At 30.0% G+C, this 43,245-nt stretch carries 39 protein-coding genes and 2 pseudogenes; 33 read left to right on the plus strand and 8 right to left on the minus strand.

Features of this window, described 5'->3' with window-relative positions:
- A pseudogene (locus O6B72_RS07965) lies at positions 1-1,344 on the minus strand (autotransporter outer membrane beta-barrel domain-containing protein); the annotation flags it as partial.
- 235 nt (positions 1,345-1,579) lie between these two features.
- Entirely contained in the window at positions 1,580-3,826 is a 2,247-nt protein-coding gene (gene bamA / locus O6B72_RS07970; protein ID WP_269492784.1) for an outer membrane protein assembly factor BamA, read from the minus strand.
- Positions 3,827-3,903: 77 nt separating this feature from the next.
- Here bamA and O6B72_RS07975 point away from each other — a divergent pair, with 77 nt between their 5' ends.
- The 11 genes from O6B72_RS07975 to O6B72_RS08025 all read left to right on the plus strand — a co-directional run bounded on the left by O6B72_RS07975 (position 3,904) and on the right by O6B72_RS08025 (position 14,822).
- Positions 3,904-4,734, plus strand: coding sequence for a prephenate dehydrogenase (locus O6B72_RS07975; RefSeq protein ID WP_269492785.1), 831 nt, complete (start codon positions 3,904-3,906; stop codon positions 4,732-4,734).
- A gap of 87 nt (positions 4,735-4,821) precedes the next feature.
- Positions 4,822-6,201, plus strand: a complete 1,380-nt coding sequence (gene pgp6 / locus O6B72_RS07980; RefSeq protein WP_269492786.1) for a peptidoglycan metallopeptidase Pgp6 — start codon at positions 4,822-4,824, stop codon at positions 6,199-6,201.
- A gap of 60 nt (positions 6,202-6,261) precedes the next feature.
- A complete protein-coding gene (gene lpxC / locus O6B72_RS07985) occupies positions 6,262-7,152 on the plus strand; it encodes a UDP-3-O-acyl-N-acetylglucosamine deacetylase (protein WP_101636378.1) in 891 nt (296 codons plus the stop codon).
- A gap of 58 nt (positions 7,153-7,210) precedes the next feature.
- On the plus strand, positions 7,211-7,615 hold the full coding sequence (locus O6B72_RS07990) for a glycoprotease (protein WP_050335936.1): 405 nt from the start codon (positions 7,211-7,213) through the stop codon (positions 7,613-7,615).
- 7 nt (positions 7,616-7,622) lie between these two features.
- Entirely contained in the window at positions 7,623-8,501 is an 879-nt protein-coding gene (thrB, locus tag O6B72_RS07995; protein ID WP_269492787.1) for a homoserine kinase, read from the plus strand.
- A 33-nt stretch (positions 8,502-8,534) separates the two neighbouring features.
- A complete protein-coding gene (locus O6B72_RS08000) occupies positions 8,535-8,762 on the plus strand; it encodes a DUF448 domain-containing protein (protein ID WP_050333637.1) in 228 nt (75 codons plus the stop codon).
- Between the two features lie 5 nt (positions 8,763-8,767).
- Positions 8,768-11,566 (plus strand): translation initiation factor IF-2, encoded by a 2,799-nt coding sequence (infB, locus tag O6B72_RS08005; protein WP_269492788.1) that lies wholly within the window; start codon positions 8,768-8,770, stop codon positions 11,564-11,566.
- A gap of 11 nt (positions 11,567-11,577) precedes the next feature.
- On the plus strand, positions 11,578-11,946 hold the full coding sequence (gene rbfA, locus O6B72_RS08010) for a 30S ribosome-binding factor RbfA (protein ID WP_024962727.1): 369 nt from the start codon (positions 11,578-11,580) through the stop codon (positions 11,944-11,946).
- Positions 11,939-12,358 carry a ribosome maturation factor RimP gene (rimP, locus tag O6B72_RS08015; protein WP_269492789.1) on the plus strand — a complete coding sequence of 140 codons (420 nt, stop codon included), beginning with the start codon at positions 11,939-11,941 and terminating at the stop codon, positions 12,356-12,358. The genes rbfA and rimP overlap by 8 nt, the downstream gene beginning before the upstream one ends.
- A gap of 265 nt (positions 12,359-12,623) precedes the next feature.
- A complete protein-coding gene (gene nrfH / locus O6B72_RS08020) occupies positions 12,624-13,124 on the plus strand; it encodes a cytochrome c nitrite reductase small subunit (RefSeq protein WP_018712491.1) in 501 nt (166 codons plus the stop codon).
- An 18-nt stretch (positions 13,125-13,142) separates the two neighbouring features.
- Positions 13,143-14,822, plus strand: a complete 1,680-nt coding sequence (locus O6B72_RS08025; protein WP_269492790.1) for an ammonia-forming cytochrome c nitrite reductase subunit c552 — start codon at positions 13,143-13,145, stop codon at positions 14,820-14,822.
- A gap of 131 nt (positions 14,823-14,953) precedes the next feature.
- On the opposite strand, the gene O6B72_RS08030 is transcribed toward O6B72_RS08025, so the two are convergent.
- Positions 14,954-15,397 carry a DUF805 domain-containing protein gene (locus O6B72_RS08030; RefSeq protein WP_258299279.1) on the minus strand — a complete coding sequence of 148 codons (444 nt, stop codon included), beginning with the start codon at positions 15,395-15,397 and terminating at the stop codon, positions 14,954-14,956.
- A gap of 127 nt (positions 15,398-15,524) precedes the next feature.
- Between O6B72_RS08030 and O6B72_RS08035 the strand changes: the two genes are divergently transcribed.
- The 5 genes from O6B72_RS08035 (at position 15,525) to O6B72_RS08055 (ending at position 20,110) form a co-directional block, all read left to right on the plus strand.
- A complete protein-coding gene (locus tag O6B72_RS08035; protein ID WP_156847577.1) occupies positions 15,525-15,734 on the plus strand; it encodes a hypothetical protein in 210 nt (69 codons plus the stop codon).
- Complete coding sequence (locus O6B72_RS08040; RefSeq protein ID WP_156847578.1) at positions 15,727-15,999, plus strand: type II toxin-antitoxin system YafQ family toxin; 273 nt, start codon at positions 15,727-15,729, stop codon at positions 15,997-15,999. The genes O6B72_RS08035 and O6B72_RS08040 overlap by 8 nt, the downstream gene beginning before the upstream one ends.
- A 44-nt stretch (positions 16,000-16,043) precedes the next feature.
- Positions 16,044-17,045, plus strand: a complete 1,002-nt coding sequence (gene ribD / locus O6B72_RS08045; RefSeq protein ID WP_269492791.1) for a bifunctional diaminohydroxyphosphoribosylaminopyrimidine deaminase/5-amino-6-(5-phosphoribosylamino)uracil reductase RibD — start codon at positions 16,044-16,046, stop codon at positions 17,043-17,045.
- Between the two features lie 120 nt (positions 17,046-17,165).
- Positions 17,166-18,575: an SLC13 family permease gene (locus O6B72_RS08050; protein WP_269486782.1), complete on the plus strand. Its 1,410-nt coding sequence runs from the start codon at positions 17,166-17,168 to the stop codon at positions 18,573-18,575.
- A gap of 125 nt (positions 18,576-18,700) precedes the next feature.
- Positions 18,701-20,110, plus strand: coding sequence for an SLC13 family permease (locus O6B72_RS08055; protein WP_269492792.1), 1,410 nt, complete (start codon positions 18,701-18,703; stop codon positions 20,108-20,110).
- 75 nt (positions 20,111-20,185) lie between these two features.
- Here O6B72_RS08055 and sppA read toward each other — a convergent pair whose 3' ends face one another.
- Positions 20,186-21,043, minus strand: a complete 858-nt coding sequence (sppA, locus tag O6B72_RS08060; protein ID WP_269492793.1) for a signal peptide peptidase SppA — start codon at positions 21,041-21,043, stop codon at positions 20,186-20,188.
- Entirely contained in the window at positions 21,040-22,257 is a 1,218-nt protein-coding gene (gene mqnF, locus O6B72_RS08065) for an aminofutalosine deaminase family hydrolase (protein ID WP_269492794.1), read from the minus strand. The genes sppA and mqnF overlap by 4 nt, the downstream gene beginning before the upstream one ends.
- 87 nt (positions 22,258-22,344) lie before the next feature.
- Here mqnF and aroQ point away from each other — a divergent pair, with 87 nt between their 5' ends.
- From aroQ to O6B72_RS08110, 9 genes are all read left to right on the plus strand, one after another.
- Positions 22,345-22,827 carry a type II 3-dehydroquinate dehydratase gene (aroQ, locus tag O6B72_RS08070; protein ID WP_269492795.1) on the plus strand — a complete coding sequence of 161 codons (483 nt, stop codon included), beginning with the start codon at positions 22,345-22,347 and terminating at the stop codon, positions 22,825-22,827.
- Positions 22,820-23,845 carry a M24 family metallopeptidase gene (locus O6B72_RS08075; RefSeq protein WP_269492796.1) on the plus strand — a complete coding sequence of 342 codons (1,026 nt, stop codon included), beginning with the start codon at positions 22,820-22,822 and terminating at the stop codon, positions 23,843-23,845. Before aroQ ends, O6B72_RS08075 begins: the two co-directional genes overlap by 8 nt.
- A 3-nt stretch (positions 23,846-23,848) precedes the next feature.
- The gene (folK, locus tag O6B72_RS08080; RefSeq protein ID WP_269492797.1) at positions 23,849-24,352 is read left to right on the plus strand and encodes a 2-amino-4-hydroxy-6-hydroxymethyldihydropteridine diphosphokinase; all 504 of its coding nucleotides are present in this window, start codon (positions 23,849-23,851) and stop codon (positions 24,350-24,352) included.
- A 2-nt stretch (positions 24,353-24,354) separates the two neighbouring features.
- A complete protein-coding gene (locus O6B72_RS08085) occupies positions 24,355-24,942 on the plus strand; it encodes an LOG family protein (protein ID WP_156847588.1) in 588 nt (195 codons plus the stop codon).
- Positions 24,943-24,964: 22 nt separating this feature from the next.
- A complete protein-coding gene (gene mnmA, locus O6B72_RS08090) occupies positions 24,965-25,987 on the plus strand; it encodes a tRNA 2-thiouridine(34) synthase MnmA (protein WP_269492798.1) in 1,023 nt (340 codons plus the stop codon).
- Positions 25,988-26,369: 382 nt separating this feature from the next.
- A complete protein-coding gene (gene metE / locus O6B72_RS08095) occupies positions 26,370-28,631 on the plus strand; it encodes a 5-methyltetrahydropteroyltriglutamate--homocysteine S-methyltransferase (protein WP_269492807.1) in 2,262 nt (753 codons plus the stop codon).
- An 82-nt stretch (positions 28,632-28,713) separates the two neighbouring features.
- Positions 28,714-29,652, plus strand: a complete 939-nt coding sequence (locus O6B72_RS08100; protein WP_016646038.1) for a ribose-phosphate pyrophosphokinase — start codon at positions 28,714-28,716, stop codon at positions 29,650-29,652.
- A gap of 239 nt (positions 29,653-29,891) precedes the next feature.
- Positions 29,892-31,685, plus strand: a complete 1,794-nt coding sequence (lepA, locus tag O6B72_RS08105) for a translation elongation factor 4 (protein WP_269492799.1) — start codon at positions 29,892-29,894, stop codon at positions 31,683-31,685.
- A gap of 10 nt (positions 31,686-31,695) precedes the next feature.
- A complete protein-coding gene (locus O6B72_RS08110) occupies positions 31,696-31,899 on the plus strand; it encodes a 4-oxalocrotonate tautomerase family protein (RefSeq protein WP_269492800.1) in 204 nt (67 codons plus the stop codon).
- Positions 31,900-32,477: 578 nt separating this feature from the next.
- Here the strand turns inward: O6B72_RS08110 and O6B72_RS08115 are convergent.
- Positions 32,478-33,092, minus strand: a complete 615-nt coding sequence (locus tag O6B72_RS08115; RefSeq protein ID WP_269492801.1) for a hypothetical protein — start codon at positions 33,090-33,092, stop codon at positions 32,478-32,480.
- A 10-nt stretch (positions 33,093-33,102) separates the two neighbouring features.
- Entirely contained in the window at positions 33,103-34,197 is a 1,095-nt protein-coding gene (locus O6B72_RS08120) for a CinA family protein (protein ID WP_269492802.1), read from the minus strand.
- 119 nt (positions 34,198-34,316) lie between these two features.
- On the opposite strand from O6B72_RS08120, the gene ileS reads away from it, so the two are divergent.
- From ileS to O6B72_RS08160, 8 genes are all read left to right on the plus strand, one after another.
- Positions 34,317-37,076 (plus strand): isoleucine--tRNA ligase, encoded by a 2,760-nt coding sequence (gene ileS / locus O6B72_RS08125; protein WP_269492803.1) that lies wholly within the window; start codon positions 34,317-34,319, stop codon positions 37,074-37,076.
- A 99-nt stretch (positions 37,077-37,175) separates the two neighbouring features.
- Positions 37,176-38,528, plus strand: coding sequence for an Asp-tRNA(Asn)/Glu-tRNA(Gln) amidotransferase subunit GatA (gene gatA, locus O6B72_RS08130; RefSeq protein WP_258299262.1), 1,353 nt, complete (start codon positions 37,176-37,178; stop codon positions 38,526-38,528).
- A 2-nt stretch (positions 38,529-38,530) separates the two neighbouring features.
- Positions 38,531-39,979, plus strand: a complete 1,449-nt coding sequence (gene guaB / locus O6B72_RS08135) for an IMP dehydrogenase (RefSeq protein WP_258299261.1) — start codon at positions 38,531-38,533, stop codon at positions 39,977-39,979.
- The gene (gene metX, locus O6B72_RS08140; RefSeq protein WP_269492804.1) at positions 39,979-41,076 is read left to right on the plus strand and encodes a homoserine O-acetyltransferase MetX; all 1,098 of its coding nucleotides are present in this window, start codon (positions 39,979-39,981) and stop codon (positions 41,074-41,076) included. Before guaB ends, metX begins: the two co-directional genes overlap by 1 nt.
- On the plus strand, positions 41,069-41,269 hold the full coding sequence (gene xseB, locus O6B72_RS08145; RefSeq protein ID WP_101636411.1) for an exodeoxyribonuclease VII small subunit: 201 nt from the start codon (positions 41,069-41,071) through the stop codon (positions 41,267-41,269). Before metX ends, xseB begins: the two co-directional genes overlap by 8 nt.
- Positions 41,262-42,056 carry a carbon-nitrogen hydrolase family protein gene (locus O6B72_RS08150; protein WP_101636412.1) on the plus strand — a complete coding sequence of 265 codons (795 nt, stop codon included), beginning with the start codon at positions 41,262-41,264 and terminating at the stop codon, positions 42,054-42,056. The genes xseB and O6B72_RS08150 overlap by 8 nt, the downstream gene beginning before the upstream one ends.
- A gap of 1 nt (position 42,057) precedes the next feature.
- Positions 42,058-42,729 carry a HesA/MoeB/ThiF family protein gene (locus tag O6B72_RS08155; RefSeq protein ID WP_269492805.1) on the plus strand — a complete coding sequence of 224 codons (672 nt, stop codon included), beginning with the start codon at positions 42,058-42,060 and terminating at the stop codon, positions 42,727-42,729.
- Positions 42,730-42,776: 47 nt separating this feature from the next.
- Positions 42,777-43,130 carry a YqiA/YcfP family alpha/beta fold hydrolase gene (locus O6B72_RS08160; RefSeq protein WP_269492806.1) on the plus strand — a complete coding sequence of 118 codons (354 nt, stop codon included), beginning with the start codon at positions 42,777-42,779 and terminating at the stop codon, positions 43,128-43,130.
- Here O6B72_RS08160 and O6B72_RS08165 read toward each other — a convergent pair.
- Positions 43,127-43,245, minus strand: a pseudogene (locus O6B72_RS08165) (RNA-guided endonuclease InsQ/TnpB family protein); the annotation flags it as partial. The gene O6B72_RS08160 and the pseudogene O6B72_RS08165 overlap by 4 nt on opposite strands.

Consider the following 43,245-nt stretch of genomic DNA (forward strand, 5'->3'; position numbering starts at 1 on the left):
ACCATAAATTATACCTTTAACTAAAAAGTGTTTACCTAAAGTATTTATATCTCTTCCTGAGTTATGAAATAAATTTATAGTGTTATTTATAGCATCGCCTTCATTTGAGTAGCCACCATAAACATCACCAACTATATTTGATGAAGTTATATCTATAGTGTTTTTGTTAGCATCGTATTTGGCAGAGCCACCTGCTACAGAAGAGCCAACACTTGAAATTTTCAATGAGACTTTGTTTTCGTTAGCATTTTTATTTTCTGAGCTACCACCATAAATCTTGCCACCTATATTTGATGAAGTTATGTTGATTGTGTTATTATTGGCGTTGCCTGATGAAATTGCACCCCAAATTTCATTCTTGGAAAAACCACCATAACTATCTCCATTTATACTTGATGAAGTTATTGAAACGGTATTGTTGGTTGCATTATTTGCTGATGCTCCTCCGGCAACCGCAAAATCTATAGGGGAATTATCATATTTAGATACTTTTGATGAGATTATTTCTACTTCATTTTTATTGGCATCATTGTTATGGCCAAAAAGCCATGAATCCCCGCCGAAAATCATACCTTTTACTTCTGATGAAGTAATTTTTACTCTATTTTTTTCAGTGCCTAATTGTATTTTATCAGGGTCTCCGTATGATTCTCCGCCGGAGAGCATAGTGTTTATTATTTTTGAATTATCTATTATTACTTCATTATTTTTGGCTTTTCCTTGTGCTATTCCACCTGTTATTTTAAAATCAGGATTTGCGTTATCAGGTATTAATTTTGATGAATATATATTTATGGTATTATTTGAGCTATTTCCTTTGTTTTCATCGGTCGATCTTCCACCTACTATATATAATTTATTTATATTTGTTTGTATAGAATCAATATTTACCTTATTAAAATTTGTATTTCCTTTCCAACTATCTGCTCCAAATATACGAATGTCCCTTGTTATTTTCTCCGGCATTTTTGTAATATTTATATTATTATATGAAGCATCACTATTTTCAGACATTCCGCCGATTAGATTTACTACATAGTTATCAGAACTTGTGGCAATATCGGATAATTCTACATTTAGAGTATAGCCGTTTATTTCATCATTTTCATTTGCACCTGCAGCATAGACAACATTTTCTTTTCTGCTTACCTTATCAAGAGTTATTTCTTTAGTTGACAAATTTCCTACATTTAGCTTATGATTATATGTTGTAAACATAAATGGTGGATCAATCACTGTAAAATCACTCTCTGATCCAAAAGCAGCATTATTAAAAAGTGCCATAGCTAAAATAAAACTAATAGGTATAAATCTTTTTTTAGAACTTAAATTAAAATTTTTCATACTTTCTTCCCCCACCCATATAAAGTCAGCTTATTATATATATTTTATTCTTTAAAATGCATAATATTATGTATAATAAATATAGTATTACTCAATTTTATTTAAAAATATTCAAAATTTATTTTAATGTCAATTATTTATGTTTAATAGGTGGTAAAAAAAGTTAATTTTAAATTAATATAAGCATTTGAATTTTTAAAAGCCTAGGTAAAACCCAAGCTTTTAAACTGATAATTTAAAACCTCGCTCCAATTGTAAACTCAAAGCTATTTGTGCTATCATAGTCTTCTTTATTAAGCGGTTTTACCCAGAAAAGTTGTAGTGGTCCAACAGGTGTTCTCCACTCGATTCCAGCTCCAGCACTATATCTTTTTGACTCACTCCAGCTATCATCACCTATCATTCCATAGTCAAAAAATGTTACAAAACGCATATTTATACGATCAATTAAAGGCATACTTAACTCAAATGAGTTATTAAAGCTTTGCTTTCCACCTGTTTCTATGTAGTTACAATGCGTATTGTCAAGACAAATTTTCCTTTTTGGAATACTTCTTCCATCATATCCTCTAACAGATCTCATTCCACCTAAAAATAGCTTTTTATTAACTGGTAGGTTTTTATCATTAAAGAAATATCCAGCACCTGCTTTATATCTAAATATCAAATCCCAATCGATATAATCTTTCATTCCAAAATACCAATTAAAATTTGCATTTCCTTTTAGATACTCTATATCTCCACCAAGTCCTGAATAATCAAGCGAAGCACTAGCTATAATACCACTTCTTGGCAAGTAGTAATCATCTGTATTATTAAATACAATTGATGGAATAAGTGAGCTTTTTAGATTATTTCCATTTTGATAACCAGCTTTTTCATAATAAGCATTTAAACCATTTATTTTTGATTTTTCAATTTCATAAGTTAAATAAGCACTTGTATATCTTCCAAGCTTTCTACCAATTGTAGCACTTGCTCCATAAGCTTTTTCTTTATAGTCATTCCAGTCCCAATCTCTTGCGTAAATTTGACCACTTAGGCTATATTCTGAGTTATAAATTCTAGGATTTGTAAAGCCAATTGCTCCACTTAGTTGATCATCGCTTTTTTCAGCACTTACATAGCCGCTTATCCCGCTGCCAAATATATTTTTTTCAGAAACTGATGCACTTAGTAAAAGACCATCTCCACTTCCGTATCCAATACCACCTGTTATGCTTCCAGTAGGAGCTTCTTTAACATCTATATTTAAATCTATTTCGTTATCATTTACAACATTTTCAGTTATTTCAACATCATCAAAATATCCAGTTCTTCTAAGTGAATTTTTAGAATCGACCAAATCAGTTCTATTGTAAAGTTCACCCTCTGTTAAATACATCTCTCTTCTTACAACTGAATCAGCAGTTTTTTCATTACCTGAAATTGTTACATTTCTTACATAAATTTGAGAGTGAGGTTTGATTATATAGTTTATTTTAACGGTATTATTTTCATTATCAGGTTTTAAATCAGGATTAATCTCAACATACGCATATCCCTTATCTGCAACTATATTTTCAAGTTTTGTAATATCTCTTCTTATCCAATCAGCATTAAATCTCTTACCACTTCTTAATTTTAAATCTTTAATAATTTTTTTTGTATCAAGCTCTAAGTATTCTGGTGCTTCAATTGAAATTTCACTAACTCTAAATCTTTCCCCCTCTGTTATATAATAAGTAAGATCAGCAGTATAGTTGCTCATATATGTATTTACAAAAGGAGCTGAAACAGTAGCGTTTAAATAGCCTCTTTTCATATATTCGTTTTGTATTCTAGCTGGATCGTTTGGAAGATCTGCGGTTTTTAATTTGCCATCATCAAAACCCCACATCCATCCAAGCAACTCTCTTTGCTTGTTTGCAATTGCGGGTCTTATATCTGAGTACTTAAGCTTTTTAGCACCTACTAAATTTACATTTTTTATTATGATGTTTTCACCTCTATTTACAATAACCGTTAAATGAAGCGAGCTTTTATCTTCATCTAAAAATTTCTCTTCAGTCTCAACTACGGTATCAAAATAGCCCTTTACTTCATAAAACTGTTTTACTCTTTCTTTTACTTGATTTAAGGCAACCTTATCATATGCTTGACCAAGTTTTAAGCCAATTATTTGCTCCATTGCAGTTCTATCATTTGTTACAACTCCTTCAATATCAAGTTTTGAAATAATAGGCTTTTCTTTTACATGAATGGTCAAATTTCCGTTTTTTTCAGTAATGTAAATATCATCAAAATAGCCTTGATTAAAAAGATTTGTAATGGCTTTATTTGTATTATAGCCAGTAATAGTGTCTCCTATTTTAAGGCCTGATATATTTTGTGCAACCAATGGTGAAATTTGTTTTAAACCCTCAAAATTTACAGACTTTATAGCTGTTGCACCAAAAGCCAAATTTGCCAAAAATAATGCTAGATATGTAGTTTTTTTCATTTGCTAACCTAAAAATAAATATTTTGGCGGTATAATAGCATAATTAAAATAAAATTTTAGTGAAAATAAGGAAATTTATGAAAATTGGTATTATTGGTCTAGGATTAATAGGAGGCTCGGTTGGACTTTGTCTAAAGGATATGAAATTAATAGATAGGGTTTATGGAAATGATATAAGCAAAGAAAATGAGAGTCTCGCTCTAGATTTAGGACTTGTTGATGAGATAATAACTTTTGATCAAATGAAGGAGATTTGTGATGTTGTATTTTTAGCAATTCCAGTTGAGGCAATAGTTAAAACCTTACAAAATTTAAAAGATATTAAAAATACCACAACGATAATTGAGCTAGGAAGTACAAAAGAAAAGATAATTTCTTCTTGTCCAAAAGAAATAAGGGCAAATTTAGTGGCTGCTCATCCTATGGCTGGAACTGAAAATTCAGGTCCAAAAGCTGCATTCAAAACACTTTTACAAAAAGCTGTTGTGGTTATTTGTAATGATGATGATACGGCAAATTTACATGCAAAAAGAGCTATTGAAATTTTTTCTTACGCTGGCATGAAGATAGTTTTTATGGATGCTAAAAAGCATGATCATCATGTTGCTTTGATTTCGCATTTGCCACATGTTATAAGCTATTCGTTGGTAAATAGTGTTTTAAAAGAAGAAAATAAAAGAAATATCATAAATTTAGCTGGAGGAAGCTTTTCAGATGTTAGTCGTATCGCAAAATCTTCACCTGAAATGTGGAGTGATATTTTTAAACAAAATAAAGAAAATGTTTTAAATTCTATAAATTCTTTTAAAAAAGAACTTGATTTTTGTCAAAAATTAATAGAAGATGAAAAATGGCAAGAGCTTACAAGATGGCTATACGAGGCAAGAATTATAAGAGATTTCTTATAAATTAAAATTGAAATTTACCGTAAGTTTATCAGCCCAAAGTAAAATTATGTAAGAGTTATAGAAATAATATAAATTTAAGGTGAGAGTTTGAGAAGAAGAAATTCAAGAGAAAGTGGTGGCTTTTTTGGAGCATTTTTTTTAGTAATTTTATTAGTAGTGTTAGGAATATCATATTTTGTTTATTCATCTGATATGTTTGAAAGAAATGCGCCGAAAGTTAGTTTAGGAGATAAAATTAATTGGAATTTGAAAACTCCAATTAATGTAAACATAACAGATGATACAGGCATAAAATCACTTAAAATTTCATTAAGTGATGGCAAACAAGTTGTGAATTTGATAGATGAGACATTCGAGCTTATTCAAAAAGAATTAAATTTAGCTATAAATTTGCCAAAAGGAACATTGCTTGATAGAAATGGAAATTTTAAATTAAATATTGAAGTAAAAGATGTAAGCAAATGGAGATTTGGAAACAAATTAAACAAAGAAATAGATGTTTTAGTAGATACAAAGCGACCAGATGTTTATATTTTAAATCAATCTTATAAAATTACAAAAGGCGGTTCTGCCGCAGTTGTTTTTAAAGCTAGTGATGATAATTTAAATGAAGTTTATATTCAAACTAATTTTGACAAGAAATTTGAAACAGTACCATTCTATAAAGATGGATATTTTGTATCAATTATAGCTTGGCCTGTTAACCAAAAAAATTTTACTGCTTATGCTGTTGCAACGGATAAAGCAGGAAATGAAAGTAGGGTAAGAATTAGATATTATTTGCAAGATAAAACTTATAAAACTTCTAAAATTTCACTAACTGATGAGTTTATAAACGGCAAGATAAGTGAGCTAGTTGAAATTTATGCAAAAGATCCAAGTATTTACGAAGGTATTGAGAAATTTAAATTTGTGAATGAAACTTTAAGAAATGCAAATGAAGAGTTGATTTATTCAAAAACTGATAAAATTTTAGAAGAAAAAGTGGATGATTTTTTTATAAAACCATTTTATCCTCTTAAAAATGGTGCCGCAGTTGCAAGCTTTGGTGATCATAGGTTTTATGTAAAAGATAATAAAGATGTAAGCCAATCATGGCATTTAGGACTTGATTTAGCAAGTGTTGCAAATGCTCAAATTACAACAAGCAACCCAGCTGTTGTGGTTTTAAAAGCAGATAATGGAATTTATGGATTAAATTTAGTTTTATATCATGGGCTTGGACTTTATAGTATTTATGGGCATTGTAGTGCATCATCATTAGAGGTTGGACAAAATATAAACGAAGGAGATATTATAGCAAATACTGGAAGTTCTGGACTTGCATTTGGTGATCATTTGCACTTTGGTATGAGTGTTCAAGGAGTTGAGGTAAGACCAGAAGAGTGGATGGATAAAAAGTGGATGAGAGAAAACATTTTTCAAATTTTAGATAATGCCAAAAAACTTATTGATAATAAAAAATAAGTTTTATCATTTACTAATTTTAAGATATAATTAAACATTAAAAAATATGAGGGGTATGTTTTGAAACAAACAACTATAAAAAAAAGAATTGAAGGCGTTGGTATTGGACTTCACAAAGGTGAGCCTATAAAAATTGCCTTAGAGCCTTTAGGTGAAGACTCAGGGATTATTTTTTATAGACAAGATGTAGGTGTAAGCATAAAAGCTGAACCAGAAAGTGTTATAAATACCCAAATGGCAACTGTTATTGGTAACAGTAACGGTGTATATATTTCTACAATAGAGCACTTATTAAGTGCTATAAATAGCTATGGAATTGACAATATAAGAGTTGTTTTAGATGCAAATGAGCCACCTGTTATGGATGGAAGTTCTATTGGATTTTGTATGATGCTTGATGAGGCAGGTACAAAATCTTTGGATAAAAATAAAAATATAATGGTTATAAAAAAAGAAGTCACTGTCAAAAAAGGCGATAAATTTGTTTCTATAAAACCATCAAATAGTCCTAAATTTAACTACACTATTAAATTTAATCACCCAGCTATAGGCGAGCAAATTTATGAGTTTGAGTTTTCTAAACAAAATTATATTAAAGAAATAGCAAGAGCTAGGACTTTTGGATTTTTAAAGGATGTTCAAGCTTTAAGAGCTCAAAATTTAGCACTTGGTGGAAGTTTAGAAAATGCCGTTGTTTTAGATGATAGTGGTATTTTAAATCCTGGTGGATTAAGATTTGAAAATGAATTTGTAAGGCATAAAATTCTTGATGCAATTGGTGATTTAGCATTAATGGGAATGCCTATTCTAGGTGATTATACAGCATATGCTGGAAGTCATGAATTAAACCATCTTTTAACTTTAGAAATCTTAAGTGATGCAAAAAACTATGATATAGTAAATTTAAAAGATAAAGCTTTTGCGAAAGAATATTCAAAAGTTTTTGCATAATAAGGATACATTCATTAAACAGGTTGATATTTTAGTTCTTACATTGTGTAAACCAGCTATTGTTGCCATCTATGAAAATGATGTTTTAGTACAAGAGCTTAGTAATGAAAACCCAGCTAGTGATTTTTTAATAGAGGCAATTGATTATATTTTAAAAAATTACGATTTAAAAAGCATAGTTTATGCAAATGGACCAGGAAGTTTTATGGGCATAAAAGTTGCTTATGTTATTCTTAAAACTCTTAGTATAACTAGAAATTTACCACTTTATGCAGTAAGTGGATTTGAATTAAATGGTAATTCGCCTATTAAAGCAAATAAAAATTTAAGCTTTGTTTTAAAAGACAATGGTGAAATCATTTTAAAAAAAATAGAAGCAAAAGAATTTAAAATTCCTTCAAATTTATCCAAATTAAATAAAACAAATGATATACTTCCGAATTATATAATAGATGCAGTTTAGGTGAAAAATGAAGATAAAAGTTCCAGCAACTAGTGCGAATTTAGGTCCAGGCTTTGATGCGTTGGGACTTAGCTTAAACCTATATAATGAGGTTGAAATAACAAAGCAAAATTTGCCTTGCATTTCTATAAAGGGCGAGGGAAGTGGAAATTTAAATATTAAAAAAAATAACACTTTTGTAAATATTTTCTTAGAAATTTATGAGTCCTTAACTGCTAGGCAAGAAAATTTTAAATTTTCATTTATAAATAATATCCCATTTTCAAGAGGGCTTGGGAGCAGTTCTTCTGTAATCATTGGAGCAATTGCAGCAGCTTATGAAATGGCTGAGTTTAAAATTGCAAAAGAGGCTATTTTAAATAAAGCTTTATTTTATGAAAATCACCCTGATAATATCGCTCCTGCTACATTTGGTGGTTTTGTAACAAGCATAGTTGAGAATGGTAAAGTTTATACTCAAAAAATTTATTTAGATTCTTCTATAAAAGCTGTTGTTGTTATTCCAAATAAAGCAATGTCAACAGATAAATCAAGATCAAAATTACCAAAAAATTATTCCATGAAAGATTGTGTTTTTAATCTTTCTCATAGTGCTTTTTTAACAGCTTCATTTATAAAAAAAGATTACGAAAGCCTAAGAGTAGCAGCTAAAGATATGATGCATGAAGATCTAAGAATGAAGGCTTTACCAGAGCTTTTCGATGTTAGAAAAATTTCTTATGAAAATGGAGCTTTAATGAGCACACTATCAGGAAGTGGATCAAGTTTTTTAAATATAACATACAAAGACGATAGCAAAAATTTAGCTAAAATTTTAAAAGATAAATTTCCAGATTTTAAGATAAAAGAGCTTGATTTTGATAATGAAGGCTTTAAAATATCATAAAAAAGCAAAATAAAAGAAAAAAAAGATATAATGATGGGAAAATTTCTGCAAATTAGATCATGTGTAGTTTGCAAAAATAAATTTGAACAAAAAAAACTTTTAAGATTTAGGATAAAAAACCATAAAATTAACAAAGAAGATTTAACTGGAAGAAGTTTTTATATATGTTCTGATTGTATAAAAAAAGAAGAAAAAATTTTAAAAAAAGCAGTTTCTAAATTTGTAAGAATTTCAAGTTTAGATGAATTAAAAGGAGATTAGTTTATATGGCGGAAGTTCGCATAAGTGAGATAGCATTAGAGCTTGGTTACACCAGTAAGGAAATTATTGAAAAAGCCAATGAAATGGGGCTAAAAAAAATAAAAGCACAAAATAGTGCAGTTAGCATGGAAGAAGCAGAGGCTATATATAACTATGTTCAAACAGGTGAGTTGCCACAAAAGCTTAAGACAAAATCTAAAATACATTCAAAACCTAAAAAAGAAATTGAGATTTTAGATGATGAAGAGCCTATCAAGAAGTCAAAAAAAGAAAAAAATAATAAACCAAAAGCTGAAAAAACAGTAAAGCCTAAAAAAGAGTCAATTTCAAAAAAAATAGAAGAGCAAAAAGAAGAAGATTTTAGCTCCATAAAAACACCAGAAGAAATTAAAAATGAAGAAGCTAAAAAAGGGATAAAAGAAACAACTTTAAAAAAAGATATAAAAACAGAAATAAAAGAAGAATTAAAATCACAAGACAAAGATGATATAAAAATTACAAAATCTAAAAACTTGGAAACTCCTAAAAAAGAAATTTCAAAAGAAAAAGAATCTGAATCAAAAATTAAAAAAGTTGAGAGCTTAGCTTCTTTATCTCTAAAAAAAAGAAGAGGCTTGGTAATAGTTAAGAAAAAAGATGAGCTTAAACAAGAAGAACAAAAAGAAGTTAAAGTCAAAAAAGAGCCAACTCAAAAATTAAACATTGGACTTGATGAGATATTTTCAAATACAAGCTCAAATTTAAAAAAGAAAAAATCACCTAAAAAACAGCCTTTAAATACAAAAAAAGAAAGTACTACAAAAATAGAAATCTTAGATGATAGAGATATAAAAGATGTTGAAATAGATGATGAAAATGAGGTTGTTTTGCCTGATTTAACTCTTAGTGCTATTAATGTTGAAAACCAGCAAAAAGAGACTAGGCAGCAAAAAGTATATCGTTCAGCTCAAAATAAATTTACAAATCAAGAAACTAGAAGTATAAGCAGAGGTGCAAGAAAAAAACACAAAAAACCAGTTAAAAAAGATGAGGAAATTTCTATTAGTTCTATTGATATTCCAAAAGAAATTAGAGTTTATGAATTTGCAGATAAGCTTGGAAAACAACCTAGTGAAGTTATCTCAAAACTTTTTATGTTAGGGCTTATGGTAACTAAAAACGATTTTTTAGATGAAGATGCGTTAGAAATTTTAGCTGACGAGTTTAATGTAACTATAAATATCATTGATGAAGCTTTGGAATTTGATTATACTAAAGATTATGATGAAACAAAAGATGATGAAAAGGATCTTGTTTTAAGAGCACCTGTAGTCACTATAATGGGACATGTTGACCATGGAAAGACAAGTTTATTAGATTATATAAGAAATTCACGCGTTGCAACCGGTGAAGCTGGTGGTATAACTCAACATGTTGGTGCTTATATGGTAGAAAAAAATGGTAGAAAAATAACATTTATTGATACTCCTGGACACGAGGCTTTTACAGCAATGAGAGAAAGAGGTGCTGAGGTAACTGATGTTGTTATTATTATAGTTGCAGCAGATGATGGAGTAAAACCACAAACAAAAGAAGCTATTGCTCATGCAAAAGCAGCAAATGTTCCAATAATTATAGCTATTAATAAAATGGATAAACCAACAGCTAATCCTGATTTAGTAAAATCAGGATTGAGTGAGCTTGGAATTTTACCTCTTGATTGGGGTGGGGAGTATGAGTTTGTTCCAATTTCAGCAAAAACTGGAATGGGTATAGATGAACTTTTAGAAATAGTTTTACTTCAAGCTGATATTTTAGAGCTTAAAGCAAACCCAAAAAGAATGGCAAAAGCAACAGTTATAGAAAGTTCACTTAAAAAAGGTCTTGGAACAGTTGCAACTATTATTGTTCAAAATGGAACTTTAAATATAGGAGATAATGTTGTAGCTGGGGTATCTTATGGAAGAGTAAGAGCTATAATGGATGATAAAGGAAATCATATCAAAAAATTAAGCCCAGGAGAGTGTGGCGTTATAATAGGTCTTAGCGAAGTTCCAGAATCAGGTGAAACACTAATAGGCGTAGAAGATGAAAAAACAGCAAAAGACTATGCTAGTAAAAAACATGATTATCTTAGACAAAAAGAGCTTTCAAAATCAACAAAAGTAAGCCTAGAAGAGCTTGGTGCAAAGATAGCAGAAGGTGAGCTTAAAACTTTACCTGTGATTGTAAAAGCAGATGTTGGTGGAAGTTTAGAGGCCATAAAAGCAAGTCTTGAAAAACTTAGAAATGATGAGATTAAGGTAGACATTATTCATAGCGGAGTAGGTGGTATTACACAAAATGATATTGGTCTTGCAAGCACGAGTGAGAATTGTGTGATTCTTGGCTTTAATGTCCGACCAACTGGAGATGTAAAAGAAAGAGCTAAAGAAAGAGGCGTAGAGATAAAAACTTATAATGTAATCTATACTCTTTTAGATGATGTTAAGGCTATTTTAGGTGGGCTTATGAGTCCTATTATAAGCGAAGAAGAAATAGGTCAAGCTGAAATAAGACAAGTTATAAATGTTCCAAAAATCGGACAAATCGCAGGTTGTATGGTAACTGATGGAAACATTACAAGAGGAGCCGATATAAGAGTTATAAGAGATGGTGTAGTTAAATTTGAGGGAAAGGTAAGTTCGCTTAAACGTTTTAAAGATGATGTAAAAGAAGTAGCAAAAGGTTTTGAGTGTGGTGTTGGCATAGAAGGATATAACGATATGCAAGTGGGTGATTACATAGAAAGCTTTATAAAAAGAGAAGAACAAGCAACTATCTAAAAAGAGTAGAAATGAGTGGCGAGATAAGAAGACTAAGAACAGCAAGTGTTTTAAAACAGCTTATTCCCGAGGCTTTATCAGGGCTTTCTGACCCAGATTTACAAGGACTTTGTGTTGTCGATGTGGAGTGTAAAAAAGGAAGATATGATGCTTTTGTCTATCTTGATAAAATGGCATTTGATGAAGATGAACAAATTCTAGTTTTAAAAAAGCTTGATAAGGTGAATGGCTATTTGCAAAATTACTGCAAAGAGGCTGAAGGTTGGTTTAGAAGTCCTAAATTTCATTTTAAATTTGATGATAAACTAGAATATCAAAACCATATGGATGAGTTATTTAAAAGAGCCGCTAATAGTTTAAAAAAGGATATAAATGACTGATATAAAAGCTCTAGTGATGGAGTGTGGATTAAATCTATATGATACTGAAGTTGCAAATGAAAATGGCAAAACTATTTTTAGAGTCTATATCACAAAAAGTGGTGGTGTGAATTTGGATGATTGTGAAAAAGTAAGTAAGCTTTTATCACCTATTTTTGATGTCGAACCACCGATAAATGGTAAATACACACTTGAAGTAAGTAGCCCAGGACTTGAGAGAAAGCTTACAAAACAAGATCATTTTATAAACAGCATTGGTGACAAAGCTAAAATAACAACAATAAATAAAGAAAAATTTGAGGGTGAAATTATAGGCTTTGATAATGAAATTTTAACTCTTAAAACCGATAAAGAAAATTTAGATATAAAATTTGATGAAATTTTAAAGGCTAAAACTTTTATTGAGTGGTAGATAAACTTTAAAAATTTAAAAGATAAATTTTAAAAGATTTTGGCTTAGTTTTTACATAATTTTTCTTTAATTATTTCTTGTAAGAATTTAATTTATTTTAAAAATATTTTTATCATTAAGTAGAATAATCTTATTTGAATTCTTGAGTATTTCTAGTATTTTTTTATTAATTTATCAAATTTTATAAAACTTGATATAAATCAATTGTTTCTCATTTTATTTTTAGTATAATTACCTTTTTTTTAAAATTTATAAAGGAGGCTTTTTGAAAAAACTAATTGATAAAATTAAGCGCTCTCCATCTGCTTTTGCTACTTTGGTTCTTGTGATAAGCTTTGGTTTGGTTATCGGACATGGGCTTTTTACATTTGTCTATGCAAAAGGTTTTTCATATTTTGGACATGATTCCGAAGCCTGTAAAAACTGTCATGTTATGAATCAAGTCTATGAAAGCTGGATGAAAGGCGGGCACCAACATGTTGCAACCTGTAGTGATTGCCATGTTCCCGAAGGCTTTGTATCTAAGTGGTTATTCAAGGCTGAAAATGGTCTTCATCATGGATATGCTGTTACTTTTAAGCAAAATCCAGTGTCTTTTCAAGCCACAGATAAAGGTAAAAACATAATCCAAAATAACTGCATCGCCTGTCACAGCGAATACGCTGCACACTCAATAGATGCAACTATGAAAAAAGGTGCTCCAGGAAGCGAGCCACTATCTTGCGTATCGTGTCATAGACAAGTCGGACACGCACATAACTTTTAAAATCAACAAGGAGAAATAATGAAAAAATGGACTTTATATACGGTGGCTTTTTTTGTTGCCGTTGTTTTGGGTGCAGCTATGTTTGCACTATTTGTAGATATCGGTTCTAAATTTGAGGAGGAAAAAAGCTATCCGATGATGCTTCATAAGGTAAGTGATTTGGACCCTGATGTAAAAAAGTGGGGTAAAAATTTCCCATCACAATATGAAAGTTTTGCCGCTATGGAGAATATTGCTTACGAGACACCATACGCAGGTTCGGTTCCATATAGTAAACTAATTCGCTATCCTGCGGCTACTAAATTTTGGGATGGATATGCTTTTGCAGTTGACTATAACCGCCCAAGGCTTCATTTTTATACACAAATTGACCAGATTGAAACAAAAAGGAATGATAAAGAGTATTTAAACTCTCACGGACTTCCTAAATTTAAAGGTCAGCCAGGAGCCTGTGTAAACTGCCATACTGGGCATTTAACTGCTATTATGAAAGATGGGGATTATAACTTAACTAAAGATCCTGTTGAATCAGCTAGTAAAGATATGCCATTTTTTGATGTAAAAGGCGAAGAAGGCAAAAAAGAAAAAGCCGCATGGACAAAGATGAACTCAATTCCTTATTTTGATGTTATGAAAAAAGTAGCTGATAAACATGGCGAAGATCCATATAAAGGCTCACATTTAGGAAGTAGCTGTGCTGATTGCCATAGTCCTGATGATATGAGTTTAAGAGTAACAAGACCTGCATTTGTCAATGCTATGGTTGATAGAGGTTATGAGGCAGATGCAAAAAGTGGACTAAAAGCTAGTCGCCAAGAGATGAGAAGTTATGTTTGTATGCAGTGTCATGTGGAGTATTATTTCCAAGGTAAAGACTCAACTCTAACCTTCCCATGGGCTAAATGGGAAAAAGATAAACCATTTAAAATAGAGATGTTTGATGAGTATTATGATGAGATGTTTGAAAATGGTAAGTTTAAATTTGACTATAAGCATAAAACTACAGATGCACCAATCATTAAAATGCAACATTCAGAAGCTGAACTTAGCTCAGCTGGAATTCACGCAAGAAGTGGTGTAAGTTGTGCTGATTGTCACATGCCATATAAAAGAGAGGGCGCTCAAAAGGTTTCAAGTCATACTGTACAAAGTCCATTTGCTGACATTACAGGAAGTTGTAAGACTTGCCATATGCAAAGCGAAGATAAGTTAGTAGAGCGTATAAATTTTATACAAAATCGCCACTCTTATGAGCTTAGAAAATGTGAAAATGCACTACTTTCTCTAATCCAAGATATTGAAGTAGCAAGAGGCGAGCTTGCAAAACTTCCTGAGTTTGCAAATTTAGATGGTGACACACAAAAAGCTGAAATTTCAAAAGCTTTGGAAAAAACTTTATGGAATCAAAGACGTGCTCATATGAGATGGGACTTTGCATTTAGTGAAAACAGCTATGGTTTCCATGCACCACAAGAAGCTGCAAGGATCATCGGACAATGCCAAGAATTTGCTAGAAAAGGTCAAATAGAACTATCAAATGAACTAGCCAAATTTGGAGTAAATATAGAGCTAACTCAAACAGCAGATGAGGTGCCAGAGCCAGAACAAATCACAAGTCATAAAGGTTTAGTTGCAACTCCACCATCACAAAAACTTAAAGAACTTGATGAGAGAGTTAAAAATTTAGATTTTAATTAAAATTAAACTCTTAAATCTCAAATCCACATTGTCAAGGACTAAAGTCCGGCTTTGTGGATTTGTGAATTTTAATAGCGCCTAATTTATTTTAAACTATTTCCAAATTTCATTTTTACAATTACAAAAAAATTTTATAAATTTAGTGCTTTTGGATCGCTTCCGTAAGCATTCTCTCCCTCATCACCTTTTTTAAATATTGGTAAAAAAATAAAATAAACTAATAGCGCCAATCCTATAATTATAAATAAATCAGCCAGACTACTTTCCCCAAGAAAACCAGCAATAACAAATGAGATAAACGGGGCAAATATCATAACTAGCACAAACTGCCCACTTTTGCCAAAATCATGAACTCTTCTTACAAGTAGCGCAAGTCCTGGGATAAATACAATCAAAGCATAAATAAGGCTAAAAAATCCATATGAATCACCAAAAACTAAAAAATCAACTACCGAAATAATAACCCCAACAATAAAATTAAAAACAAAAAACCAGCCATACTCTTTTCGTCTAGCTCTACCAATAAAAATGGGAAATTCCCAAGCACCCAGATAATACTCATCAAAGTAGTTCATAAAAACTCCTAAGTAAAAAAGTTTTTAAATTTTATCAAATTTATAAAAAATTTACTAATGAAATATGAAAATACCGGTTCTATTCTAAGCTGAATTTGCTATAATCTTAAACAAAAAAGGAATTAAGATGACAATTACTTTAGAAAATGTCAATAATAATATTTTTGAAGTTATCAAAAGTTTAGTTAAACTCGATAGTAATATCGTATTAAAAAAAGATGGATATACAAAAGAATTTATAGATGATATGAATAAATGTGATGAGGAATTTAAAAGTGGAAATTTAAAAACATATGACAATTTTGATGAGATTTTAAAAGATATAGAAAATGACTAAATATAAAATTCAAGTATCATCAAAATTTAAAAATCAACTTAAAAAACTTAGCCAAAAAGATAAAAAACTAACAAAGAAAGTGGTGGATATTTTAGCAAGTGGTGAAAAATTAGATAAAAAATACCTTGATCATAAACTAAAAAATGACTTTAAAGACTATAGAGAATGCCATATAAAACCTGATTTGTTACTAGTTTATAGATATTTTGATGATAAGCTTCTTTTATATCTTTATCAAATAGGCTCGCATTCTGAAATTTTTTAAAAATTTAAGGTTGTCAAGATTTAGAAGTTTCAAAAAGGCATAAAATGAATGATGAATTTTATATGAGTTTAGCCATAAAAAAAGCTTGGCAGTATCAAATTTTAACCTATCCAAATCCAGCAGTTGGGGCATTAATACTTGATAAAAATAATCAAATTTTAAGTATAGAAGCTCACCAAAAAGCTGGGTGTAATCACGCAGAAGTAAATGCTATAAAATCAGCCCTAATTAAACTTAATCCAAATTTAAATTTCCCAAAAGATGAAAAAGAAACTTATGAATTTATCCTTAAAAATCACGCAAATTTGCTAAATGGTGCAAAAATTTATGTCACACTTGAGCCTTGCTCACATCATGGTAAAACCCCACCTTGTGCAAATTTGATAAAAGAACTTTGTTTTAGTGAAGTTATAATTTCACAAAAAGATATAAATCCCACCGCAAAAGGTGGCGCCCAAATTTTAAAAAACGCAGGAATAAAAGTAAAATTTGGAGTTTTGAAAAATGAGGGATTTTTACTTTTAGAGCCATTTTTAAGATGCCTTAATGGAAATTTCAGCTTTTTAAAACTAGGAATGAGCTTAAATGGTGTTATAAAAGGTGGAGTTATTACAAATAATGCTTCCAGGCTTTTAGTTCACAAGCTAAGAAATGTTAGTGAAATTTTAGCAATTGGTGGGAATACTGTTAGAGTTGATAGACCTATTTTAGATACTAGGCTTTTAGGAAAAAATTTTAAAAATCCTGATATTTTTATCTATTCTAAAAAAAATGAATTTGATAAAACAATTCCACTATTTAGTGTTAAAAATCGCGAAGTCATAATTAGTAATGATATAGAAAAACTAAAAAATTATAAGCTTTGTATGATTGAAGGCGGTGAGCAAATGGCTAGAAATTTGCCTAATTTTGTAACACATATACTAATATTTTTTTCAAACAAATTTATAAATTTGGATAGTATTTCTCTAAATTTAGAGCTTGAGCTACTTTTTTTAGACAAACTTGATGATAATTATTATGGTTGGTTTAAGATTAAAAGATAGTTTTTTATTTTTTACTTTTTGTAACAAATTTGTTTTTTATAACCTATAAAAATAACTTTCATGACACTTTTATGTTGCTTTTTGATATACTGAACCCAAACTAAAACTAAGGAGGTTTCTTTGGAAAATGAAGTGATAAATGAGGGCGGTGTATCACCCATAACTAAAAGAGGGCTTATAGTTATGCTGATAGCTGCAATACTCTCTTTTGCCATATATAAAATTTTGCCATACGAAGACAATGTAAATAAAGGCTTAGGTCTACTTGTTTTTATAGCAATTTTATGGCTTACTGAAGCTGTCCATATAACAGTTACTGCTTTAATGATTCCGTTGCTTGGAATTTTTATAGGCATTGGTTCTGTTAATGCGGACGGCGTGTTTAAAGCTTTGACTATCAAACAAGCTTTATCAAATTTTGCAAATCCAACTATATTTTTATTTTTTGGTGGTTTTGCACTAGCTACTGCTCTTCACATCCAAAAGCTCGATACTAAAATAGCTATGAAGCTTATATCATTATCAGGCTCAAAGCTTGGATATGCAGCAATTGCAATATGTTTAGTAACCGCAGGACTTTCTATGTGGATATCAAACACAGCAACTGCAGCTATGATGCTTCCACTTGCTATTGGTATGCTTTCAGGGCTTGATAGAGTTAAAGATAAAGGAACGATTGTTTTTGTTCTTTTGGGAATTGCATACTCAGCAAGTATTGGTGGACTTGGAACAATGGTAGGCTCACCACCAAATGCAATTGTTTCAGCTGAGCTTGGTTTAACATTTTTTGATTGGATGAAGATAGGACTTCCACTTACCATTATAATGTTACCAGTTATGCTTTTGACACTTTATTTTTTATTTAAACCTGATTTTAATAAAAAAATAGAAGTTGACGCAAGTGTGGATATTCCTTGGACAACAAATAGAATTTTAACTATTATTGTCTTTTGTACAACTGCACTTTGCTGGATATTTGCTAAGCCTTTAACACATTTAACAGGCATAGCTTTTAGTGATGGTTTGATAGCTCTTGGAGCAGCGGTTGCGGTTGTTGTTTTAGGTCTTTGTACTTGGAATGATGTAGCAAAGAACACTGAATGGGGTGTTTTAATGCTATTTGGTGGAGGATTAACTCTAAGTGCTATTTTAAAAGATTCTGGTGCTTCACTTGTTTTAGGTCAAGCAGTTGCTAATATATTTGGTGGCTCTTCACCTTTGGTTATTATATTTGTTGTTGCCATATTTATAATAATTTTAACCGAATTTACAAGCAACACCGCTTCAGCAGCGCTTTTAGTTCCTGTTTTTGCAGGAGTTGCTACTCAAATGGGTATGCCAAAAGAGATTTTAGTTACAGTTATTGGAGTTGGTGCAAGTTGTGCGTTTATGCTTCCTGTTGCAACTCCACCAAATGCTCTTGTTTTTGGAACAGGAATGTTTGGTCAAAAAGATATGATAAAAGCAGGTATTGTTTTAAATATCTTTTCGGTTGTGGTAATTGCACTTTTTGCATATTTCGTATTTTAAAAAATTTGGGCTTTTTAGCCCAAATTTACTCACTATTTATAAAAAATAATTTTAAAATTTAATATTAAGCAAATTTAAAGTTTGAAAAAGTGATAATTTTATCTTAAAGAAATAAGGAGTTTTTTTTGCAAGATAAAATATCACATATAACAAATAAAGGCTTAATTATTGTTTTAATCGCTGCGATTTTATCATTTTTACTTTATGAATTTTTGCCTTACGATTCAAATGCAAATAAAGGTTTAGCAATTTTGCTTTTTATAGCTATTTTGTGGCTTACAGAAGCTATTCATATTACAATTACTGCTTTGTTGATTCCAGTGTTAGGAGTGCTTTTAGGTATAGGTATAAGTTCTGAGAGTGGCTTTAGTCCTCTTGGTATAAAAGATATGTTGATAAATTTTGCAAACCCTACAATATTCTTATTTTTTGGTGGATTTGCTTTAGCTACGGCACTTCATATGCAAAAACTTGATGTAAAAATTGCTATGAAATTAGTCTCTTTATCTGGAGCTAAGCTTGGCTGGGCGGTTGTAATGATATGCGCAGTAACAGCCGTTTTATCTATGTGGATATCAAATACTGCAACTGCAGCTATGATGATACCTCTGGCAATTGGTATGATAAGTCATCTAGATAAAGAAAAAGATAGAGGAACAATAATTTTTGTGATGCTAGGAATTGCATATTCTGCAAGTATTGGCGGTCTTGGAACACTTGTTGGATCACCTCCAAATGCCATCGCATCGGCTGAACTTGGATATAGTTTTTTTGACTGGATGAAAGTTGGGCTTCCGCTTACTTTTATATTTTGGCCTTTAATGCTTTTTGTTTTATATATTTTATTTAAACCTGATTTTCATAGAAAAGTTGATATTGGAGCAAGTGATGATACTCCTTGGACAAGAAGTAGAATTATTACGATTGTAGTTTTTATACTAGTAGCAACTTGTTGGATATTTTCATCGGTTTTAAGCGATTTTTTTAGTGAAATTTTAGGTAGAAAACTTGTTATAAGCGATGCACTTGTTGCCCTAATTGCTGCTATTTTGGTGGTTGCTTTAGGACTTTGTAGTTGGGATGATATAGCTAAAAATACCGAATGGGGTGTTTTAATGCTATTTGGTGGCGGACTAACACTAAGTGCTATTTTAAAAGATTCTGGTGCATCATTGGTTTTAGGAAATGAAGTGGCAAATGCTCTTGGAAACGCACCTGATATTGTTATTGTTTTCATTGTTGCGCTTTTTATTAAAATTCTAACTGAATTTACTAGTAACACCGCTTCAGCCGCACTTCTAGTGCCTGTTTTTGCAGATATTTCCATGCAAATTGGCATGCCAAAAGAAGTTTTAGTTGTAGTTATTGGAGTTGGTGCAAGTTGTGCGTTTATGCTTCCTGTTGCAACTCCACCAAATGCTCTTGTTTTCGGAACAGGTATGATAAAACAAAAAGATATGATAAAAGCTGGATTTTTACTTGATGTTTTGGTAACAATTGCTATAACTTTATTTGCTTATCTCGTCTTACTTTAAAATTAAAATTTCATAAAACCTTAAAAAACCTTTTTAGTTTTTTAAGGTTATTTTATTTTTTTACTTTTTAACAATTCACCTTACTTTTAAACTAAACTCACTCATTATCAAATTTGCCACTTTTGATGAAAAAGTATCCATAAACTCATCATATTTGCTTTTTTCTTTCCAGACAGGATTTTGAACACCTGAGATTTTAACAACTTCATCTTTTACTTTTTTGTAGTTGCTAATTTCATCGATTAAGCCCAAATTTAGCGCTTCATCAGGTAAAAAAACTCTTGCATTTGCCCATATATTTTCATCATTTTTATTTAATTTTCTAGCAGTTGCAACCTCACTTACAAACAAATTATAGCTTTTATCTACTAAATCTTGAAGACTTTGCCTTTCAGATTGGCTCCAAGCCCTCATTATAGTTCCTGCTTCTTTAAACTCACCAGCTTTTACAACTTGATCTTTTATGCCAATTTTAGAGGCAAGTTCTTCGATATTATATCCTTGCATTATAACACCAATTGAGCCAATAAAACTTCCTTTATTTGCATAAATTTTATTTGCCCAAACACCGCTTAAGTAGCTTCCACTTGCCATTGTTCCACTTGCATAGGCAATTACTGGTTTTTCTTTATTTAGCTCTTTTATGGCATTTGAAATTTCAAAACTTGGTGCAAATGCACCACCTGGACTATTTATATTTAATAAAACAGCCTTTATATTTTTATCATCTTGAATGCTATAAATTTCTTTTAAAATAGCACTTTCATCCATAATTGCACCACTTAGTTTTATTTCAGCCAAATTTACTCCACTTTTTTCTATTTTTGTTCCTGAAAAGCCAACTAAAACCAATGTTATTAAAAATAAAACTATAAAAACTTTTATACCAAATTTCAAAATATCACTAAAAAATTTACCGATTTCTTTCATCATTTTATTTTTTCTCCTTTTATAAATATATTTTTTGCCTCTTTTGTATTTAAGATAAGCTGAAGTGGAATTTGCTTTTCATCGCTTACTTCAAAACCTTTAAACACCACGATATCAGCTATTTTGCCAACTTCTAGGCTTCCTAAATTTAAATTTAAAGCTTTTGCTGGATTTAGTGTTGAGGCTAGAAGTAAAAATTTAGCTAAATTTTGTAAATCAAAATCTTTATGAATTAATAAATTTGCTCTTAACTCATCAAAAAAATTTAAGCTTATATTTGAGCTAAGTCCATCTGTTGCTATACACAAATTTATATCATTTTTTAAAACCTTTTTTAAATTTAGAGATTTTTTACTCAAAAGGCGGTTTGAATAAGCACAATGGATTATTGAGTGAAGTTTTTTATCTAAAATTTCAAACTCTTTTAAATAAACACAGTGGATAAAAAGCGTTTTTATGCCTTCAAAATTTTCTACAAACTCTTTTATGCTATAAAAAGGCTTTGGGTTTTGACTAAAGTTTTTAAGCCATTTTTTAAACCCACCACTTCCATTTCTAAGCCATAAATTTTCATGATTGCTTTCTAAAAAATGTGTTGAAATTAAAATTTTATTTTTTCTAGCAAACTCACAAAGTCTTTTTGTTAAAATTGGATGAGTGGAGTAGGGTGCGTGGATAGAAGCTGCTGGGATAAAAAGATCGTTTTTAAATTTATTAGAGTTTTCAAATCTTTTTAAAAAATTATCCCAGTTTTTTTCTACAACACTTTCATTTGCTCCTAAAAGCTCATTAAAATAAACAACTCTTAAAGGTGAATCCACACACTCTTTTAAAGATGCCCCAAAACTTGAAATTTCCCCAATTGTTGTTACGCCTGAGTTAGTTAGTGAATTGATAGCATTTTTTATGATTGTACCTTTTGCTTTTTTTGATAAATCATCTCTATTTTTAACTATGCTTCCAACCCATTTTATAAAATCCCCATAAATTAAATTTGTTTTATTGGCACTAAATTCTAAATGTGTATGTGAGTTTATAAGTCCTGGCATTACAATATCATCACCAAAATCATAAGTTTTGGCATCTGGATAGAGTACTAAAAGCTCTTTAAAATTACCAGTTTTTTTGATCTTGTCATCAAATGCGATTGACTTATCTTTTAAAACAGTGAAATTCTCATCACAAATTAAAATATATTTGGCTTTTAAAATTTTCATTTTAACTCCTAAAAGCCAAATTGTAGCGAATTTTTAGTTATATTTTGATATAATTTTATCTTTAATTTTATAAACAAGGAGAAAAAAATGAAAGTTGTTATTATTCAAGGACCAAATATAAATATGCTTGGAAAAAGAGAGCCAAATGTTTATGGTGTTATGACTATGGAAGATATTCATAAGCAAATGAAAGTTGTAGCTGATCAAAACAATGTTGATATTGAGTTTTTTCAAAGTAATTTAGAGGGCGAAATTATAGATAAAATTCAAGAATGTCTTGGCGATGCAGATGGAATTATAATAAATCCAGCAGGATATTCTCACACTTCAGTGGCTATTAGAGATGCAATTGCAGCTGTTAATTTACCAACTATTGAAGTTCATATTAGTAATATCGCAAGAAGAGAAGAATTTCGTCAAAAAAGTTTAATATCAGCCGTAACAGCTGGACAAGTGATTGGTTTTGGACCGATTGGATATCATCTTGCAATGATTGCAATGCTTCAAATTTTCAGTCAAATTGAAGCAGTAAAAAAAGCTAAAGAAGATACTCAAAAAACAGATGAATAATTACATTTTAAAAGATGAAAATGCCGTATTTTATGAATGTGGTTATAGCTGTGATAATGAAATGTTTTTAAGCATAAATGGTAATAATTTTTTTATAACCGATTCAAGATATGCTATTGAAGCTAGAAATTTAGTAAAAAATGCAGAAGTTATCGATGCTAAAAACACACTTATAAAAGAAGCAAGACTTTTAATAAGAAAATTTGGGATAAAAAGCTTAGTCTTTGACCCAAATGATTTTACTTACGCGGATTTTAAAAAAATAAGCTCAAATTTATCACTAAATTTTATTTCAAAGCCATTTTTTTCAAAAAAAAAGAGAATTATAAAAACTGATTTTGAAATTGAAATTTTAAAAAAAGCAGCAAATTTAGGAGAAAAATGTTTTGATGAGTTTGCTATGTTTTTAAATAAAAATGGTGAAAATTTGAGTGAATTTGAGCTATTTTATGAGGCTGAAAAAATTTTTAAACAAAAGGGTGCTTTGGGCTTATCATTTAGCCCAATAATTGCTTTAAATAAAAATGCCTCAAAAGCACATGCTTTGCCAAGTAGCGATATTTTAAATTTTAATGATTTGCTTCTTTTGGATGCTGGGATTAAATATAAAAGATATTGTTCTGATAGAACTAGAACTGCTATTTTTAATAAAAATTTAAACTTTTCAAAAGAACAAATTTTTAACTCCAACAAACAAAATGAAATTTATGAAATAGTAAAAGAGGCTCAAAGTCTTGCTATAAAAGCTGTAAAACCAGGAGTTATGGCTTGCGATGTTGATAAAACAGCAAGGGAATTTATAAAAAAACAGGGTTTTGAAAAAGAGTTTTTTCACTCAACTGGGCACGGTGTTGGTGTTGATATACATGAGTTTCCAAATATTAATAAAACAGATAAAACTATCTTAAAAGAGGGAATGGTTTTTAGTGTTGAACCAGGAATTTATTTAGAAAATGAGTTTGGCATAAGAATTGAAGATGTTGTGGTAGTTACAGAAAATGGATGCGAAATACTGTAAAAAATGCAAATTTTAAATAATGGCTTTTATAAAATTAATGATGCAAAATGTTTTATAAAAAGCAAATTTTATCCTTTTAAAAGAATAAAAAAAGAGTATTTTAAATATGAGTTTTATCTAGGAATTGGTGGAAATATCGGCGAAGTTAAAAAAAATTTTCAAAAACTTTTTCAAAAAATAAATAAAGACAAAAGATTTTTTATAAACTCAACTTCCCCGATTTTGCTAAATAAGGCTTTTGGATATACAAAACAAAATGATTTTTTAAACGCTATTATAAGAATTCAAACATCAAAAAGCCCAAATGAGGTGTTAAAATTAATGCAGCATTTTGAAATTTGTTTTAAAAGAAAACGAAGCTTTAAAAATGCTCCAAGGACTCTTGATTTAGACATTTTATATTTTAATACAAAAGTTAGAAAAAATAAAAATTTAATTATCCCACACTATGGCACAGAAAAAAGAATAAGCGTTATAATCCCTCTTGGAATTATGTTAAAGGAATAGTTATGAAAAGTTTATTAGATGATGTTAAAAATTTAAATTTTACCTTACCTAGTGAGTGTGTTACGATTTTTGGTTCAGCTAGATTTGATGATAATAATGAATTTTGTAAAAAAGCATACGAGTTATCAAAAATGCTTTCAAATAGTGGTTTTACCATCGTTACAGGTGGCGGGGGCGGGATAATGAAAGCTTCTAATAAAGCTGCTTTTGAAAACAATACTCAAAGTGTTGGTATAAATGTAGTGCTTCCAAACGAACAAAAGCTTAATGAATTTGTTACAAATGGAACTGTTTTTTCAAATTTGGCTTTAAGAAAAGTAGCATTAATACAAAAATCAAGTTATTTTATTATTTTTCCAGGTGGTTTTGGGACTTTAGATGAGCTTTTCGAAGTGCTTGTTTTAGTACAAAATGGCATGAAAGAAGCTAAAATTTTTCTTTATGGTGTTGAGTTTTATAAACCATTAATTGAGTTTTTAAAAACATCACTTCTTTTTGAAAAAACAATTTGCTCTGCCGATTTAGATTTTTTTACATTAACCGATGATATAAATTTAATTTATGAGAAAATTATAAAATCCAAGATTTAAAAAATAAATACAAGGATAAAATTTGAAAATTTTAGTCGCATTAAGCGGTGGTGTTGATAGTTCGTATGTTACAAAAATTCTAAAAGATGAAGGTCATGAGATAATAGGATGTTATATGAAGCTTCATAACAAGCCTAATTATCATGAGCAAAACATAAAAAAAGTAAAAAAAGTAGGTGAGTTTTTAGGCATAGAAACTAAAATTTTAGATCTTCAAAGTGAGTTTGAAAAAGAAGTGTATAAGCCTTTTATTGAAATTTATAAAAGTGGTAAAACACCAAATCCATGCGCATTGTGCAATAGAGCTATAAAACTTGGAAAGTTACTTGATTTTGCTATAAAATTAGGCTGTGAAAAATTAGCAACTGGGCATTATGTAAGAGTTGAAAATGGACTTTTAAAAGTAGCGCTTGATGAGAGTAAAGATCAAAGTTATTTTTTAGCAAATATTAAAAAAGATGCATTAAAAAATATGATTTTTCCACTTGGAAATAGTTATAAAAAAGATATAAAGGCTTGTATTGCAAACTTTCCTGAGCTAATAGAGATAGCTGGACAAAAAGAAAGTAGTGAAATTTGCTTTGTTGAAAATAGCTATATTGATATTTTAAATAAACATTTTAATACAAATACCCCAGGAGTTGTGAAAAATAGTAACGGCGAAATCGTTGGAAAACATGATGGATATATGCATTATACGATTGGAAAAAGGCGTGGTTTTAGTGTTTTTGGAGCACATGAGCCACACTATGTCACTAAAATAGATGCTAAAAATAATGAAATTATCGTTGGGCTTAAAAATGAGCTTTTAGAAAATGAGTTTGAAACTATAAATTTAAATGAATTTTTAAATTTAGATGAAGAGTTTAGAGCAAATATAAAAATAAGATATCGCTCATCAAAAATTAAAGGAACTATAAAAAAGCTTGAAAAGGGCGGAACTAAGGTTATTTTAGATGAGAAAATAAGTGGCATTGCAAGCGGACAACTAGCTGTATTTTATGATGATTTAGATAGAGTTTTGGCAAGTGGATTTATAAAATAATTTTATTTTAAGAAAACATTCGCTAAACTAACGACTTCATTTTAAGGAGAAAATTATGACATGCCCCATGCTACAAGGCTTTAAAGGATTTTAATAGTTTCAAAGAAACAGGAAGTTTGTTTATAACAAGGTTTAGTTTTTTTGCGCCATTAAATTTTATATTCTTTTGCATTGTCAGTGCTGTTCATTGTAACTGTATCTTTAAAAATAGAACAAATTCTTTTTTAAGACTTTTTAAATTACCAAAAGTAAATGGGTTAAGTTTTAAAAATGCTTCAAAAATACCACCTTTTTTATTTTATGAAATGCGTTAGTTAACTTAAAAACTAATTATTTCAAAAACAAAACAAAATAAAATAAATAAAAATAAAAAAGGATAAAAATTATGAAAAATTATATAACAGGTTTTCCAAGGATAGGCGAACAAAGAGAGCTAAAAAGAGCATTAGAAGGCTTTTGGGCTGGAAAAATAGATGAAGCAAGTCTTCAAGCAGTCGCAAAAGAGTTGCGAATAAAACATATAAAATATCAAGATGAAAGAGGCATTGATCTAATAAGTGCAAATGACTTTTCATTTTATGATTTAATGCTTGATAATATCATAACTTTTGGTGCGATACCTAGTAGATTTCAAAATTTAAATGGCTTAGAGCAGTATTTTGCACTTGCAAGAGGAAGTAAAGATGCAGTTGCTATGGAGATGACAAAGTGGTTTAATACAAACTATCATTACATAGTTCCTGAAATTACAAAAGATACGAAATTTAGTCTAAATTTAGATAAAATTTTAAGCGAATATAAAGAGGCAAAAAGCATAACTTCAAGAAAACTTAAAATAAATTTAATAGGCCCTATTACATTTTTAGCCTTGTCAAAAACAACTGATAAAACTTGCCCCTTTTCTAAATTTGATGAGCTAGTTTCTAAATACTATGAGCTTTTAAAAGAAATTTCAAAACTAGATGATGAGGTTATAGTTCAGATAGATGAGCCTATTTTTGCAACTGATTTGGATGAAAAATTAATAAAATTTATAAAGCCAACTTATAATAAATTTAGTGAAATTTCAAATTTAAAAATCATTTTTATGACATATTTTGAAAACGCTATTAAGGCTGTAAATGAGCTTGTTGATACAAAAGTTTGGGCGATTGGACTTGATTTTACAAATGACAAAAACTTTAAAGCACTTGAAATTTTAGCTAAAAGCGATAAGGTTTTATTTGCAGGGATTATAAACGGCAGAAATGTTTGGAGAGCAAATTTAGACGATAAACTAAAAATTATTAAAAAAATTAAAGAAAATTTAAGTGACGATATAATTTTTATAGGTACGAGCTGCTCACTTTTACATGTGCCATTTACACTAAAATACGAAGATAAGCTAAATAGTGAGATAAAAAGTTGGTTAAGTTTTGCTATTGAAAAGCTTGATGAGGTTAGAATTCTTTCAAAGCTTGCATCAAATTTAGAACTAAATCAAAATGATCAAAAAATTTACAATGAAAGCCTAGAAGCGGCTAAAAATAGAAAAATTTCAAAACTTATAAATGATGATGAGGTAAATTTAAGAGTTAAGAGCTTAACTAAATTTAGAAGAGATGGGGATTTTAAAGATAGAATATCTTTGCAAGATAAAAGGCTAAATTTAAAAAGTTTGCCTACTACAACAATTGGAAGTTTCCCACAAACTGCTGAGCTTCGTCAGATAAGAAGAGCTTATAAAAATGAAGTTGTTGATGAAAATTTCTATGAAAATGAGATAAAAAAATATATAGATGAGTGCATTAAATTTCAAGAAGAAATTGATCTTGATGTTTTAGTTCATGGCGAACCTGAAAGAAATGATATGGTTGAGTATTTTGGTGAGCAATTAAGCGGATATGCATTTACACAAAATGGCTGGGTTCAAAGTTATGGTAGTAGATGTGTAAAGCCTCCACTTTTATTTGGAGATGTAAAAAGACCAAATCCAATGACTGTTAAATGGATAACTTATGCACAAAGTAAAACAAACAAGCCTGTAAAAGGTATGCTAACAGGACCAGTAACTATTATGAATTGGTCTTTTGTTAGAGATGATAAAGATAAAAGTGAAATTGTAAAAGAGCTTGCTCTTGCAATTGCTGATGAGATAAATGACTTGCAAAATGCAGGAATTAAAATTATCCAAGTTGATGAAGCTGCTTTTAAAGAGGGGTATCCATTAAGAAAAGAAGATGTTTGTGCGTATGAAAAATTTGCAGTTGATGCATTTAGATTAGCAGTTAGTCCTGCAAGAAAGGATACGCAAATTCACACTCATATGTGCTATAGTGAATTTAATGATATCATTAAAACCATTGAAGCTATGGATGCTGATGTTATAAGCATAGAAACTGCAAGAAGTGGAAATGAACTTTTAAAAGTTTTTAAAGAGGTTGGCTATAAACAAGAAATTGGTCCAGGGGTTTATGATATCCATAGTCCAAGAGTGCCAAGCGTAGAGGAGTTGGTAGAACAAATAGAAAATATTTTAAAAGTGCTTCCAAAAGAAAAGCTTTGGATAAACCCTGATTGTGGTCTAAAAACCAGAAAATGGGAAGAGGTAAAACCAAGTCTTAAAAATATGGTTGAGGCCGTTAAAATAATAAGATCTTATTAAAAATTTAAAAAACAGAGAATAACTTCTCTGTTTTAAAGTTTAATTTCGCTAAAATAAGGCAATTTTATTTAAAGGTTTTTTTATGCGAGGTTATAAAATATTTTCTGGAACTGCAAATGTTGAGTTTTCTAAAAAAATTTCTAAATATCTTTCTTTGCCACTTGGCGAGTGTTCTATTAAAACTTTCAGCGATGGTGAGATAAGCGTTCAAATAGGTGAAAGCGTAAGAGGAAAAGATGTTTTTATTATCCAACCAACTTGTGCTCCGGCTAATTCAAATTTAATGGAGCTTTTAATTTTAAGTGATGCATTAAAAAGAAGCAGTGCTAGCAGTATAACTGCGATATTACCATATTTTGGATATGCAAGACAAGATAGAAAGGCTGCTCCAAGAGTGCCTATTACTGCAAAATTAGTGGCAGATATGATGCAGGTTGCTGGAATAGATAGAGTTGTTACTATGGATTTGCACGCTGGACAAATTCAAGGATTTTTTGACCAGCCAGTTGATAATTTATATGGTTCAATTGTTTTTACAGATTATGTAAAAAGTAAAAATCTTAAAAATCCAATTGTGGCAAGCCCAGATGTTGGTGGTGTAGCAAGAGCTAGAAGTTTAGCAAAAAAACTTGGTCTTGATATGGTAATTGTTGATAAAAGAAGAGAAGAAGCAAATAAAAGTGAAGTTATGAATGTTATTGGTGATGTAAATGGCAAAGATGTGATTTTAGTGGATGATATTATAGATACTGCTGGAACCATAGTAAAAGCTGCAGCCGCTTTTAAAGAAAGAGGAGCAACTAGTGTAATGGCATTTTGTACTCATCCAGTTTTAAGTGGAAAAGCCTATGAAAATTTACAAAATGATGCTTTAGATGAACTTGTTGTAACTGATACAATTCCACTTTGCGAAAAGGGACAAAATTTTAAAAAAATAAAAGTTATAAGCGTTGCTCCGCTTTTTGGTGAAGTTATAAGAAGAGTTTATCACGATGAGAGTGTAAATAGCTTATTTGCGTGATTTATAAGTAGCTTTTTGCTACTTATAAGATACTATTAAATTTTATCAAAACATTTGTATATTATTTAGCATGATTTACTGACATCAGTGTTATTATATTTTGGCATTTAATGCTTTAGTTATGTAGATACAATATCAAATATAAGATTATCACCTTAAAAAAAATAACAAAGAAATTGTGTTTTTATTTTATAAAATTTTCGCTAAAATAGTATAAAAATCAAATTTACAGGACAAAGATGGAAAGCAATATTAGAAATTTTAGCATTATAGCCCATATTGATCATGGAAAAAGCACTTTGGCTGATCGCATTATACAAGAATGTGGTGCAGTAAGTGATAGGCAGATGAATTCGCAGGTTATGGACAATATGGATATTGAAAAAGAGCGTGGAATTACGATAAAGGCTCAATCTGTTAGATTAAACTATGAACTTAACGGAAAAAAATATATTATAAATTTAATTGATACTCCAGGGCATGTTGATTTTAGCTATGAAGTTAGTAGAAGCCTTGCAAGTTGCGAGGGAGCTATTCTTGTGGTTGATGCAAGTCAGGGTGTTCAAGCTCAAACTATTGCAAATGTTTATATAGCACTTGAACACAACCTTGAGATAATTCCGGTTTTAAATAAAATAGATCTTCCAGCAGCAAATCCTGAGCGCGTAAAAGAAGAGATTGAGCATGTTATTGGGCTTGATTGTAGCGATGCTATAGAGGTAAGTGCAAAAACTGGATTTGGCATAGATGAACTTTTAAAGGCAATTATCCAAAGGATTCCAGCGCCAAAAGTTGCAAATGATAAGCCTCTAAAAGCTTTGATTTATGATAGTTGGTTTGATAATTATTTGGGAGCTTTAGCTTTAGTAAGAATTTATGATGGAAATATAAAAATAAATGATGAAGTTTTAGTTATGGGAACTGGCAAAAAACATCTTGTTATAGATCTTTTATACCCAAATCCAGTTGCGCCAATTAAGACAAAAGAGCTTAAAAGTGGTGAAGTTGGGATTGTTGTTTTAGGTCTTAAAACAGTTAGTGATGTAGCAGTTGGAGATACTATAACGCTATTTAAAAATAAAGCAAGTGAGCCAATTGGAGGTTTTGAAAAGGCAAAAGCTTTTGTTTTTGCTGGAATTTATCCTATAGAAACTGATAAATTTGAGGATTTAAGAGATGCACTTGATAAACTCAAATTAAATGATAGCTCTATAAGTTACGAGCCTGAAACTTCTGCAGCACTTGGTTTTGGGTTTAGAGTTGGGTTTTTGGGATTGCTTCATATGGAAGTTGTAAAAGAAAGACTTGAAAGAGAGTTTGATCTTGATTTAATCGCTACAGCGCCGACTGTAACTTATGAAGTTTATAAAACAGATGGAAATATGCTTGAAATTCAAAATCCAAGCGAACTTCCACCTATTAATGAGATAGAAACCATCAAAGAGCCTTATGTAAAAGCTACTATTATAACCCCAAGTGAGTTTTTAGGCAATATTATAACTTTAGTAAACAATCGTCGCGGAATTCAGACAAAGATGGATTATATAACACCTGAAAGAGTGCTTTTAGAATATGATATTCCTATGAATGAAATAGTTATGGATTTTTATGACAGGTTAAAATCTTGCACAAAAGGATATGCTAGTTTTGATTATGAAATAAGTGATTATAAGACAGGTGATTTGGTAAAACTAGATATTAAAGTTGCGGGAGAAAATGTAGATGCTCTTTCAATTATAGTCCCAAGAGATAAGGCTTTAAGCAAAGGAAGAGATCTTGTAAAAGCTATGAAGGATATCGTTCCAAGACAGCTTTTTGAGGTAGCTATCCAAGCAAGTATTGGAAATAAAATAATTGCTAGAGAAAATGTCCGTTCAATGGGTAAAAATGTAACAGCTAAATGTTATGGTGGAGATATTTCAAGAAAAAGAAAGCTTTTAGAAAAACAAAAAGAGGGTAAAAAAAGAATGAAACAAGTTGGAAAAGTAAGTTTGCCAAGTGAGGCATTTTTAAGCGTTTTAAAGATCGATTAAAGAAAACATTATGCCATTTGTTAAAATTTGCGTTACTAAAGAAAATGATGAGCCGACAAAAGAGCAAAAAGAACTTTTAATAAATGGCGTTGCAAATTTAATAAATGAGGTTTTAGGCAAAAATAAAAGCTCAACCGTTGTCATAATAGAGGAAATTGATACTGATAACTACGGACTTGGCGGCAAGAGCATAACAAATTTAAGAAAAAAGTGAGCTTTAAAAACTAAATGAGATGTTTAAATTGTGGATGTTAGTATAAAAACTTTTTGTAAAAGTTGTAAAAAAATACTTAGCAAACATACTTTATCCAAAAGAGAATTTAACGGCTTTAAGGTTTATTCATTTTATAAATATATTGATATTAAAAACTTAATTCACTCTAAGCACTATTTGCACGGAGTTTTTATCTATAAAAATTTAGCAAGATTAAATTTTACAAAATTTGCTAAAACTTTTAAATTAATGAAAAAATTTTAGCAATTCATTTAGATGATAATATTAAAAGTGATTATTTCCATACTTCTTTTTTGCAAAAGCTCTAAATTTAAGCGAAATAAAGCCAATTTATAATGATTTAAGAGCAAATTCTGATGTCAAATATAGTGGAAGAATTTAAATTTAGACTTCAAACAAGTGAGATTTTAAAATTTTTTAAAAAAATTAATAAGCTAGTTTTTTAGCGGATGATTTGATAGCATCTGGCTTACGATGAAATATGTTTTATTATCTTTGCCAAAAAGCAGGTATAAATGTGCTTTTGGGCTAACTTTGACTGATATAAAAGAGTGAAACTAGTTTATTTTATAAAATTTACTAAATTTGCTTTTTTCATTAAAATAATATATTCTAATTGTTTTAATATTTTTATGATTTTGTTTTATTATTTCAATACTTTTTTTAGCGATTTCTTCAAACTCATTTTGAGTTAGTTTTTCATTTCCTTCTAAATTTAGCTCGGTATTGTCGTTTTCATTTATCAAACTAGCCGAAGTTATTAAATTTGGATTTATATTTATGATTTGCTTCATCTCATCTAGTGAAATGCTTTTTTGAGTATTTTTTATAAATACAGTGCTTTTAGTATTGTCACTATTTAAAAAGCTATTTTTCAAATTTTCAAAATCACTATCACTAAAGTTTTTATAAAACTCTTTTTGCATTTTTAAAAGTTCATTTCCAAGATCATTTCCAAAACTATTTATGCTATTATTTATATCAAAAAAGGACTTTATCATCTCGTTTTTAAAAGCTTCAACTTTTGGCTGATTTTGAATTAAAAAATTGTTTATTAGCTCCCCCATAATTTTACTTTTATAAGCAAGATTATCAATACTTTCGTTTGCATCTTTTGTATTAAAACCAAAGCCAAAATTTAAACATATTAAAATCATTAAAATTTTTTTCATATTATCTCCTTTAGTTTAAAAATATTTCGCTTCCAACTTCCAAAAGAAGGCTAAAAGCTATATTTACACTTTCATTTCTTATATAATTTCTATCGCCTTTTATAAGAAACTCTTCAACTATTTGTTTTTCTGTGCTACTTACTCCAATTATCACAGTTCCAACAGGCTTATCCTCACTTCCACCACTAGGTCCTGCGATGCCACTTATTGCCATAGAAAAATCAGCTCCCGTAGTTTTTAAAACACCTTTTAGCATCTCATTAACACACTCTTTACTAACTGCTCCAAATTCGTTTAAAGTCTCATTACTAACATCAAGCCAAAGATGTTTTATCTCGTTTGAGTAAGTTACAAGTGAACCATCAAACACCTCGCTAGCGCCACTTATTTCACCTATTTTTGATGCTATTAAACCACACGAGCAACTCTCAGCAAAACTTAGTTTTAATTTAGCATTTTTTAACCTACTAACAATAAACATTGCTAAATTTTCTTCAAAAATTACTCTATTTATAAAAGTATTTAAAAGCTCATCTCTAAGTCCGTTTAAATCACTAAATTTCTTACTTATAGCTTTTGCAAAAATTATGAAATTACTATATCTAGTAATTGAAATTTCTGTGTTAAATTTAGTTTCAAACTCTTTAAAAACAGCTTCCACATCCTCAAATTTAAATCCGTAAATGTAAAATTTAAGATCTAAGTTATTTTTTCTAATCAAAAACTCAGGAAGTTTATTTAGTGGATTTGCTTTTACTAAATTTATATCACAATCATTTAAACTAACCAAAAAACTGCCCTCTTTAGAATTTATAGCAAGAGATGGAGTGAGTGTATCTTCAAATTTAATCTCTAATAAATCATCATTTAAACTAGCTAAAATTTTAGCAATTAAATGGTAATTTTCATCGCTTGAAAAAATAGTTATATATTTATAAATTTTACTTAAATTTATAATATTTTCAATAATGTTTTTATCATTTTTATCTATAAAATTTATGTCACCAAGTTCACCAAATTTAAAAATGTAGCTTTTAAAAACATAATTTAAAAACGGAGTATTTATCTTTATATCTTCACCTAAAATTAAAAGTAAATCGTTCATTTTTCTACTCCTTTTTAATTAAGTTTTAGTGATTATATCAAATTTAGTTTAACTTTTTTATTATTATTTCAGCGCTTCTTAGGTAAAATTTGAAAATTTTTTATGGAAGGTTTTACTAAATGGATTATAAAGACACACTTTTTTTGCCTAAAACAGACTTTGCAATGAGAGGAAACTTACCAGCAAATGAGCCAAAAAGACTAAAAGCATGGTATGAAGAAAGAAAAGTTTATGAAAAAATGAAAGACAAAAGAAAAGGTAGTTCAAATTCTTTTGCACTTCATGACGGACCGCCGTATGCAAACGGCCATCTTCATATAGGTCATGCGTTAAATAAAATTTTAAAAGATATAATTATTAAAACACATTATTTTTTTGGTGATGAAATTAGATATGTTCCTGGTTGGGACTGTCACGGACTTCCTATTGAACAACAAGTTGAAGTAAGTTTAGGTGATAAAAAAAATAGTATTTCAAAAAAAGAGTTAAGACAACTTTGTAGAGATCATGCAACTAAATTTGTCAATATTCAAAGAGATGAGTTTAAAGATTTAGGAGTTATTGGTGATTGGTGTGATCCATACTTAACTATGAAATTTAAATTTGAAGCTGATATTTATAAAAACCTTTGTGATATTGCTAAAAAAGGACTTTTGATTGAAAGAAGTAAGCCTGTTTTTTGGAGCTGGGCTGCTAAAACAGCTTTAGCTGAAGCTGAAGTTGAGTATAAAGATAAAGAAGATTATAGTCTTTATGCAAGCTTTAAATTAACAGATGAGGCAAATAAAAAACTTGGAATTGAGAATGCAAAAGCAGTTATTTGGACTACTACTCCATGGACACTTCCAGCAAATCAAGCAATTGCTCTAAATCCACATGAAAAGTATGTGGTTACAAAAGAAGGCTATATTTTTGCTAAGCCTTTACTTGAAGTTTTAATTTCTAAAAACCTCACAAAAGGTGAAATTTTAAAAGAATTTGACTCAAAAATTTTAGAAAATTTATATGCGATAAATCCACTAAATGATAGATTATCAAGATTTATTTTAGGAGAACATGTTTTAATGGACGGAGGAACAGGACTAGTTCATACTGCTCCAGGACATGGTGAAGATGACTATTTTGCAGCGTTAAAATATGGAATTGAAGTATTAATGCCAGTTGATGATAGTGGCTGTTTTGATGAAACTTTAAAATCAAAAAAACTTATAAAAGATGAGTTTGTTGATGAGCTTGTTGGAATGCACATTTTTAAAGCAAACGAAAAAATAGTTGAAATTTTAAGTAAAAATTTATTAAGTGTGAGTAAATTTACGCACTCTTATCCATTTTGCTGGAGAACTAAAAAACCTGTAATTTATAGAGCAACAAAACAGTGGTTTATAGCTATGGATGAGCCAAAACTCGGTGGTAAAACCTTAAGAGAGATTGCTATAAATGAGATAAATAATAATATAAAATTTTATCCACAAGCTGGTAAAAACCGTCTTTTATCAATGATAGAAAATCGCCCTGATTGGTGTATTTCAAGGCAAAGAGAGTGGGGGGTTCCAATCGCGTTTTTTAGAGATAAATCCACAAAAGAACCAATTTTTGATAGTGAAATTTTAGATAATGTTTATGAAATTTTTAAAACTCAAGGAGCTGATGCGTGGTGGGAACTTGAAATAGGTGAGCTCTTACCAAAAAATTCAAAATACAAACCTGAAAATTTAGAAAAAGTTATGGATATTTTGGATGTTTGGTTTGATAGTGGCTCAACTTGGAATGCTGTTTTAAATAGCGGTGAATACGATGCTGGAAGTTATCCAACTGATATGTACCTAGAAGGAAGTGATCAGCATCGTGGCTGGTTTCAAAGCTCTCTTTTAGTAAGTTGCGCAATCAATGAAAAAGCTCCTTATAAAGCCATTTTAACACATGGATTTACAGTTGATAAAGATGGTGCTAAGATGAGTAAATCAGTTGGAAATGTTATTTTGCCAAGTGAAATTATTAAAGAGTATGGTGTTGAAATTCTAAGGCTTTGGGTAAGTTTGAGTGATTATTCAAGTGATTTAAAAATTGGAAAAGAGATATTAAAGCAAGTTAGTGAACAGTATAGAAAAATAAGAAATACAATAAGATTTTTACTTGCAAATGTTAGTGATTTAAAAGAACTTGAAACTTCAAATTTCACAAATTTAGATAAATGGATTTTAACAAAAGCTTCAAAAACATTCAAAGATGTTGAAAATTCATTTAAAAACTACGACTTTTCAAAAGGGTTTAATCAGCTTTTAAATTTCTTAAATGCTGATTTGAGTGGAATTTATCTAGACATTTGTAAAGATAGACTATATTGTGATGATATAAACTCAGCTAGAAGAAGAAGTGCTCAAAGTGTTATGGTAATAATTACAAGAAGTCTTTTACCGCTAATTGCTCCAACTTTAACCTACACAGTAGATGAGGTTATGGAGTTTGCACCGGATATTATTAAAAATGGAAAATCAGATGCATTTGATCTTTTATATGAAGAGCTTGATTATGATTTTAAAATAGAAGATGAAATTTTTATATCTTCAAGAGAGAAATTTTTTGAGATGGTTGATAGTCTAAAAAAAGATAAAATTATTAAATCTACGCTTGAAATTGCACTTGAAACAAGCTCAAATGAAGTTTTATCTCACGATATGCAAGATATAATTGATTGGTACTTAGTAAGTGAGGTAAGAGGTCTTGAAAGTAGTGAGTGTTTAGCTGAGTTTAAAGTTGATGATGAGATTTTTAGAATTGTAAAATCAAATTTACACAAATGTCCAAGATGCTGGAAATTTAACGCTCAAAAAGATGATGAGCTTTGTCCAAGATGTAATAAGGTAATGGAAAATGTTTAGTGAGCCTTTACCAAATAGCGTTTTAATTATAACTTTTTTATTATTTATAGTTTTAATCGTAATTGGTGTGGTATTTGTAAATAAATTTAAGGAGAATAAGTGATAAGTTTAGAAGCTGCTTTAAAACTATCAAGCGAAGATTTAAAAAATCTAAAACAAGATTTATCAAAAAAAATAAAAGAAAAGAAAGAGTTAGGTGCTTATATTGAGCAGTTTTTAGATTCAGAAATGAGTATAAGTGGAAATGGTGTTCCAGTTGCGATAAAAGATAATATCCAAGTAAAAGGTTGGAGCGTTACAAGTGCTTCAAAAATACTTCAAGGATATATCGCACCTTATGATGCAACAGCAATTGTAAAGCTAAAAAATGCAGGAATTTGTGCTTTTGGAAGAACAAATATGGATGAGTTTGCTATGGGAAGCACAACTGCAACTTCTTTTTATGGAAAAACTCTCAATCCACTTGATAACTCAAGAGTTCCAGGTGGAAGTAGCGGTGGAAGTGCAGCAGCTGTTGCAGGTGGTATAGCAATAGCAGCGCTTGGAAGTGATACTGGTGGAAGTATCCGCCAACCTGCTGCATTTTGTGGTTGTGTTGGTTTTAAACCAACTTATGGAAGAGTTAGTAGATATGGTCTTGGGGCTTATTCAAGTAGCTTAGATCAAATTGGACCTATTACTCAAAATGTAAAAGATGCTGCTATTTTATACGATATCATAAAAGGACATGATGAAAAAGATAGTACAAGTTATGATGGCGAGTATGCACCTACAAATTTAAATCCAAATAAAAAGTTAAAAATTGCTGTTATTAAAAATTATATTGAAAATACTGATGAAGTGATAAAAAATGCTCTTTTAAAAACAATTGAAAAACTAAAATCAGCCGGACATGAGATAATTTATAAAGAGTTTTCAAATGCCAATATAGATATTGCAGCTTATTATATTATTGCAAATGCTGAAGCAAGCGCAAATTTAAGTAGATTTGACGGTGTAAGATATGGAAGACGTGCAGAGGCTAAAAATTTACATGAGCTTTATGCAAATACAAGAGCTGAAGGTTTTGGAGCTGAAGTTCAAAGAAGACTTCTCTTAGGAACCTTCGTTTTAAGTAGTGGATATTATGATGCATATTATGTAAAAGCTCAAAAGGCAAGAGAGTTTATAAGAAGAGAGTATGAAGAAGTCTTTAATGAAGCCGATCTTATTTTTAGTCCAGTAACTCCTACATTGCCATATAAATTTGGAAGCATTACAGAACCACTTAAAGTTTATTTAGGAGATTTATACACAGTTGGTGCAAATTTAGCAGGACTTCCAGCTATTTCAGTTCCAGTTTGCAAAACAAACGAGGGGCTTAGTATAAGTGCCCAGCTTTTAGGAAAAGCTTTTGATGATGAAAATGTTTTAAATGGCGGGTTAGTTTTAGAGAATTTAAGTAAGGAGTAAATATGAGGATAGTAAAAAAAGCTTTGACTTTTGAAGATGTGCTTTTAATGCCACAATATTCAGAAATTTTACCAAAAGATATAGTTTTAAAATCAAGATTGACAAAAAAGATAAGCTTAAATGTTCCACTAGTTAGTGCTGCTATGGATACAGTAACTGAGTATAGAACAGCTATTATGATGGCAAGACTTGGAGGAATTGGAATAATTCATAAAAATATGGATATAAAAACTCAAGTTAGAATGGTAAAAAGAGTTAAAAAAAGTGAAAGTGGTGTCATAATAGATCCAATTTTTATAAAACCTGATGCAACTATAAAAGAAGCACTTGATATAATGAGTGAATATAGAATTTCAGGTGTTCCAGTTGTAAATGATGATAGGGTTTTAATAGGAATTTTAACAAATAGAGATTTGAGATTTGAGACTGATTTTACTGCTCTTGTTGGTGATAAAATGACAAAAACACCTCTTATAACAGCTCCAAAAGGTTGCACACTTGATGATGCAGAAGAAATTTTTAAAAATAATAAAGTTGAAAAACTTCCAATAGTTGATGAAAATGGCAAATTAGATGGTTTAATCACAATAAAAGATCTTAAAAAAAGAATAGAGTATCCAAACTCAAATAAAGATAAATATGGAAGATTGGTTGTTGGTGCTGCTATTGGAGTAGGACATTTTGAAAGAGCAGAGGCTTTAGTTGATGCAGGTGTTGATGTTTTAGTGCTTGATTCAGCCCATGGGCACTCTAAAAACATAATAAATACTTTAAAAGAATTAAAATCAAATTTAGATGTTGATGTTATAGTTGGAAATGTTGCAAATCCAAAAAGCATAGCTGATCTTGCAAAAGCTGGAGCAGATGCAATAAAAGTTGGAATTGGACCTGGAAGTATTTGCACCACTAGAATAGTAGCAGGTGTTGGTGTGCCACAAATTACAGCTATTAGTGATTGTGCCCAGGAAGCTAAAAAATATGATATTCCTATAATTGCAGATGGTGGTATAAAATACTCAGGCGACATTGCAAAGGCTTTAGCTGCAGGAGCAAGTTCTGTTATGATAGGAAGTTTGCTTGCAGGTTGTGATGAGAGTCCAGGAGATTTAATAACATTCCAAGGAAGACAATATAAACTTTATCGTGGAATGGGCTCAATTGGAGCAATGACCAGGGGAAGTGCTGATAGGTATTTTCAAGAAGGAACTGCAAGTGATAAATTAGTTCCTGAAGGAATTGAGGGAAGAGTTCCTTATGCTGGAACTTTAAAAAATGTTGTTTTTCAGCTTTTAGGAGGATTAAGAAGCTCTATGGGATATTGTGGAAGTATCGATATACCAACATTCCAAGAAAAAGCTGAATTTGTAGAGATAACAACAGCAGGTCTAAAAGAAAGCCATGTTCATGATGTTGTCATAACAAAAGAAGCTCCAAATTATAAAGTTCATTAGTGAAAATAAGCACAAATTTAGAATATTTTAACGAACCGCTTCATTTAGAAAGCGGTCGTATCTTATCATCGTTTAAGTTAAAATACGAAACTTATGGAAAATTAAACGAGAATAAAACTAACGCAGTTGTAGTATGTCACGCTCTAACCGGCTCTTGCCATGCTGCAGGTAGGTATGATGGAGATGCAAAGCCAGGTTGGTGGGACACGCTCATTGGTGATAATAAAACTATAGATACAACAAAATATTTTGTAATTTGTGTAAGTATTTTAGGAAGTCCATTTGGCTCAACAAACCCTTTAAGTATAGATGAAAGTACTAGTACAGAATATAGACTAAAGTTTCCTGTTCTTACAATTAGTGATGTTGTAAACGCACAAATGAGACTTTTTACAAGGCTTGGTATAAAAAAAGTTCATGCTGTAGTTGGTGGAAGTTTAGGTGGTATGCAAGCACTTTGCTTTGCAATTGACCATCCAAATTTTAGTGATAGAATTGTAATGCTTGCTTCAACTTATGCAACAAGAGCATGGGCAATAGCTTTTAATAAAATAGCAATTCATGGCATTTTAAATGATATTATTTTTGATAATGGAAACTACGATAAAAACTTAGTTGCAAAACACGGGCTTGTTGGTATGGAAGTTGGCAGGATGGCAGGGCATATAAGTTTTCTAAGTCCATCATCAACAGATATGAAATTCGGAAGAAATTATGTTGCAACAGATGGACTTTACGAGCTTAAAGGAAGATTTGAAGTAGATAGATATATGGAGTATAATGCTTCAAATTTTGCCAGAAAATTTGATCCACTTTGCTATCTTTATATTGTAAAGATGATGAATATATTTGACTCAACAAGAAATTATGATGATTTAAAAGATGCACTTTCAAACGTTAAAGCAAAGCTTACATTAATTGCTTTTAAAGGTGATATGCTTTTTATGCCAGATGAGATGAAAGAAATTTATGATGCATTAAATGATCTTGGTAAAGAGAGTGAGTTTTATAATATTGAAAGCAGTTATGGACATGATGCGTTTTTAGTAGAGTGTGATAAATTTGAAAATTATATAAAAAAGGCGTTAAATGAGTGAAAAAATAGATGAAATTGAAAGTTTTGAAGATAAAGTAAAAAAACTTGAAGATTTACTCGAGAAACTAAAAGATGAAAATTTAAGTTTAGAAAAAAGTGTTGAAATTTACAAAGAAGCTTTAAGTTTATTAAAACAAACTTCTAAAATTTTGGATAAAGCAAAACTTGAAATTACTGAGATTAGTGATGAGTAAAATTTGTATTATTCAGCTTCCGACTTTATCGATGAGTGAGGGGCGAATTGATTATTACATGAGAATCGTAAAAGAAAGCGGTGCATCACTTGTTCTTTTGGGCGAATATGTTTTAAATAGCTTTTTTACTGAACTTTTAAAAATGCCAAAAAGTCTTATTAATGAGCAAATTTTACATAAAAAAGAGCTTTTTATCAAGCTTGCAAAAAAATACAATACAACCATAATAGCACCTTTTATAACAAAAAAAAATAAAGGTTTTGTAAAAGGTATAGCTAAATTTTCTCCAAATTCATATAGGTATTTTGAGCAGAATTTTTTAATAAATTATGATCATTGGAATGAGGAAGAGTTTTTTTTAAATGATGCAAAAAAGTTAAATTTGCCCGTATTTAACCACGAAAATTTCAAATTTGGAGTTTTAATGGGTTTTGAAACTCATTTTGATATTTGTTGGCAATATTTACTAAAAAAAGATGTTGATGTGGTTTTAGTGCCAACAGCTGGGACTTTTGACTCAAACCAAAGATGGGAGGAAATTTTAAAAGCAAAAGCTTTTACAAATTTAGTCTATGTTTTAAGAGCAAATCGCATTGGAAAAGCTAAATTTGATAAAAAAGTTTGTGAGTTTTATGGAAAAAGTTTCGCTGTAACTCCAAATGGAATAATAAGTAGCAAGTTAAATGAAGAAGAAGGAATTTTACTTTTTGAACTTTCCAAAAATGAACTAAAAACTCAGAGGAAATTTTGGAAATTTAGAGAAATTTTAGCTAAAAAAGGCTTTTAAAATGAGTGATTTCGAAAGTACTTATTTTAAAAGACAAATTCAGCTTTGGGGCAAAAAAACTCAAGAAGGCTTGAAAAATAAAAAAATCTTAATAATTGGCAGTGGTGGGCTTGGAAGCTCGCTTGGTCTTTCGCTTGGAAGTAGTGGGATTGGAGAAATTCACATTGTTGATTTTGACAGAGTCGATATTTCAAACATTCATCGTCAAATTTTATTTAAATTAGATGATGAAGGGAAATTTAAAGCAGAAGTTTTTAAAAGTGTGCTTGAAAGTCGATTTAACGGTGTTAAAGTTTTTTCTCACATTTTAAATTTTAAAGAGTTTATAAAAAAAAATAATGTTAAGTTTGATCTTATTTTAGATGCAACTGATAATTTAGAAACCAGAGTTTTGATAGATAAATTTGCTAAAGATATAGAAATTCCTTGGATTTACACCTCTGTTCAGGAGTTTTTTATTCAAATTTGCTTTTTTGATAAAGCTAAGTTTAATGCATTTGATAAAAAAGGGATAAAGCCAACTGGAATTGCGTGTCCAATTGTCATGATGGCTGCTGGACTTGAAGCAAATTTAGCCATTAGATATCTTGCCGGACTTGAAGTAAAAAAAGATTTGTTTTATTATATTGATATTTCAAGCGGTGAGATAAAAATCAATAAATTTAAAATATAAATAAAAATAAATTTAAATTTTAAAAACCAAAGGAAAAAAATATAAAAATGCAAAGCTCTAAAAATTATTTAGATTATTTAAAATCAAAAAGAGTTCTTATTGTTCATGGATTTAATAGCTCGGGAAATGGAACAACTGCAAGTAATCTAAAATCAGTTTTAAGTAATTTTGGAATAACAAAAATAATTGCTCCAGATTTTAATTTATTAAATTATGATGAAACTATCGCAAAAACAGACGAACTATCAAAAAATGTAGATATTGTAATAGGTCATAGTTTGGGTGGATATTACACAATGAGTTTAAAAAGGCTGGAAATTTTTAAAATAGTAATTAATCCTTGTATTGACCGTTACTACAAACCTATAAAATTCTATAAATATATATATAAACTATACTAATAGAATTTTTGTTGTATTCCTACTTCAACCTTGCTGGTTACTATTTGATTTATTGCTAAATCATCTAGCAGAGCCGTCAAGTCCATAGGCGTAAATTCGGAATTAACTATTCCTA

It is taken from the genome of Campylobacter ureolyticus, assembly GCF_027277485.1.
Lineage (GTDB): Bacteria > Campylobacterota > Campylobacteria > Campylobacterales > Campylobacteraceae > Campylobacter_B > Campylobacter_B ureolyticus_B.

Excerpts from the sequence above, each read along its gene's own strand:
- O6B72_RS08085 (WP_156847588.1), top strand. The coding sequence starts at position 24,355 with ATGAAAAGTTTATTAGATGATGTTAAAAATTTAAATTTTACCTTACCT.
- O6B72_RS08100 (WP_016646038.1), top strand. The coding sequence starts at position 28,714 with ATGCGAGGTTATAAAATATTTTCTGGAACTGCAAATGTTGAGTTTTCT.
- lepA (WP_269492799.1), top strand. The coding sequence starts at position 29,892 with ATGGAAAGCAATATTAGAAATTTTAGCATTATAGCCCATATTGATCAT.
- O6B72_RS08030 (WP_258299279.1), bottom strand. The coding sequence starts at position 15,397 with ATGAACTACTTTGATGAGTATTATCTGGGTGCTTGGGAATTTCCCATT.
- O6B72_RS08000 (WP_050333637.1), top strand. The coding sequence starts at position 8,535 with ATGGGAAAATTTCTGCAAATTAGATCATGTGTAGTTTGCAAAAATAAA.
- O6B72_RS08115 (WP_269492801.1), bottom strand. The coding sequence starts at position 33,092 with ATGAAAAAAATTTTAATGATTTTAATATGTTTAAATTTTGGCTTTGGT.
- rbfA (WP_024962727.1), top strand. The coding sequence starts at position 11,578 with ATGAGTGGCGAGATAAGAAGACTAAGAACAGCAAGTGTTTTAAAACAG.
- infB (WP_269492788.1), top strand. The coding sequence starts at position 8,768 with ATGGCGGAAGTTCGCATAAGTGAGATAGCATTAGAGCTTGGTTACACC.
- O6B72_RS08120 (WP_269492802.1), bottom strand. The coding sequence starts at position 34,197 with ATGAACGATTTACTTTTAATTTTAGGTGAAGATATAAAGATAAATACT.
- sppA (WP_269492793.1), bottom strand. The coding sequence starts at position 21,043 with ATGATGAAAGAAATCGGTAAATTTTTTAGTGATATTTTGAAATTTGGT.
- O6B72_RS08150 (WP_101636412.1), top strand. The coding sequence starts at position 41,262 with ATGAGTAAAATTTGTATTATTCAGCTTCCGACTTTATCGATGAGTGAG.
- O6B72_RS08035 (WP_156847577.1), top strand. The coding sequence starts at position 15,525 with ATGACAATTACTTTAGAAAATGTCAATAATAATATTTTTGAAGTTATC.
- O6B72_RS08075 (WP_269492796.1), top strand. The coding sequence starts at position 22,820 with ATGAATAATTACATTTTAAAAGATGAAAATGCCGTATTTTATGAATGT.
- xseB (WP_101636411.1), top strand. The coding sequence starts at position 41,069 with ATGAGTGAAAAAATAGATGAAATTGAAAGTTTTGAAGATAAAGTAAAA.
- O6B72_RS07975 (WP_269492785.1), top strand. The coding sequence starts at position 3,904 with ATGAAAATTGGTATTATTGGTCTAGGATTAATAGGAGGCTCGGTTGGA.
- O6B72_RS08040 (WP_156847578.1), top strand. The coding sequence starts at position 15,727 with ATGACTAAATATAAAATTCAAGTATCATCAAAATTTAAAAATCAACTT.
- mqnF (WP_269492794.1), bottom strand. The coding sequence starts at position 22,257 with ATGAAAATTTTAAAAGCCAAATATATTTTAATTTGTGATGAGAATTTC.
- thrB (WP_269492787.1), top strand. The coding sequence starts at position 7,623 with ATGAAGATAAAAGTTCCAGCAACTAGTGCGAATTTAGGTCCAGGCTTT.
- O6B72_RS08155 (WP_269492805.1), top strand. The coding sequence starts at position 42,058 with ATGAGTGATTTCGAAAGTACTTATTTTAAAAGACAAATTCAGCTTTGG.
- bamA (WP_269492784.1), bottom strand. The coding sequence starts at position 3,826 with ATGAAAAAAACTACATATCTAGCATTATTTTTGGCAAATTTGGCTTTT.
- guaB (WP_258299261.1), top strand. The coding sequence starts at position 38,531 with ATGAGGATAGTAAAAAAAGCTTTGACTTTTGAAGATGTGCTTTTAATG.
- ribD (WP_269492791.1), top strand. The coding sequence starts at position 16,044 with ATGAATGATGAATTTTATATGAGTTTAGCCATAAAAAAAGCTTGGCAG.
- O6B72_RS08160 (WP_269492806.1), top strand. The coding sequence starts at position 42,777 with ATGCAAAGCTCTAAAAATTATTTAGATTATTTAAAATCAAAAAGAGTT.
- aroQ (WP_269492795.1), top strand. The coding sequence starts at position 22,345 with ATGAAAGTTGTTATTATTCAAGGACCAAATATAAATATGCTTGGAAAA.
- rimP (WP_269492789.1), top strand. The coding sequence starts at position 11,939 with ATGACTGATATAAAAGCTCTAGTGATGGAGTGTGGATTAAATCTATAT.
- O6B72_RS08025 (WP_269492790.1), top strand. The coding sequence starts at position 13,143 with ATGAAAAAATGGACTTTATATACGGTGGCTTTTTTTGTTGCCGTTGTT.
- folK (WP_269492797.1), top strand. The coding sequence starts at position 23,849 with ATGCAAATTTTAAATAATGGCTTTTATAAAATTAATGATGCAAAATGT.
- ileS (WP_269492803.1), top strand. The coding sequence starts at position 34,317 with ATGGATTATAAAGACACACTTTTTTTGCCTAAAACAGACTTTGCAATG.
- O6B72_RS08110 (WP_269492800.1), top strand. The coding sequence starts at position 31,696 with ATGCCATTTGTTAAAATTTGCGTTACTAAAGAAAATGATGAGCCGACA.